The sequence below is a fragment of the Nocardiopsis sp. NPDC058631 genome (assembly GCF_042716955.1).
GTDB lineage: Bacteria > Actinomycetota > Actinomycetes > Streptosporangiales > Streptosporangiaceae > Nocardiopsis.
The window spans coordinates 1-43,147 of the sequence record NZ_JBHXQY010000056.1; the positions used below are offsets into that span (position 1 = coordinate 1).

Sequence of the window (43,147 nt, forward strand, 5' to 3'; positions counted from 1 at the left end):
AAGTTCAGCCTGGTTGTGCTTCACGAGCGCAGAGGCGCGGCGAGAGGAAGCCTGGTGGACGCGAGCCCGGAAGGATCCAAAAAACACGACCTAGCCGCCTCAGCCCCGCAGGCGGCGCAGGGTGTACCCCTGCCCAGCCGGGTCCAGGGCCCTGGTGGCCTGCTTGAACAGGTACTCGGCGCGCGGGTACGACAGGCGTCCCCGCCCCGTCACCGGACACAGGTCCGCCTCGGCGGGTCTGCGCGCCGGCGCCGGGCGGCGGTCGGCGAGGAAGAGCGGCCCCCGCTCCCGCCCCGCCACCAGCAGGGGCAGCAGCCGGGCCGTTCCCGAACGCCAGCCCACCCGGGCGCCGCCCGCGCGGGCACGGCGGTCCTCCAGGTCCAGGTCCTCCACGTTCAGCGCCAGAACGGTACCGACCCCCGCGCCCGACTCGTGCAGGAGCAGCCACAGGACGCGCTCACGCAGGGCGGCCCGTCCCTCGCCGTCCCACAGGCGCGCCAGGTGCGCGGGGTCGATCGGCGCGGATTCGGCACGGGCCTCGGCGCGCCGCCCCAGCTCCGCGGCCAGGTCGTCCAGACCCGCCCAGGACCCGAACGAGCGGACCGCCGACCGGTGCCGGTTCCAGGTCCGCGGCGCCGCCTCCCCCCACGACGCGGCGAACACCCGCGCCACGCCACCGGCGTCCAGGTCGGCGAGCGGCAGGTCCTCGCCCAGGGACCGGCCCAGGCGCCGCAGGGTCTGCCCGTAGGAGCGGACCGTCGCGGCGTCCAGCTCCCCACGCCCCAGGAAGTCCCGGGCGGCCCCTCCCAGAGTCGGTCCCGCGGGCCGGGAGGCGGCGACGTCCTGGGCCCTGCGGAGCAGGAACTCCCGCTCGACCGCGTTGCCGGTCAGGGCCGCGGCGCGCCGGAACTCCCGACCCGCCTCCGCGTGCCGGCCCAGCCGGGCCAGCAGGTCCCCCCGCACCCCGGGGAGGAGGTGGTAGTCGCGCAGCGCGGGTTCGCCGGCCAGCGCGTCGACCAGCGCCAGGCCCTCGGCTGGGTCGTTCGCCCGCGCCACCGCCACCGCCCGGTTGAGGCGCACCACCGGGGTCGGCAGCTGCTCGACCAGCAGGTCGTACAAGGTCGCGATCCGCGCCCAGTCGGTGCTCTCGGCACTGGCGGACTGGGTGTGGCAGACCGCGATGGCCGCCTGGAGCACGTAGGGTCCCGGTGGTCCGCCCGCGTCGCGGGCCCGGAGCATCGCGGCGAACCCGCGCCGGACGAGCAGCTGGTCCCAGCGGCCCCGGTTCTGCTCGTCCAGCCGGAGGAGCTCGCCGGAGGGGCCGGTCCTGGCGTCGGCGCGGGCCTGCTGGAGCTCCATCAGCGCCACCAGACCGTGCGCCTCGGCCTCGTCGGGCACCAGTTCGGCCAGGGTCCTGCCCAACCGCAGCGCCTCCAGGCACAGCCCCGGGCGTATCAGCCCCTCCCCGGAGGTCGCCGCGTAACCCTCGTTGAAGACCAGGTAGACCACGCCGAGCACGGACGAGAGCCGTTCGGCGAGTTCGGCACCCTCGGGCAGGTCGAAGCCCACCCCCTGCTCGGCGAGCGTACGCTTGGCCGCCGTGATCTGCCGGGAGATGCGGGACTCCCCGGTGAGGAAGGCGCGGGCGATCTCCTGCGTGGTCAGCCCCGCGACCAGGCGGAGGGTCAGCGCGACCCGCTCCACGGGTGCCAGCACCGGGTGGCAGGTGACGAACAGCAGGCGCAGGACGTCGTCCCCGTCCGGCTCACCGCCGGAATCGGGTTCGGGCCCGCGCTCCATCCCGTGGGCGATCTGCTCGTGCTTGCGCTCCAGGCTCCGGGCACGGCGGATGCGGTCGACGGCCCGGCGTTTGGCGATCGCCATCAGCCAGGCACCGGGGTTGTCGGGAACCCCGGTCCCGGGCCACTGTTCGAGCGCGGCGACGAGGGCGTCCTGGGCCAGCTCCTCGGCGGCGCCCACGTCGTGCACCATCCGGGTGAGCCCGGCGACAATCCTCGCCGACTCCAGCTTCCAGACCGCGTCGACGGTGCGGTGGGCATCGGTCACGGGCACGATGACAGCACCGCCCCGGGGCGAACGCAAGTCGGGGCGGTGCCGGGGGCGGCGGGGCCCTCGCGCACGGGGGTGCGGGAGGGCCCGGGGCCGGTGCCCATCAGGTCAGGGACCGAAGACCTGCTGGATGACGCTCTCGCCGTCGCCGACGATGCGGCGGAAGCGGCGGGCGACCTCAAGTGCCTCCTCCCGGGAGCGGACCTCGACCAGGGCGAACCCGGCCACCGACTCCTTGGCCTCGGTGAACGGCCCGTCCGTCACCGTGATCTCGTCCCCGGTCGACGTCACCCGGAGGCCCCCGGGCTCCAGGCCCCCCGTCGCCAGCAGGACGCCCGAAGCGGTGAGCTCCTCCACGAACCTGGCCATCTCGGTGTGGAGGTTCTCGTCGGGGGTGTGGTCGGTGGGCCTGGTGGTCATCAGGTAGCGCATGCGGTCGTTTCCTCTTCGTGTTGTCCTGTGCTTCCGAAGAGACGTCGAACAGGGCGATGTGACAGGGAATGCCACCGTTCCCTGTCACATCACCGGTTCGACGTGTCAGCGAGAACCGAGGAACAACGCAGCGAGAGGCTCCACCATGACCGCCACCCGGGATACCGCGCCCACCGCCGGGCACACCAGCGCAAGCACCCGCCCGCTCCTCGGCGCGGCGATCGTCTCCGCCCCCCTCTGGGCTGCCGTCTCCCTGACGCAGGCCGCCACCCGCGAGGGGTTCGACCTGACCCGGCACCCCCTGAGCATGCTGAGCAACGGCGACCTCGGCTGGCTCCAGATCACCAACTTCGTGCTCGCCGGCCTCCTGACCGCCGCGGGAGCGGTCGGCCTGCGACGGGTCCTGCACGGCACCCCGGGAGGCACCTGGGCCCCCCGGCTGGTCCTGGTCCACGGTGCCGGGATGATCGCCGCGGGCGCGTTCGTCATGGACCCGGGCCACGGGTTCCCCTACGGCACCCCCTCAGGTGCCCCGGAGGCGCTCAGCTGGCACGGCTACGGCCACATGGCCGCCGGGACGATCGCCTTCACGGCGCTGATCGCCGCCTGCTACGTCCTGGGACACCACTTCTCCCGCACCGGGCACAGGGGCGCTGCCACAGCGTCCCGCGTCGCGGGCACCGCCCTGCTCGTCGGCAACGGCTGGGCGATGACCGGAGGCCAGTACGGATCACTGGCCCTGGCCGTGGGCGCCCTCACCGCGATGCTGTGGATCTCCGCGGTCGCCGCCCGATACCTGCGCACCACCTGACCCTTCCACACCGCCCCCGCAATCACCCCCGCCTGCCGCACCACGACCAAGGAGCCACCATGGCCCAGCACGACACCGTCGCCGACTACACCGCAGCCCTCCCCGACACCCAGCGGGCGATCACCGACGCCCTCCTGCCTATCGTCGAGAAGGTCCTGCCCGGGGCCGGCGCCCTCTGGCACGGACACCCCACCTGGAGCCTGGGCGCGAAGCCCGGCCAGTCCCCCGCCTGCTACGTCAAGGCCCACTCCTCGTACGTGACCCTCGGCTTCTGGCGGGGGCGGGCACTGACCGACCCGTCCGGCCGCCTGGAGCCCGGGGCGAGGGAGATGGCCCAGGTCAAGCTCCGGTCTCCCGAGGACGTCGACTCCGCGCTGTTCACCGACTGGCTCTCCCAGGCCCGCGACCTCGACGGGTGACGTGCCGGGCTCCGTCCCGTGCGCAGGCGGTCCACGGACCGGAGGCGGTGTCCCTCGGTCCCCCGGGCCCGGGAACCGCGGCTGCGGGAACCGGGTGCCGGTGGGCTATGATCGGCCGGTTCGGCGAACCGCCGGACCATCACGGGAAGCGGAGGAACACGTGGGCGAGGTGATCGAGTTGCGCGCCGGGGAGTTCCTGGCCCGCGTCGACCGCACCGGAGCGGGCCTGCAAGCGCTCACCTGGCGTGATCGCGACATCGTGTGGCCCTACGGGAACGACGGCCCCCGGGCCTTCCAGGGCCAGGTCCTGGCGCCGTGGCCGAACCGGGTGGACGCGGGCGTCTACCGGTTCGCCGGCACCGAGTACCAGCTGGAGGTCAACGACGCCGCCACGGGAACCGCCATCCACGGCCTGGTCCACGACCGCGAGTGGTCCGTCGAAACCGTGTCGGAGGAGTCCGCCACCCTGCGGCTGGACTTCGACGGCACGCCCGGCTTCCCCTTCCCGCTGGAACTCGTCCTCACCTACCGCCTGGCCGAGGACGGACTGACCCTCACCGCCGCGGCCCGCAACACCGGTGACTCCCCCGCCCCCTTCGGCCTGGGCTTTCACCCCTACCTCACCCTGGGCGAACCCCTGTCCGCGCTCACGGCGCGCGGCGACCTCGCCCTGGAGGTCACCGCGAGTACCCGGCAGCCCGTCGACGGCCGCCTCCTGCCCGTCGGCGAACCGGTCCCGGTGGACGGCGGAGCCCTCGACTTCCGCCCTCCGGGCACACAACTGGGCGACACGGTGCTGGACACCGCGTTCACCTCCCTGGTGCGCGACGGCGACGGGCGCGCGTGGGTGCGGGTCACCGGACCGGCGCACCGGGTGTCGGTGTGGTGCGACCGCAGCTTCGGCTGGTTGCAGACGTTCAGCTCCGACACCCTCGGCGGCGACGACCACCGCGCCTACCTGGCGGCGGAGCCGATGACCTGCCCCGCCGGCGCGCTGACCACCGGCACCGACCTGATCGTCCTGGCCCCGGGCGAGACCACCCGGCACACGTTCGGCATCACCGCCGAGGACCTCACCCGCGACTGACCCGGGGCGGGGCTCCGGGTCCTCCCGTCAGCCCCGGCCGGAGGGCTCCCCGCCCAACAGGCCGGTGAGCCGTTCCAGGTCCTCGGCCGTGTCGATGTCCTCCGGGCTCGCGATGTCGTCGCACGCCACAGCGGTGACCAGGTGCGAGTAGGCCCGCAGGAACGGGCGCGCCCCCACGTCGTGCACCGCCAGCCCGTACACGGTCGACCAGTACTCACGGCCCAGCATCACCGGGTTGCGCTGGTTGCCGTTGTACGTCGCCACGGCGGCACGGGCACCCTGGTCGTGGGCCTCCACCAGCCGGTGCACCGCCTCCGGGGTCACCAGGGGCTGGTCCGCCAGGGCGATCAGGACGGCGTCCACCGACTCGGGCAGGGCATCGATCCCGGCGCGCACCGAGGACCCCATCCCGCTCTCCCAGTCGGGGTTGTGCACGGTGTGCGCGTCGCGGACGACCGCGTCGGCGGCGCCCAGCACCACCAGGACCGGCGCGCACCCCCCGTCACCCAGGGTGCGCACCCCCCGGTCCACCAGACGTTCCCCGCCCACCTCGACCAGCGCCTTGGGGCGCCCCAGTCTGCTGCCGGAACCCGCCGCCAACAGGAGGCCGGCGACCCGGCCCGCCCGTTCCCTCTCCCTGTCCTGCGCGTCCCCAGTTCCCATGACGCGATGATGCCACGCGGGCAGGCCCGGGACGGGTCACCTGGCACAGCCGGTCGGGCGACCTCGCACACCGTCCCCGCCCCACCCTCGGTGACCAGGGACATCAGTACCCCGGCTGTTTCGGTTCACATGGAAGCGTGACCGAATCCGGCCGGAACCAGGGGGGTTTTCGGGCTGTCCCTGTGGATACGCCCACTGGTATCGCGCAACGCGCGCCCGCTCCCGCCCCACCGGGTCCGCACCAGTTCGGCCGCGATCGACACCGCCGTCTCCTCCGGGGTGCGCGCTCCCAGGTCCAGACCGATCGGCGAGTGCAACCGGCCCAGCGCCTCCTCCCCCACCCCGGCCTCCCGCAACCGCTGCACCCTGTCCTCGTGGGTGCGCCGCGATCCCATCGCACCGATGTACCCGGCGCGGGTCCCCAGGGCCGCTCTGAGCACGGGCACGTCGAACTTGGGGTCGTGGGTGAGCACGCACACGGCGGTGCGCTCGTCGATCTCGTGGGCGATCTCGTCCAGGAACACGTGCGGCCACTTCACCACCACCTCCTCGGCGGTGGGGAACCGCTTGGCCGTCGCGAACACCGGCCGGGCATCGCACACCGTCACCCGGTAGCCCAGGTAGGAGCCCAGGTCGGCCACGGCGGCCGCGAAGTCGATCGCCCCGAACACCAGCATGCGCGGAGCAGGCGCGAACGACTGGACGAACACCTCCAGCTCGTCACCGCGCCGCTGCCCGTCGGACCCGTAGCGCAGCAGGCCCGTGCTGCCCTGCGCGAGCATCCCGCGCACGTCGTCGTCCAGCGCGTCGGACAGCCGCCCCCCGGCCGGACCCAGATCGCCCTCGGCGTGCTCCGGCCAGACCACCCGGCGCCGCCCCACCCGACCCGCGTCCGAGGGGTCGGACACGATGGTCGCGACGGCGACCGGATGGTGGTCGCCGATGGCCCCGAGCACCGCGCCGAGCTGCCCGTAGGTGGCCCGGGTGACCGGCTCCACGAACATGTGCAGGGTTCCGCCGCAGGTCAGCCCGACGTTGAAGGCCTCCTCGTCGCTCACACCGTAGGTGCGGCGCACCGGGACACCCGTGCGGATGACCTCCAGGGCCTCCTCGTAGACGGCCCCCTCCACGCAACCGCCGGACACGCTCCCGACGACCTCACCGGAGGCGCTGACCAACATGGCGGCACCCGCGCCACGGGGTGCGCTCTTGTCGGTGTCGATGACCGTGGCCAGTGCGAACGCCTCACCTGAGACGTACATGTCGGACACCGCCGATCGGATGTCGCGCACGCGGCACCTCTTCCCTGTTCGGTCGAGTGGCTCTCAGTACCAAGCTATGTGCCCCACGCAACACGAAGGGAGTCCCCGTTCCGTCAAGAAACGAGGACTCCCGTTGGAGATACCTACGACCGGCCGGGCTCCTGTGCCTCGCCGCGATCGTGCAGCAGCGCCCGGAACTCCTCCAGGTTGCGGTGGGCGAGGTCCCCGTCTGCGCTCTGGATGCCCATCACCGCCAGGGAGGTCCCGTCGGACAGGTCCACCGAGGGCCAGGGCTCGCCGACCGGCATCCGGATGTCCACGACCTCCGCCCACGACAGCACGTGGGTGCGGATGCCGTTGACCACGGTCACGCCCCTCTCCGTGGCGACGAGCCGGGGCCGGGCGATCAGGTGCAGGCCGGCGGCGATCGCCATACCCAGCCCCACCAGCAGGAGCCGGTCCATGATCCGCCAGTCCCCCGGCAGGATCACGGCGAGCACCGCCATGGTGGCCACGATCAGCAGGCCCAGGCCGTAGGCGACCATCCGCACCGCCCGGGGCCGCCACGTCCTCGGCAGGACCGGCTGCTTCGACGCCTCGTCCACCGGCTGTTCCTTCGTCCGCACCGACTACTCCACCGTTCCACCAGACATGGCCGGGATCTCACCCCGTGCGCGCGACGCGATCCGGTCAGCGGCGCAGCCCCCGCAGGGCCACCGCCGCGTCCAGTGCGGCCAGCGCCGCCTCGGCACCCTTGTTCTCGATGCTGCCGGGCAGGCCGGCGCGGTCGCGCGCCTGCTCCAGGGTGTCACAGGTGAGCACGCCGTTGCCCACAGGGGTGGACTCGCGCAGGGCCGCCTCCGTGAGACCGTGCGTGACCGACTGGCACACGTAGTCGAAGTGCGGGGTACCGCCGCGGATGACCGCGCCCAGGGCGATCACCGCGTCGTGCTTGCGGGCCAGCTCCTGCGCGACCACGGGAAGCTCGACCGCTCCCGCGACCTCGACCACGACCGGGGCGGCCGCACCCGAGGCCTTCACGACGTCCTGGGCGTTGGCGAGCATCGGACCGACGATGGACGCGTTCCACCGGGTCACGACGATGCCCACCGAGAGCCCGGCGGCGTCCACCGCGTGCTGGTCGGGACGTCCTTCACCACTCATGAGGGTCTCCTGTGTGTGAGATGCGCTGCCGGGGCCGACGGGAGCCGGACCCCGGGGTTGTCGGCCGGGACCGGCGCCCCGCCGCGACGGCTGTGCGGACAGGCCGATCAGTCGCTGACGTCCGCCAGGTCGTGGCCCATACGGTCCCGCTTGGTACGCAGGTAGGCGATGTTGTCCTCCGTGACGAAGGACGGCATGCCGACCCGCTCCTTGACCCGGATGCCGTGGCGCTCCAGGCTCTCGACCTTGTCCGGGTTGTTCGACAGCAGGCGCACCGACCCCACACCCAGGTCGGTGAGGATGTGGGCCCCCGCACCGAACTCGCGGGCGTCGGCGGGCATCCCCAGTCTCAGGTTGGCGTCGACCGTGTCCGCGCCCCGGTCCTGGAGGCTGTAGGCACGCAGCTTGTGCAGGAGGCCGATCCCCCGGCCCTCGTGGCCGCCCAGGTAGACGACCACCCCGCGGCCCTCCGCGGCGATGTCGGCCATGGCCGCGTCCAGTTGGGCACCGCAGTCGCAACGGTAGGAGCCGAACGCGTCCCCCGTGAGGCACTCCGAGTGCAGGCGTGCCAGGACGTCGGTGCCCTCCCCCAGGTCTCCGAGGACCAGCGCGACGTGCTCGGCGCCGTCCACCGTCCCCTTGAAACCGACGGCACGCCACTCCCCGTGCTCGTTGGGCATGCGGGTCTCGACCATGCGGGTGACCAGGGGCGGGTGGGCCTCCTCCTCGGTGAGGGTCTCACCGAGTGCCACGCGGTGGGCGGCCAACTGCTCGACCGACACCAGCTTCAGGCCGTGTTCGTCGGCGAACTCCCGCAGCCGGGGCAGGCGGGCCATCGTGCCGTCGTCGTTGACCACCTCGGCGAGCACCCCCGCGGGGCGCAGCCCGGCCAGGCGGGCGAAGTCGACGGACGCCTCGGTGTGGCCGCGGCGGGCCAGGACACCGCCCGGACGGGCGCGCAGAGGCAGGATGTGGCCTGGGCGGACGAAGTCGACGGGACGGCTCTTCGCGGAGGCCAGCAGGCGCACGGTGAGCGCGCGGTCGGCGGCGGAGATGCCCGTGCTGACGCCCTCGCGGGCGTCGACGGTGACCGTGTACGCGGTGCGCAGGCTCTCCTCGTTGCGCGCGGTCATCAGCGGCAGGTCCAGGCGGTCGAGGTCCCCGCCCTCCAGGGGGACGCACACCACGCCGGAGGTGTGGCGGATCATGAACGCCAGCAGTTCGGGCGTGGCGAGTTCGGCGGCGAAGATGATGTCGCCCTCGTTCTCGCGGTCCTCGTCGTCCACCACCACGATGGCCCGACCGGCGGCGAACTCGGCGATGGCGTCCTCGATCGGGTCGAGAACCACGGCATCGCCCGCGTCGGAGGTGGACGGGGTGGCGTCGGTGACGGTCATTGCCGCTCCCTGAGGTGGATCGTGTGTGGGTGGTGTGGTGGTGACGGCCCGCGCCGGCGGGTCCGTCCCGCGGCGCCGTGCGCCGGCGGTCACTCCCGCGACCGGCTCGCGGCGACGGAGGCGATGCGCTCGACGTACTTGGCGACGACGTCCACCTCGATGTTCACGGTGGCGCCCGTGGGAAGGCCTCCCAGAGTGGTGGCCCTCAGGGTCTCGGGGATCAGGCTGACCTCGAAGAACTCCTCGGCCGCACCGGGCGCGCTGACCGCGGAGACGGTGAGGCTGGTCCCGTCGACCGTGATCGATCCCTTCTCGACCACGTACGGGGAGAGCTCCGCGGGCAGGCCGAAACGTAGAACGTCCCAGTTGTCACCGGGATTCCGGGAGAGCAGGCGGGCAGTGCCGTCGACGTGGCCCTGGACGATGTGGCCGCCGAGGCGGCCGTCGACGCGGGCGGCGCGTTCGAGGTTGACGGCGGAGCCGACGGAGAGGCCGCCCAGGGAGGAGCGGTCCAACGACTCCTTCATCACGTCGGCGGTGAAGGTGCCCTCGCCCCGGTGGACGACGGTCAGGCACACGCCGTTGACCGATATGGAGTCGCCGTGCCCGGCGTCGGCGCTGACCAGGGGGCCGCGCAGCGTCAGCAGCAGGGCCTCGCCCGTGGTGCCGGCGGGCTCGATGGAGACGACCTTGCCGAGTTCTTCCACGATTCCGGTGAACACGCCTGTGCATTCCCTTCGCCTTGACAGGCTCCGGGGCAGGGGTGTGGAACGGGTCCACGACAAGGCCGGGACTGGTCGCCGTGCGTCACGGGGAGCGACGGCGGACAGGCCGGCCCAACACGTACTGCCTCCCATCCGGACTTTCACCGTCGGTACCGGAATCACACCGGTTCAACCGGCCGATGGATTCGGCCGGGTCGCGGACTATAACCGCCGGTTCGGAATTACACCGACCCCGGAGCACGCGTTTGACTGTTGTCTCAACGTTTCGGATCTTAACGCGTCGGTAGCGGGGCGCATAGCTCGTGTGACCGGAATCATTTTCCGTCGTCGCGTGGGGAGCTGCCACCGAAGACTCCGCCGGAACGGCCGTGGCCCGCGCCGTCCCCCTCCCCCGCCGCACCACCGGCCGCCCCGGGGCCGGGGCGCCGGGCCAGACCGCTGCGGATGAACATCTCGGGGGCCCCGAAGGCGGCCCAGAAGGCGATCCCGGCGTAGGCGGCGAACATCACGACCGCCTCGGTGAGGCCTGTGAGGCCTCCGGCCACGACGTGGACCACCACCTGGACGACCACGATCCCGGAGATGCCGAGGGCGAAGCGGGCGACCCGGGAGGTCGGGCTCCCCTCGGCGCTGTACCAGCCGCGCCCGGCCAACAGGGTGAAGCCGGCGAGCCCGCCGAGCAGCGCGCCGGAGACGGTGAACAGACTGGTGAGCGTGTACCCGGCAGGGTCGGTCGGCGTCGCGCCGATCCACTCCGCCGGGACCGTCCAGTCGCCCCGCACCAGTGACTGCCACAGCGCCGCGACCAGGCAGGGGACGGCGGAGGCCGCGAGCGCGTAGCCGACCCACCGGGCGGTGTCCAGCCCCAGCCACCAGGCCACGATCCTGTCCTCCCAGCGCAGGGCGGCCCACAGGACGGCCCCGCCCAGCAGGAGCCCCACCAGCACGTCGCTGAAGTAGTGCACCCCCAGGTAGATCCGGGAGAGGCAGATCGCGGCGATGAGGGCGACGGCCGCCCAGACCAGGAGGCGGCGCCCCGACCTGAAGCCCAGGTAGCCCCAGAAGACGGTGGAGGCCTGGGCGTGCTGGGAGGGCATGCCGAAACTGGACCCGGACGAGTGCGCGGTGACCTGGGCGCTGTACCAGTAGGGGCGCGCGCCGTAGAAGACGGCCTTGCCCAGGTAGTTGACCACCCCGGACGCCGTCAGAACGACGAAGAGGCGGGCCCCGGCGCCGGGGTGCACGCACCAGAAGACGAGGGCGACCAAGGGGATCAGGACGAACTGCGAGCCCAGCTGGGTGACCGCCACCAGCGGAGGGGCCAACCAGTCACCCAGCCCCTGGATCCACCCGATGGCGGTGGACTCGGGCTCCCACAACACGTCCATGGCCGTGTGATCGGCCGTCCAAGCGTTCAACGCGCACTCCAGGTGTCCGCGCCTGGCAACGCGCTCACGCCGCGCCGCTCCCCCGGGCGCGCGTACGCGAAGGGGAAGACGGAGCCGCGACCAAGCGAAATCCTCGTCCTCGACTGACGACTACGGTCCGGAAGCATAGGGGGCGCGGCACCCTGTGACCAGCCGCACACGGGGCAGCGCCGGGATCGTTACGCGCGGCCGCCGCCGGACCGTGGCGGGCGGGGCCGGGGGCGCCCCCGGCCCGGTTCACTTCCCGCCGGTCGCCCCGACGGCGAGGGCGCGCAGGGACTCGACGGCCTTGGCGGGGTCCTGGGCTCCGTAGACGGCCGACCCGGCGACGAAGACGTCGGCTCCGGCCTCGGCCGCGCGCTCGATGGTCTCGGCGCTGACACCGCCGTCGACCTGGAGCCAGACGGAGGCCTCCCTGGTGTCGAGGATCTCGCGGGCCCGGCGGATCTTGGGCAGGACCACGTCGAGGAAGCTCTGGCCGCCGAAGCCGGGCTCGACGGTCATGAGCAGGAGCATGTCCATCTCGCCGACGATGTCGGCGTAGGGCTCGACGGGCTCGGCCGGGTTGAGGGCCAGCCCGGCGCGCGCGCCGAGGCGGCGGATCTCGCGCAGGGTGCGGACGGGGGCGCTCGCGGCCCGGGCGTGGACGGTGACGCTTCCCGCGCCCGCCTCGGCGTAGGCCGGGGCCCAGCGGTCGGGGTCCTCGATCATCAGGTGGCAGTCCAGCGGGGTGTCGGTCGCCTTGAGCAGGGACTCGACGACGGGCAGGCCGAGCGTGAGGTTGGGGACGAAGTGGCCGTCCATCACGTCGACGTGGAGCCAGTCGGCGGAGGGGGAGACCGCGGCGGCTTCGTCGGCGAGGTGCGCGAAGTCGGCGCTCAGGATGCTGGGTGAGATCTGGATTGCCACGCCAGCAGTGTAGCCAGGCGGCCCGGCGGTTTCGTCCGGGTGGGGGGTGGGAGCTGGGCGGATGCGCTGTACGGCGGGTCCTGTGTCCCTCCGCCTGGGGTCCCTTGGGGAGAACACACCCGGCACCGCTGGCTTTACGTTGTAGATTCACCCTCTCCCGGAGTGGGGGAAGAGGACTCCGAAAAGCCCGGCGTCGTCGGGCCCCGCGGGGGTACGCTCACCGCAGTCAGCCCCCAGCGACCGGAGGAACCCCATGGGCGACGGCACCGAGACCCGCCTGGGCACCGTCTGCGAGCACGCCGACCGGATCCGCGACCGACTCGCCGGGGTGGACGGCGGAGCCTCCCTCGTCGACGCCGTGACCGAGGCCGCGCTTGAGGGCCGGGGGGTGTCGGAGGCACTGGACGACCTGCACAGCGCCCTGGTGGCGCTGGGGGACGGCGCGGGGCTGCACGGCTACGCCGCGGGCGCCCACCGCGTGGGGGCCCTCGACCCCGTGCCCTCGGGCATCGGGCTGCCCAGACCCGCCTCCGCCCTGTACCGCTGCCCTCAGGGCAGGTGCTCCCGGACCTGGGAGCCGAACCCCGCCGAGGACCCTCCGACCTGTCTGGTCGGCGACCGTCCGCTCCGCGCCCCCCGGCGGGTGTAGGCCGTGGGCGGCCTCCTGACGGAGCTGGGAGCGAAACTCACCGAGCGGTGGGTGACCGCCCTCGCACTGCCCGGCGCCCTGTACCTGGCGGTCGCCGCCGCCGCGTACCTCCTCGGCTGGGACCGGGCCTGGGACGTGGGCCACCTGGTCGCGGAGATCACCCGCTGGGCCGAGGACCCGCGCGTGGACACCTTCGGCGGGCAGGCCGTGGTGTTCGCCGCGGTGTTCGCGGGGAGCTCCGCCGTCGGGCTGCTCGCCCAGGGGGCGGGGCGTCTGGTCGAGAACCTGTGGACGGCCGCCGACTGGCACCGGTGGCCGCCCCCGCTGCGCGGGTGGACCGGCCGGTGGGTGGAGTCGCGCCGTCGCAGGTGGGACCTGCGGCGCCGCGAGGTCGAGCGGGCCCGCGCCGCGGACGGGCGCGACGGGGAGGCGGCGTTCGCGTCCGCCTACGACCGGATGGCCCGGCTCTCCCCCGAGAGGCCCGAACGCCCCACCTGGACCGGGGACCGGATCGGGGCGGTGCGCACGCGCCTGGACCGCGACCACGACGCCGACCTCGCCGTCCTGTGGCCGCACCTGTGGCTGGTCCTGCCCGAGGAGGCCCGCCTGGAGGTCACCGAGGCCCGGGACGCGCTGTCACGCGCCACGGGTCTGGCCGCGTGGGCCCTGCTGTACCTGCCGCTGGCCGTGTGGTGGTACCCCGCCGTGCTCGTCTGCGCGGCCGTGGCCGCGCTCGCACGGGGTCGGACACGGGCCGCGACGGAGACCTACGCGACGCTGGTCGAGGCCTCCGTCCGCCTGCACGCGGTCGACCTGGCCGACCGCGTGGGGGTGCGCCACGAGGGACGGTTCGACCGGGGCCTGGGCGAACGGCTCACCCTCCGGCTCAGGGCCAGCATGCCCCCGCCGCCCGGCGAAGGGAGCACCCCCGCCGCCGCGGCGGACGGGCCGGGCCCTGACGGGGCGGCCCCCTGACGGCGGGGCGTGCCGGTGCCCGGGCGGGCGCCCGGGCCCGAGGGGGTCAGCCCCGCTCGGCCTTGCGGAACAGGGCCAGGAACATCCCGTCCGTTCCGTGGACGTGCGGCCAGAACTGGACGTAGTCGCCGTCCGGACCCGCGGCCAGGTCCGGCACCCCGTCCAGGTAGTCGGCCGCGCGCAGCAACGCCAGGTCGTCCCGCTCCGCGAGGACCCGTCGGACGATCCCGTCGGTCTCGTCCAGGTGCGGAGAGCACGTCACGTACGCCACGACCCCGCCGGGGCGGACGGCGTCTGCGGCGCTGACGAGCAGGTCGTGCTGGAGCGGCGCCAGTTCGGCCGCGGAGTTCTCGGTACGGCGCCAACGCGACTCCGGGCGGCGCCGCAGCGCCCCCAGTCCGGTGCACGGCGCGTCCACCAGGACACGGTCGAACACCCCCGGCCGCCAGGCGGGCCTGGTGCCGTCGGCCGCCACCACGCGTCCGGCGTCGCGCGGGGCGCGGCGTACGGCCGTGGCGACCAGCCCCGCACGGGCGGGCTGCACCTCGGACGCGAGCAGGCGTGCCCCGCGCTGTCCGGCGAGGGAGGCCAGCAGACCGGCCTTGCCGCCCGGGCCGGCGCACATGTCCAGCCACAGCGCGTCGTCGCCGTGCACGTCGACCCTGCTCAGGGCGAGGGCGACCAGCTGGCTGGCCTCGTCCTGCACCGCGGCGCGATTCTGGCGGACCTCGCGGATCGCCGCCGGGTCCCCCTGGGGCAGGTAGGCGGCGAAGGGCGAGTAGCGCCCCTCCTCCGCGCCCGCGGCCACCAGGTCCTCGACCGTCGAGCGGCCGGGCTTGGCCACGAGCGTCACCCGGGGCCGCTCGTTGTGGGCGGCCAGAAGGCTCTCGGTGCGGACCAGTCCGGTGGAGGACCGCTCCCCCAGGGCGCGGGCCAGCTCCTTGACCACCCAGCGCGGGTGGCTGCGCACGACCGACAGGTAACCGCTGGGGTCGCGCTCGCGGTCAGGGGCCACCACGGCGGCCCATTCGTCCAGGTCGCGGGCCGACACCTTGCGCAGGACGGCGTTGACGAACCGCCCCCGGTGGTGGCCCACCACCCGGCGGGCCAGGTCGACGGTGGCGCTGACCGCGGCGTGCGGCGGGATCTTCGTGGACAGGAGCTGGTGGGCTCCCAGCCGCAGCACCGGCAGCGCGTCGGAGTCCACGGAGGAGAGTGTGCGGTCGACACACGCCTCCAGGATGGCGTCGTAGGTGCCCTGGAGCCGCAGCGTGCCGTAGGTCAGCTCGGTGGCCAGGGCGGCGTCGCGTCCGCTGATACCCCGCTCGGTGAGCAGGGCGGGCAGCAGGAGGTTGGCGTAGGCGTCGCGCTGTTCGACGGCGTGCAGCACGTCGTAGGCGACCCTTCGGGCGGGGTCACGGGGCGCGGGTGGTCCCGACGCGCCCTGCCCACCGCCCTGGACGGGCTTTCCACCCCTGCGGGGCCGGCGGTACGGGGATCGGGACTGCTCGCTCAACTGTGCTGCCTCAACAAACCGGGAACGGGGGCCTGGCGGGCGGCCGTTCGGCCCGCCAGGTCGAGACTACGGCAGCTCACGCGCCCAGTCGGTCATCTTCGGTGGGACGCACGCCACGTGCCCAGTCCACCGCGGCCATGGCGCGCTTGCCCTGGGGCTGTACCTCACCCAGGGCGACGGGGTGGGTGCTGGTGCCGACGAGGACGCGCTTCTTGTCCGCGTGGAGCTGCCCGGGGTCGAGGTCGGGGGTGTCGGCGTCCGTCACGGGGGTGACGGGGCCGACCTTGAGGCGGGTGCCGCGGAAGGTCGTCCAGGCGCCCGGGGCGGGAGTGCAGGCGCGGGCCACCCTGTCCACGCGCAGGGCCGGGTGCGTGAAGTCGAGTTCGGCGTCCAGAGCGGTGAGCTTGGCCGCGTAGGACAGCCCGTCGGGCTGCTGCTCGACCGGTTCGAGCTGCCCGGACGCGATGCCGTCGATGGTGCGCTTGAGGAGTTCGGCGCCGGAGACGGCCAACCGCCCGAGGAGCTCTCCGCTGGTGTCGGAGGGGCGCACGGTCTCGGTCAGGGTCCCGTAGACGGGCCCGGCGTCGAGCTCCTTGACGATCTGGAAGGTGGACGCGCCGGTGACGTCGTCGCCGTGCAGCACCGCGTGCTGGACGGGGGCGGCGCCGCGCCAGGCGGGCAGCAGGGAGAAGTGCAGGTTCACCCAGCCGTGGCGGGGCACGTCCAGGGCGGACTGGGGCAGCAGCGCACCGTAGGCGACCACGGGGCAGCAGTCGGGGGCGATCTGCGCGAGGCGTTCCAGGAACTCGGGGTCGCCCGCCTTGGCGGGTTTGAGGACCTCGATGCCCTCGGCCTCGGCCACCTCGCCGACCGGGCTCGCGGCGATCCGGCGGCCCCGCCCGGCACGGGCGTCGGGCCGGGTGAGGACCGCCGCGACCTCGTGTTCGGAGCCGAGCAGCGCGCGGAGCGAGGGCACCGCCACCTCCGGTGTTCCGGCAAAGACGAGCTTCATGATCGGATCCCCCTCCGCTGCGCGTACGGGACACTGTTCTACCAGTCGTGGAGGGGGTTCCCGTCGCGCGGGAGCGGCGGTGTCGGACGGTTCTGGTAGACCAGGGGTGATGACAGCGCAGTCCGACCAACCCAGCGACGCCCTCTTCGACCTGTCGGAGCTGGTGGACCCCAGAGCCGCCGCCAAGGCCAGGGCCAGGGAGGCGTCCCGCCCGGAACCGAGGAAACCGGCCGGGCGGTTGTCGGTCGCGCGCGTCGTCGTGGACACCCCGCTCCCCCACCTGGACCGCCTCTTCGACTACCGGGTCCCCGCCGACCTGGACGAGGCCGCCGTTCCCGGCTGCCGGGTGAAGGTGGTCTTCCACCACCGGCTGCTGGGCGGGTTCATCGCGGAGCGGGTGGATCGCTCGGAGTTCCCCGGTCGGCTCGCCTACCTGTCCGAGGTGGTCTCCTCCGAGCCCGTCCTCACCCCGGAGGTCCTGGACCTGGCCCGTGCCGTGGCCGACCGGTACGCGGGCACCCTGAACGACGTGGTCAGGCTCGCCGTCCCGCCGCGCCGGGCTCGGGTGGAGCGGGAGACCGACCGTGCGCCAAAGGCCCGGGAGACGGGCGGGGAGGACCCGGAGGAGACCGGCTCCGGGGAGCCGCCCGGGGACCCCGACGCCGCGCCCCCCGGGGAGGCCGGCCCCCCGGAGGCGGAGGACGGTGGGGCCGCGGCCCCGGATGTCGGCCCCGGCCCCTGGGAGGCCTACCCGGAGGGGCCCGCCTTCGTGGGTGCCCTGCGCGAGGGGCGTGCGCCCCGCGCGGTGTGGAACGCCCTTCCCGGCACCGACTGGGCGGACGCGGTCGCCGTGGCCGCCGAGGCGGCCCTGGCCGCGGGGCACGGCACGGTGGTGGTGCTCCCCAACAGCCGCGACGTCCAGGCGGTGGACGCGGCGATGGCCCGCCGCCTGGGCGAGGGGCGGCACGTCGCGCTGCCCGCCGACCTCGGCCCGACCCCGCGCTACCGGCGCTGGCTGTCGCTGCTGCGAGGAGGGGTCCGGGTCGTGGTGGGGACCCGCACCGCGATCTTCGCCCCTGTCCGCGACCTCGGGCTGGTCGTGCTCTGGGACGACGGCGACGACGTGCACACGGACCCGCACACCCCCTACCCGCACGCCCGGACCGTGCTGGCCATGCGGGCCCACCGGACCGGGGCGGGGGTCCTGTTCGGCGGACACACCCGCACCACCGACGCCCAACTTCTGGTCGAGTCCGGGTGGGCACACCCCCTGGTCGCCGACCGGGCGACGCTGCGCAGCCGGGCCCCGGTCGTCAAGGCCGCCGGTGACGACCGCGAGCTCGCCCGGGACGAGGCGGCCCGTACGGCCCGCATGCCGAGCCTGGCCCTCAAGTCGGCGCGGGAGGCGGCCAGGACGGGGCCGGTGCTGTTCCAGGTGCCGCGCCGGGGCTACCTCAACACCCTGGCCTGCGCGGGCTGCCGCGAACCCGCGCGCTGTGACGGCTGCCGGGGGCCGCTCGCGATCCGCGAGGCGAACGCCCTGCCCTCCTGCGGTTGGTGCGGACGGGTGGCCGGACAGTGGGTGTGCCCCGACTGCGGGGCGACCCGGATGCGCGCCGTGGTGGTGGGCGCCCGCCGGACCGCCGAGGAGCTGGGCCGGGCCTTTCCCTCACTGACCGTGCGCACGTCCGGGCGCGACGAGGTGCTGCCGGAGGTCCCGGACAAGCCCTCCCTGGTGGTGGCCACGCCCGGGGCCGAACCGGTGGTCAAGGGCGGCGGATACGCGGCGGCGGTGCTGCTCGACGGCTGGGCACTGCTGAACAGGGCCGATCTGCGGGCCTCGGAGGAGACGCTGCGCCGCTGGTTCAACGCCGCCGCCCTGGTGCGGCCGGGCGGCACCGTGGTGGTCTCGGCCGACGTGTCGCTGCCGGTGGTGCAGGCCCTGGTCAGGTGGGATCCGGGCGGGTTCGCCGAACGCGAGCTGGCCGAACGCAGGGAGCTGGGCTTTCCCCCCGCCGTGTCCATGGCGTCGATCACCGGGGCCCCGGACCACGTGCGCGAGCTCCTCGCCCAGGTGGACCTGCCCGAGGGCGCCGAACTGCTCGGACCGGTGCCGGTGGGCGGGGAGCGCGGGCCGGGCTCCGAGAGCCCGCCGCCGACGGAGCGCGCCCTGCTGCGGGTGCCCCGCGACGGGGTGGGCGCGCTGGCCCGCTCGTTGAAGGCCGCCGCCTCGGCCCGCAGCGCGCGCGGGGACGAGCACCTGGCGCAGGTACGGGTGGACCCGCTGCACGTGGTCTGACCACCGATCGGACGACCGGGCACGCTCGGGTCGCCGGGTTCAGCCCCGGGTGGGTTCGGCGCGGTAGAGGTCGCGCAGCAGCGCGATCTCGGCGCCGTGGTGGATGATCTCCCGGTTGACGTGCAGTACGAGCGCGACCGTTGGGAAGCCCGCCCACTGCGGTGCCTCGGTGCCTCTCACCGGCGCGGCCAGCCCGTCGTCGTCGAGGGCCTGGATGTGCTCGGACCAGACCTCGTAGGCGTGGCGCAGCCGCTGCTTGGCCTCGGCCACGCCTCCGGGCCAGTTGATGCTCTCCCGGGTGTAGGTGCGGTCGCCGAAGTGCCAGTTGGTGCGGGTCTCCAGGACGTCCACGACGAGGTGTCCGAGCCGCCAGGCGATCGTGGTCACGGGCGGCGGCTCGGGCTCGGGGTACGCCGAGTCCGGCTGGTAGCGCCCGTCCGACCCCTGGCGCACGGTCCAGGCCCCGGGGGCGGGCAGCCAGTGGTACTCGGCGTCGGTCAGTCCCTCCAGCCGTGGCCAGAGCGAGTACTCCCAGTAGAACTGGACCTGCGCCAGAACCTCACCCGTCCAGTTCACCGCCATCGGCGGGTCCCCCTTCCGTTCCCGGGCGCACGGCCCAACCCTGCCAGGGTTCCGGTCCCCCGGTCGGACACGTCCTCGTCCGGATACGGCCACCATCGCAGATCGGCCACTCCCGGTTCAACAGGGAGGAAGGGGTGGAAGGCCCGCTCGACCACGGTTCTGGGGGCGGGGGAGGCGAGCGCGAGGTAGCCGCCGCCGCGCATGAGGGTGTGAAGGCCCCCGATGCCCCCGGGTGGGTCGTCGGCGGTGAAGGGCCGGGTCATCAGAACGGCGACGGGCTCGTCGAAGTCGACGAGCCCGGAGGTTCCCAGACGGCGCAGGAGCCCGGCGGTACCGGAGCCGTCTCCGGAGAGGACGGCCGCACCGGCGGTGGGGAGCATGCCCGCCGCCCCGTGCGGGACCAGGTGGACGACGGTGGCGTCGGGGTCGCAGGCGTGTACGCGCTCGGCCGTACCCGGCACGGGACACCCCCAGTCGACGAACTGGCGGACACCGGCGTCGACGCGCAGGTAGTCGATGACCCGTCCGAGGAAGGCCTGGTGCAGGCGGGTGTGCTCGCTCTGCCCGGGGGCGGCGGGTCCGCCCGCGCGCGGGGCGAGGCTGACCACACGCGACCGCCGTCCGGGGATCTGCACCGGTTCCCGTTGTCGGAACACGGCCGCGAGCGGACCTGCCTCGGGCCCTCGGACGTCCGTCACGATCACGCTCCCCCAGCCGGTTCGCTCGTGGGAGGCAGGACGCGCCGCGGAGCGGACCGGTCGGGTCCGTCGCCGCCGCGCCATGCCGTCAGGGCCTGATGCTACAGGCTGAGAAAGTGATTCCCGGCACACCATGGAGTGAAATGTGCCTTGTTGTACTCTTTGTTGTCCGGTGCGTAGCAAGGTTCCGGATCCTCCGCCAAGACCCGCCCCGCACGCTCCGGCGCCCTGTGCGGGAGGGTGCGGAGCGCCGCGCCCGGCGCCGCTCCGCCTCACCTTTGGCCGCACGGCCGCCCGCTCAGCGACGCGACGGGTCCGTGGTCAGCCTCCTCGCGGGCACCGCCACACACAGCCAGGCGACCACCGACACACTGAGTACCGTCACCGGCACCAGCCAGAACGGTCCCGCCGGGAACGGCCTCCCGAGCAGGCCCACCCCCACGCAGAACAGCGGGAACAGGACGGCCAGGAGTCCGGCGGCGTTGGCGCCGAGAGCGATCATCGCGGCCTCCCTGCGCAGCACCGACCGGGTCTGGCCCGGCGTCATCCCGATCGCCCGCAGCGCGTCCACCTCGCCCTGCCGTTGCAGGGTCTGGGCGGACAGCCGGTTGGCGACGGACAGCACCATGTAGCCGACCAGCGCCAACAGGACGACGAGGTTGAGGACGGCGTTCGCGTCCAGCCCCCGGCCGCCCTCCTGCGCGGCACCCGCCTCCTCGACCCCGACCCCGGGGTAGTCCGCGGCCGCCGCCTCCAGAACACGGCGCGCCTCGTCCTCCTGCCCCGGTGCGGCCAGTACCAGGAGGCGGGCGTCGACGTCGCCCGTGACGTGGCCCCGGGCCAGGTCCGACGGGAGGGTGACCCACCCGTAGCCCAGGTCCCTGCGGTACACGGCGACCACCTCGGCGCTGATGCGTGCGCCGTCACCGGCCCGGAACGTGAACGTCTCCCCCAGCCCGGTGCCGAAGTAGCGCGCCGCCGAGACGCTCACCGCGACCGTCTCCCCGGTCAGCCGCCCCAGGTCCCCCTCGACCACGTCCAGGTCCAGGACCCGATCGGCCCCCGGTCCGACGACCTGCGCGGTCGCCTCCAGGTACGTCGTCTCGGGGTCCTCCCCCGGCAGGTCCATGTCGAGGCTTCCGGTGCCCACCACCGCGGTCGGCGTGGACGTGACGGCCTCCTCCACCGCCGGTGAACGGCGGACCTCCTCGGCCAGGCCCGAGGGGACGCCGCCCAGGCCCGGTGCGGACACCACGAGGTCGGCCCGTTCCCCCGCCGCGCGCTGGGCGTCGCCCGCCGCCGACAGGGAGGTCTGCGCGTAGCTCTGCCCCAGGGTGAAGGCCACCGTCATGGCCAGGGCGCTCGCCGCGCCGGCCACCCGGACGGAGTGCCCGTGGAGGTTCTGCACGGCGAGCCAGGTCAGCGGCGAGACCCGGGAGGGCAGCCGACGGGCGGCGAACCCGCTCACCCGGCGGACCAGGGCCGGACCGGCCAGGGCCAGGCCGATCGCGGCCACCAGTGAGGCCAGGGCCGCACCGGCCACCGCCTCGGTGGCGTCCGTGACCAGCGCGGGGACCGACACGGCCGTCGACGCCGCCAGGAGGACGGCCCCCGACCAGGTGCGTACACGGCCGGGGGCGCGCGGTTCGGCGACGGACTCGGCCAGGGCGTCGACGGGGGCCGCCCCCGCGATGCGGCGGGTCGCTCCCCTGCAGGCCAGCCACACCGCGAGGAGGGTCAGGGCCGCGGCGGCCAGTCCGGGTACCGGCCCGAGCACGGCGGGCAGGCCCTCGGGCATCATGCCCGTGGCGACGAGTCCCCGGAGCGCGCCGTCGCCCAGCAGGTAGCCCGCGGCGATCCCGAAGGGCAGGGTCAGGGCCGTGACGAGCATGTTGGGGAGCGCCACGAGGCGGCGGATCTGGAGCGGGGTGGCGCCGACCGCGCGAAGGAGGGCGAGGTCCCGGCGCTGCGCTGCGACGGACACCGACAGCGCACCGGCGACCGTGAAACCGATGACGAGCAGGATGATGCCGCTGAGCGAACCGGCCATCGCGACCAGCATCGACCGCGCGGACGCCACCCCCGGCGACTCCGCGTCACCGCGCCGGTCGCCGCTGAGGGCGACGAGGTCGTGTTCGGCGAACACGGCGCTCGCCTCCACCGCGGAGCGGAGCTCGGCGGCGGTGACGCCCTCCGCGGCGTGCAGGCCGACCAGGTCGACGGTGCCAGCACGGGGACCGTCGGAGCGTCCGGCCAGGTCGGCGGCGGTGGCGTCGTCCACGAGGATCGAGGGCGCCGCGGTGTCCAGGATCCCGGTCAGGCGGTACGCGGACACCTGCCCTCCGGCCACGAGGCGGACCTCGCCGCCGACCACGGCCCCCGCCGCCTCCGCCGCGGCCCGGTCGAGCACCACCTCGCCGGGGCCGCGCGGGGGCTCGCCGGTCAGCGCACCCCCTCCCGGCAGGGAGGCCGAGGCCCACCCGTGCCCGGCGGTGCGCGGATCGGCACCGGCCACGGGCCCGTCCTCGCCCAGGACCGCGGCCTGGAAACCCACGTCGCCGACGGCCAGGCCGACCTCGGGCAGCGCGGCCAGCCCGGCCACCACCGCCTCGGGGACGGGCGCGCGTTCGGGAAGGGCGATGTCGAGGTCCTCCGGCACGTCCAGGTTCTGGGGCGCCGCGACCACGACGTCCGTGCCCGCGAGGCGGTCGGCCGGGACGACGGAGCGGACGCCGGTGTCGGCGACGACCCCGCCGACCGTGACGAGTGCGGAGCCCCCCAGGACCGCGACGGCGACGGCGGCAAGGGAGGCGGCGCGGCCCCGGGCCAGCTTCAGGGACAGGGGCCGGCTGCTCCCGCGGCGCGGGGCCGGGCCGGGGCGGGGCCCGGTGTCCGGGTGCGCGACGGGCGCTGCGGGTGCGGTGGCGCTCATCGGCCCGTCCCCAGGGAGGCGAGGCGGCCGGCGAGGTCCGCGGCGGCGGGTGCGTGCAGGAGGTCCACGACGCGGCCCGAGGCCATGACGGCCGTGTCGTGGGCGCGGGCCGCGGCGGCGGGGTCGTGGGTGACCATGACGACGGTCTGTCCCAGGTCGTCCACGATCTCCCGGAGCAGGGACAGCGTCTGGTCGGCGGTGGCTCCGTCGAGGGCGCCGGTGGGCTCGTCCGCGAAGACGATGTCCGGCCGGGCGGCGAGCGCGCGCACGATGGCGACCCGCTGCTGCTGCCCCCCGGACAGCTCAGGGGGCCGGTGTCCCAGGCGGTCGGCCACGCCCACCCGTCGGACGAGTTCGTCGACCCAGGCGGCGTCCGGCCGTACCCCGGCCAGGCGCAGGGGAAGGGTGATGTTGTCCTCCGCGGTGAGGGTGGGGACCAGGTTGTAGGACTGGAAGACGAACCCCACGTGGTCGCGGCGGAAGACGGTCAGGTCCGGTTCCCGGAGCCCGCTGATGTCCTTCCCGCCGATCTCGACGGTGCCGGAGGTGACGCGGTCCAGGCCGGAGGCGCAGTTGAGCAGGGTGCTCTTGCCGGAGCCCGAGGGCCCCATCACGGCGAGGAAGGTTCCTCTGGGGACGCTGAGGGAGACCCCGTCCAGGGCGGACACGTGGCCGTCACCGTCGGTGTAGGTGCGGTGGACCGCGGTGAGGGCGACCGCGGCGGCGGGACCGCGTGGGGTTCCCGCGGCGGGGGGCCGACCGGCCGAAGCGGTGCTCGTGGGGGTGCGGAAAGGTGCGGGCATGGCGAATCCTCGCGGGTGAGCGTCAGGGAACGACGTGGCCTCCCGTCGGGCCGTCCACGTCCCTGCCGACACTACGGAGCGCGATCCCGGCGAACCATGCTGTGGGCTGTTCGATGGAAGCTACAGCCAGCACCACCATCCCGGGCCCCGGCCGGTCCCCGGCGCAGCGCGCCCCGGTGACCGGTGCGGTCACCGGGGCGTCCGCCGGCGGGTGCCCTCCCCGGGTCAGAGCACGTTGCGCGGGTCCGGGACCGGGGCCAGGCGGCCGTCGCAGTCCGCGTACTCCCAGCCCGGCCCGTGGGCGACCAGGTCGGCGACCGCGCCGACGAGCCGGTCCACGTGCTCCACGGTGGTGCCCACTCCCAGACTCGCCCGCACGGCCTGGGTGTGGCCTTCCGGCAGCAGGTGCCGGGTGAGCGGGTGGGCGCAGAACAGGCCGTCCCTCACCCCGATGCCGTGCTCGGCGGACAGGGCGGCGGCCAGCAGGTCGGCGGGCAACCCGTCCACCGTGAACGAGACGATGCCGACCCTGGGGTGTTCGTCGCCCCACAGGGTCAGCTCGGTGACGCCCCCGATGCCGGCCAGCCCGGCGCGCAGCCGCTCAAGCAGCGCGGACTCGCGGATGTGCAGGAGTTCCTGTGTGGCCGGTGTGAGGGTGTCGCAGGCGGCGGCCAGCGCCACGGCGCCGAGAACGTTGGGGCTGCCCGCCTCGTGCCGCGCGGGGAGGTCGTTCCACACCACGTCGTGCTCGGTGACCAGTCGGGTGGCCCCGCCACCGGACAGGTACGGGGTGGCCTCGCGCAGCCAGTCGGCGCGTCCGGCCAGCACCCCCGAGCCGAAGGGCGCGTAGAGCTTGTGCGCGGACAGCGCCACGTAGTCGGCGCCGGTCGCCTCCAGGCTGAACGGCAGGTGCGGCACGTACTGGGCGGCGTCCACGACCACGCGGGCGCCCTCGGCGTGCGCGGCGGCCACCAGCTCCGTCACCGGCCAGATCTCACCGGTGACGTTGGACGCGGCGGTCACGCACAGGAGCCTGGGGCCCTCGGGGGCCTCCCGCAGAGCTGTGCGGGCCGCCTCGACGGCCGCCTCGGCGGTGGGGGGCAGCGGCAGACGGACCACGGTCCCGGCGCTGGCGGCGGGGTGCTCCCAGGGCAGGAGCGCGGCGTGGTGCTCGGTCTCGAACACGACCACCGTGCAGCCCTCGGGCACCGAGCGGGCCAGGAGGTTGAGGGCGTCGGTGGTGCCGCGCACGAACACCACCGCGTCCGCGGGTTCGGAGCGGGCGCCGAGGAACCGGGCGACGCTGCGCCGGGCCCGCTCGTAGGCGTCGGTGCTCACCTGCGAGTGGTGGCCCGCGCCCCGGTGCACGCTCGCGTAGTAGGGCAGCGCGTCGGACAGGGCGTCCGCGACCGGGGACAGGCAGGGGGCGCTGGCGGCGTAGTCGAAGTTCGCGTACTCGACGCGCTCGCCGGTGACCAGGGGGACGCCCTCGTCCGAGGCGACGACCGTGCACTCGGCGGTGTCGTCGGAAGGGCGGCCCGAGGGGCCGGCCGTAGCGGCGGAACGGAACGAACGCGCGGTGTGGATGGGGCTGACAACGGTCATGAAGCACCTCTTCTGTGGGTCGTGGGACCCACAGGAGTGCCGTCACGGCTACGCCACAGGGGTCCGCGCTTGTCTGACACGGATGTGTCGGGACCTGGTCCTCACCCGGGGCACCCCACCGCGGAAGGAGGGTTGCCGACCAGCAAGCCGGGGCTGAACGCTGGTACTCGTGACCTGGGAGGCAGATTAACACACGCGCAGCGGGCGGACCAGCCGGACCCTTGTCCGGCCAGGAGCACGCACCGGCGGGCCCGCCGCGCGGCCGGGAGCGGCCACCGGTAGGGGAGGCCGGCCCGGCGCGGTACGGACGGTCGCCCCGGGAGTGCGCCGGGCGGTTCGGCCACGCCCCGCTTGACAGCCGCCGATCCGGTCGGGCCATACTTGGGGTGCCTGCCCTCACGCCGCCGGTGCCCGGTTTCCCCCGGCCACCCTCCAGGCGCGAGACTCCAGAGCGTTGGAGTTTTCGCATGCCCGCGAGCGAGAGGTGTGTCCGTTGCACGGCGACGACCGTATCCAGCAGGTTCTCCGCAACCCCAGGGTTGTCCTCATCTCCGGCTACGCCCGTCTTCCCGACTCGGTGGCGAGCCATTCCCAGTACCAGCGGCTCGGGGTGGTCCTGGCCGTGGACACCGTGGACGGCCGCATCGTCGCCGCGGACACCACCCTGCTCACCGACCTGGGCAAGGACTTCTTCCGCGCCCTGGTCGAGGGCGCCTCGGTCACCGAGGACATCGCCGAGCTGGTCCAACGGGTACAGACGCGGTACGCGGGCCAGTCCGGTGCCGCGCTGACCACGGCCCTGCGCCGCTGCCTGGAGTCCTACTACCAGCTGTGGGAGGGCGACCAGCTGCCCGGCGGCCCCGACGCCAAGGAGTGACACCCCTCGTGACCGACACCCCGTCCACCTCCGGACCCCGCGACGGCGCCCACGGGCCCGGCGCGGGCCCGGCCGCCCCGCTGCCCCTCGCGGGGGTACGCGTCGCCGACCTCTCCCGCGTGCTCGCGGGACCGTACGCGACCATGCTCCTCGCCGACATGGGAGCGGAGGTGGTCAAGGTCGAGCAGCCCGGACGCGGCGACGACACGCGCGCGTGGGGCCCGCCCTGGGCCGGCGCCGCCGACGGCGGGGACGGCCCCGGCGAGGCGGCGTACTTCCTGTCGGTGAACCGCAACAAGCGCAGCCTGGCCGTGGACCTGAAGGACCCCGACGGCCTGGCCGCCGTACAGGAGCTGTGCGCGTCCTCCGACGTGGTCGTCCAGAACTTCCGGCCCGGTGTGATCGACCGGCTCGGCCTCGGCTACGAGGCGGTGAGCGCGCTCAACCCGGCCGTCGTGTACTGCTCGGTGAGCGGCTTCGGCCCGGAGCACGAACCGGCCACCCGCCCCGGGTTCGACATCGTCGTGCAGGCCGAGAGCGGCCTGATGGCGACCACCGGCCCGGCCGACGGCCCGGCCAGCAAGGTGGGGGTCGCCCTCACCGACGTGCTGACCGGCCTCAACGCCGCCGTCGGGATCCTGGGTGCTCTGATGAGGGCCCGTGCGACCGGTCGCGGCGAGAACGTCAGTACGTCGCTGATCAACTCCACCCTGTCCGGTCTGGTCAACCTCACCCAGCAGGCACTCGTGACGGGGGCCGAACCGGCCCGCGTCGGCAACGCCCACACCACGATCGTCCCCTACCAGGTCTTCCCGACCGCCGACGCGGAGATCGTGGTCGCCGCCGGGAACGACGCCCTGTACCAGCGGCTGTGCCGGGCCGTCGACCGTCTCGACCTGGCCGAGGACCCGCGCTACGCCACCAACCCGGGGCGGGTGGCCCACCGGGACGAACTGGTGGGCGAGCTCTCCGGCGTCCTGCGCGCCGAACCGGCCGACCACTGGATGGACCTGCTGGTCGGGGCGGGCGTCCCGGTCGGGCGGGTCCGGGGCGTACTGGACGCGCTGCGCACCGCCGACGCCAACGGCGACGACGTCCTGCGCACCGTGGAGCACCCCACGGCCGGACTCCTCGAACAGGTCCGGGCGGGGTTCCGCCTGGAGAGCGCTCCCCCGCCGCTCACGGCACCGCCGCTGCTGGGACAGCACTCCCGCCAGATCCTCACCGAACTCGGCGTGGACGGGGCACGCGTGGACGCGATGGTCGCACGCGGCGCCGTCCAACAGCCCGACCCCGGGCCGCCGGCCGCGCGCTGACCCGACCGCCCGCGGCCCCCACATCCCGCACCGGGCCGCACCCGTCCGACCGCACCACGAAGGGACACCCACCCATGAGCGACTCCCGCAAGGCCGCCGCCCCGGACCCGCACGACTTCCTGGCCCTGGACGCCGAACTGTCCGACACCGAGCGGGACGTCCGCGACGCCGTGCGCGGCTTCGCCGGTCGCGAACTGCTGCCGAACGTGGCCGAGTGGTTCGACGCGGGCACCCTGCCGGACCCGCGCGGGCTGGCCAAGGCCTTCGGAGACCTGGGCCTCCTGGGCATGCACCTGGAGGGGTACGGCTGCGGCGGCTCCAGCGCCGTGGCCTACGGGCTGGCCTGCCGCGAGTTGGAGGCCGTCGACTCGGGCCTGCGCAGTTTCGTGTCCGTGCAGGGTTCGCTGGCCATGGCCGCCATCCACAAGTTCGGCTCCGAGGAGCACAGGACGACGTGGCTGCCGAGGATGGCGGCCGGCGACGCGATCGGCTGCTTCGGGCTGACCGAACCCGACTCCGGCTCCGACCCCGGCTCCATGCGCACCCGTGCCCGCCGGGACGGTTCGGACTGGGTGCTCGACGGCACCAAGATGTGGATCACCAACGGGTCGGTCGCCGACGTGGCCGTGGTGTGGGCCGCCACCGAGGACGGCGTCCGCGGGTTCGTGGTGCCCACCGGCACCCCCGGGTTCTCGGCCAACGTCATCCACAGGAAGCTGTCGCTGCGCGCGTCCATCACCTCCGAACTGGTCCTGGAGGGGGTGCGCCTGCCCGCCGACGCGCTGCTCCCCGCGTCGAAGGGCCTGGGGTCGCCCCTGTCCTGTCTGAACGAGGCCCGCTACGGCATCGTGTGGGGTGTCGTCGGCGCCGCGCGCGCCTGCTACGAGGCGGCCCGGGAGTACGCGATGACCCGCGAGCAGTTCGGACAGCCCATCGGCGGGTTCCAGCTCACCCAGCGCAAGCTCGCCGACATGGTCGTGGACGTCAACCACGCGGGTATGACGGCGCTCCGGATCGGCCGGTTGAAGGACGAGGGGGACTGCCACCACAACCACGTGAGCTTCGGCAAGTTCGCGAACGTGGCGGCGGCCCAGCGGGTGGCGCGCACCGCCCGCGGCGTCCACGGTGCGAACGGCATCACCCTGGAGTACCCGGTGATGCGTCACATGGTGAACCTGGAGACGGTCGCCACCTACGAGGGCACCGAGGAGATCCACGCGCTCAGCATCGGGCAGGCTGTGACCGGGATCTCCGCGTTCCGTTGAGGGGCGCCGAGGCTGCCGGACGGGGAGGGCGCTACGGCCGCGGAACCGCGGTCGCGGCCCTCCACCGGTGTCGTCGACCGCCCGGACCCACCACAATGGGGAGCATCCGACCGAGGGAGTTGCCGAGATGGTGAACGAACCGACGAAGCGGTTCGAGATGACGCGGGTACGGCGGGTCGCCAACGCCTTCGTCAGCGGCCTGGTCAAGTACGGCCTGGGTACGCCCGCCACCCACCTGCTGACCACGCGCGGGCGCAAGTCGGGCTTCCTGCGCAGCGTCCCGCTCGACGTGCTGGACAGCGAACGGGGCAGGTTCCTGGTCTCCCCGTACGGTGAGGTCGACTGGGTGCGCAACCTCCGCAAGGACGGGTTCGCGACCCTGCGGCAGGGGGGCTGGATCGAGCTGGTGAGCGTGCGTGAAATCGGGGCCGAGGAGGCCGGTCCCCTGCTCAGGGAGTACGTCAACCACCCGCGGGCCGCCGTGGTGGGACCGTACTTCGAAGCGCCTCCGGACGCCCCGGACGAGGCGTTCGCCGCCGAGGCCGACCGGCACCCGGTCTTCGAGATCGTGCGTTCCACCACGATCCGGATCTGACACCGGACGACGGAGAAGGAGGAGGCCCCGCCCGCCCCGCGAGGGAACGGCCGGGGCCTCCTCGCGGTCGGTGCCGGTCTCCGGCTCCGCGGGCGGGCGGCCCTGGAGGACGCGGCCCGATGTGCGAGGTTCGGCCCGGTGGTGCTTCACGAGCGCAGAGGCGCAGCGAGAGGCGGCCCGGTGGACACGAGCCCGCAAGAACGCACAGGACACGACCTCGTTGCACTGGCCAGAAACGTTGCAGGAATGACGTGATGGGCTCTGACCTCGATGATCTGGAGGTCAGGCGGCAGGCCGAGGAGGTCGATCAGCCTGCCGCGTGACATAGAAGCGTCACGGCGGCGGACAGGCGGGTCCGCGGACCCTGCCGGCCACCAACCTAGTTGCGGACCCTGTAGACGTCGTAGACGCCGTCCACGCCGCGGACGGCGCGGAGCACGCTGCCCAGGTGGGCCGGGTCCGCCATCTCGAAGGTGAACCGGCTCTGGGCGACCCGGTCCCGGCTGGTCTGGACGGTCGCGGACAGGATGTTGACGTGCTGGTCCGAGAGCACCCGGGTGATGTCGGACAGCAGGCGGGACCGGTCCAGGGCCTCCACGTGCAGGGCCACCAGGAACATCGAGTCGTCGGTGGGCGACCAGTCCACCTTGACCATGCGCTCGGTGTCCAGGGTCGCCGCGTTCACGCAGTCCTCGCGGTGCACGGACACTCCGTTGCCGCGGGTGACGAAGCCGATGATCTCGTCACCGGGGACCGGCGTACAGCACTTGGACAGGCGTGCCCACACGTCGGCGTCGCCCTCCACGACCACACCGGGGTTCCCGGACTGGCGCTGGCGGGGCGCCTTGGTGGGCAGGGACGACTCCGCGATGTCCTCGGTGTGGCTCTCCAGCCCGCCCATCGAGTCGACGAGCTTGCTCACCACGCTCTGCGCACTGACCTGGTGCTCGCCCACGGCCGCGTAGAGGGAGTCCACGTCCGGATAGCGCAGGTCGCCGGCCAGGGCGATGAGCGCCTCACCGCTGAACAGGCGCTTGACCGGAAGCTCCTGCTTGCGCATGACCTTGGCGATCTCGTCCTTGCCCTGGTCGATCGCCGCCTCGCGGCGCTCCTTGGTGAACCAGTGCCTGATCTTGTTGCGGGCGCGGGCGCTCTTGACGAAGTTCAGCCAGTCGCGGCTGGGTCCGGCGTCGGGGGTCTTGGAGGTGAGGATCTCGACGGTCTCACCGTTGTGCAGCTCGTTCTCCAGCGGCACCAGGCGGCCGTTGATCCTGGCGCCGACGGTGCGGTGGCCGACCTCGGTGTGGACCGCGTAGGCGAAGTCGACGGCGGTGGCCCCCTGCGGGAGGGGGATGACGTCGCCGTCGGGGGTGAAGACGAACACCTCCTGCACCGACAGGTCGAACCGCAGCGACTCCAGGAACTCGCCCGGGTCCTTGGTCTCCTGCTGCCAGTCGATGAGCTGGCGCAGCCACTGCATGTCCGTGCTGCCCTTGGCCCTGGCCTCGGGACCGCTGTTGCGGTCCTCCTTGTACTTCCAGTGCGCGGCGATGCCGTACTCGGCCCGGCGGTGCATCGCCCTGGTGCGGATCTGGAGCTCGACCGGGTTGCCCGAGGGCCCTATGACCGTCGTGTGCAGCGACTGGTACATGTTGAACTTGGGCATCGCGATGTAGTCCTTGAACCGCCCGGGCACCGGGTTCCACCGGGCGTGGATGGTTCCCAGGGCCGCGTAGCAGTCGCGGACGCTGTCCACCAGGACCCGCACGGCGATGAGGTCGTAGATCTCGTCGAAGCCGCAGTCGCGGGCGATCATCTTCTGGTAGATGGAGTAGTAGTGCTTGGGGCGTCCGCGCACGGTCGCCTTGAGCTTGGACTCGCGCAGGTCGTCCGAGACCGCCTCGATGACCTCCTGGAGGTAGACGTCGCGCCGGGGGGCGCGCTCGGACACCAGGCGGGCGATCTCGTCGAAGCGCTTGGGGTAGAGGGTGGCGAACGCCAGGTCCTCCAGCTCCCACTTGATGGTGTTCATGCCCAGCCGGTGGGCCAGCGGGGCGAAGATCTCCAGGGTTTCGCGGGCCTTCTTCTCCCTCTTCGTCTTGGACGGCAGGTAGCGCAGGGTGCGCATGTTGTGCAGCCGGTCGCACAGTTTGATGACCAGGACGCGGATGTCGCGGGCCATCGCCACGACCATCTTGCGGACCGTCTCGGCCTGGGTGGCCTCGCCGTACTTGACCTTGTCGAGCTTGGTGACACCGTCGACGAGCTCGGCGATCTCGTCGCCGAAGTCGGCGCGCAGCTCGTCCAGCGAGTACTCGGTGTCCTCGACGGTGTCGTGCAGCAGGGCTGCGGCGAGGGTGGCCTCCTGCATGCCCAGTTCGGCGAGGATCGTGGCGACCGCGAGCGGGTGGGTGATGTAGGGGTCACCGCTCTTGCGCTTCTGCTCGCGGTGGTGGTGGGCCGCCACCTCGTAGGCTCGCTCGATCAGCCGCACGTCCACCTTGGGATGGGTGGCCCGCACGGTCTTGATCAGTGGTTCGAGCACCGGGTTCATCGTCACTCCCCGCTGGGCACCGAGTCGGGCGAGCCTTCTGCGTACTCGCACGGTGGAGGGTGTCCCGGAGGGGGACGGCTGCCCCGGCCCCTCCCCGAAGACATCGGAGGGCGCCGCTCCGGTCGCGGCGCCCTCCGGGCGGTCCTGCTGTGGTCTTGCGTCCGCGGCCGGCACGCTGGTGCCGTCCGCGTGCTCTCCCGGCACGGCGGGCCGCCGCGGCTCGCTCGCGGATACGGCCCCGGTCGAAACCACTTCGTTTGGCATGCCTACCTCCCGCGGATTCGCCCGGGTCGCGCGGGCGCCGTCAGCGCCGCCCGCCTCCACCGGTGCACGTGCGTGTCATCAGGGCCAGCCGTGACATGGTCGCCGCGGTACCTCTCCCGCCAGTCTAGTGTTCGGTCGTAGACCCCACCCCACCAGGTACGACAGCGAGTGACTCAGGTCACCGGGTGTGTCACACCCCGCGGTGGAGTACGTCAACGATGACGAACCGCCGCGCATTCCCTGGGGACGGCGCCGGATCCGGCGCGAGTCGGGGTCAGACCGAGAGGAGGGCGTGCAACTCCACGTCGGGCAACTTCCCGCGCCCGTGGAGCGCTGAGAGCTCCATCAGGACGGAGAATCCCACGACCGTACCACCCGCCTTGCGGACGAGGTCCACCGCGGCCCTGCCGGTGCCGCCGGTCGCGAGGACGTCGTCGACGATGAGCACGCGGCTGCCCGGGGTGATCGCGTCGGCGTGGACCTCGACGGTCGCGGTGCCGTACTCCAGATCATAGGACTGGCCGATGGTGTCCGAGGGCAGTTTTCCCGCTTTGCGGGCGGGGACGAATCCCGCGCCCAACTCCATGGCGACCGGGGCCCCGAAGATGAAACCGCGTGCCTCCAGTCCGACCACGTGGTCCACACCGGCGTCGCGGTAGGGGGCGCAGAGCCCGTCCACGGCGGCCGCGAAGGCCTCCCTGTGGTTGAGCAGCGGCGTGATGTCCTTGAACAGGATGCCGGCGTGCGGGAAGTCCGGGATGTCGCGGATATAGGCCTTGATGAGCTCGGGGCTCGGCGCGCCGTCCGCGGTCGCGGTGTCGTGGGGCATGTGCGGTGGGACCTTCTGCTGTGGTGTCGGAGCTGTGGCGTCGGGGCCGGACACGGCGGTACCGGCCCCGGAAGGGGGCCGGTACCGAAGTCTGGGGACCCCGCCGGGGCCTGCGGCCGTCAGCCCTTGGGCTTGTCGTCGTCGCCGAAGTCGGGACGGTCCTCGACAGGGGTGTCGTCGGCGGCGGGGGTGATGACCTCACCGACGCCGGCCTTGAGCATGCGGATGCGCGTGCCGGGCGCGATCTCCAGCAGGACGTCCTGCTCGTGGATCTCGACGATGGTCGCGAAGATGCCCGCCTTGGTCATCACCTCGACGCCGGGGGCCAGAGCGCTCTGCATCTGCGTCTCCTGCTGGCGGCGCTTCTGGTTCGGGCGCCAGAACAGCAGCCAGAAGACCAGGATGATCATCAGGAACGGGAACAGCATACCGAGAAGCCCGCCCGTGGGCTCTCCTTCGGCGGCGAGATGGTAAAGGCCCTGCACGGGGGCGTCCTTCCTGACGTTTCGTCATGTGGCCCGCGGGTGCCGTTTGGGGCACCTCGGCGGCCACCTTCTTCGTGTCGCCCGAACCGGGTGACGGTCCGGACCACATCCGGCACGTACAACGCGCCGGGCGGCCAACTCGTTCCGCCGGTGTCGAACAACACGTACGGAGTCCTGTCCCCGTATCGGCTGATTCCTCCCAGCTTACGTGGCGCCGGTCACCAATCCCCCACCGGCCGAGATCGGAGTGTTAACGGTTCAGCCCCGTTTCACGTACGCGGAACCCATTGTGCCCGGACCGGCGCCCGCTGTCAGCCCACCCCGTCAGGAGGTACCGGCCCGATGGCCGGTCAGGGCGTTCCCGTCCCGGCCGAACCCGGCGCGGCGCCGCCGGGGGCAGCGGCCCCGTTGGCCGTTCCCACGGCGGTGGCGCCGGCGGTCGCCGCGCCGAACGCGGCGTCCGGCGGCGGCGTCAGGCCCATGTGCGCCCAGGCCTGCGGGGTGGCGACCCGGCCGCGCGGGGTGCGTGCCAGGAAACCGGACCGGACCAGGAACGGCTCGGCGACGACCTCCACGGTCTCCGCCTCCTCCCCCACCGACACCGCGAGGGTGGAGAGGCCGACCGGGCCACCGCGGAAGCGGTTCATCAGGACGTCGAGGATGGCGCGGTCCAGCCGGTCCAGGCCGAGTTCGTCGACCTCGTACAGTTCGAGCGCGGCGCGGGCGGTCCGCAGCGACAGGTGCCCGTCGCCCCGCACCTCGGCGTAGTCGCGCACCCGGCGCAGCAGCCGGTTGGCGATACGGGGTGTTCCGCGCGAGCGCCCGGCGATCTCCCGGGCCGCGTCCTCCGCCATGGGCGCGCCGAGCAGCCCGGCGGACCGGTGCAGGATCAGCTCCAGCTCCTCGGGGGTGTAGAAGTCCATGTGCGCGGTGAACCCGAACCGGTCGCGCAGCGGGGCGGGCAGCATGCCCGCCCGGGTGGTGGCCCCGACCAGGGTGAACGGGGCGATCTCCAGGGGGATCGCCGTGGCACCGGGCCCCTTGCCGACCACGACGTCGACCCGGTAGTCCTCCATCGCCACGTAGAGCATCTCCTCGGCGGGGCGGGCCATCCGGTGGATCTCGTCCAGGAACAGCACCTCGCCCTCCTGGAGGGTGGAGAGGACGGCGGCCAGGTCGCCGGAGCGCTCGATGGCCGGGCCGGAGGTGATGCGCAGCGGGGCGCCCATCTCGGTGGCGATGATCATGGCCAGTGTGGTCTTGCCCAGTCCGGGTCCGCCGGACATGAGGATGTGGTCCGGGGCCCGGTTGCGCCTGCGGGCGCTGTCCAGGACCAGGGAGAGCTGTTCGCGCACCCGTTGCTGTCCGACGAACTCGTCCAGGGCGCGGGGACGCAGGGCTCCCTCGACCTGGCGGTCGTCCAGGCTGGCGTCGGAGGAGACCGCCTCGCGCTCGTACGCGGCGGCCTCGTACGCCTCGTGGGGCTCGTACGGTTCGTGCATGGGGTCCATCCCTCCCTCCTAGGCGCGGCTGAGCCTGCGCAGAGCGGTACGCAGCAGGACGGCGACGTCCGTGGTCCCCTCCGACTCGGCGGTGACGGCGGCCGCGGCGGCCTCGGCGTCCTTGGCCGACCAGCCGAGGTTGACGAGGCCGGAGACGACCTGGCCGCGCCGGGCGGCGTCGGAGGCGCCCGCGGGTGCCGCGCCCTCGGCGGGCGGCAGCGTTCCGTCGGTGAGGATCGGTGATTCGAGCTTGCCCGCCAGCTCCAGCACGATGCGCTGGGCGCCCTTCTTGCCGATGCCCGGCACGCGGGTCAGAGCGGCGGTGTCCTCGGTGGCCACGGCCTGGCGCAGGCCGGCCGGGCTGTGGACGGAGAGGATGGCCAGGGCCAGGCGCGGACCGACCCCGGAGGCCGTCTGCACCCGCTCGAACAGGTGCCTCTCGTCGTCGTCGGCGAACCCGAACAGGGTCAGGGAGTCCTCGCGCACGATGAGGCTGGTGGCGACGGTGCCGGTCTCGCCGACGTGCAGCCGGGACAGTGCGGAGGGGGTGCACTGGACGGTCATGCCGACCCCGCCGACATCGATCACGGCGCTGCCGGCGCCGCGTGCGGCCACCCGGCCGGTGAGGAACGCGATCATCTCGTGCGGGCACCGGGGGCGGTGCCCTTCTCCTTCCTGGAGGCGGGGAACTAGCGGCCGCGGGTGCGGCGGGCGAGTTCCACCTTGCGGGCGAAGTCCTGTGCGGCCTGTGCGACGCGGGCCTGGGCCCCGCCGCGCCAGATGTGGCAGATGGCCAGGGCCACGGCGTCCGCCGCGTCCGCGGGCCTGGGGGGCCCGTCGAGTCCGAGGATACGCGCCACCATGGTGCCGACCTGTGCCTTGTCGGCGCGACCGCTGCCGGTGATGGCGGCCTTGGCCTCGCTCGGGGTGTGCAGCGCCACGGGCAGGCCCCGGCGCGCGGCGCACACCAGGGCGATGCCGCTGGCCTGGGCGGTCCCCATGACCGTGCTGAGGTTGTGCTGGGCGAAGACCCGCTCGACGGCGACCGCGTCCGGCTGGAAGCGGTCCAGCCACTCCTCGATCCCGCGTTCGATGCCGACGAGCCGCTGGGGCAGCGCGGTGTCGGGACTGGTGCGGATGGCGTCGGCACCGAGCAGGGTGAGCGGTTTGCCGATGGCGCCCTCGACGACACCGACGCCGCACCGGGTCAGCCCCGGGTCGATCCCCAACACTCGCACTCCGCACACCCTTGCCTTCGAACACGTTGTCGAACGTTCGTTCGCACCATGCTAGCGGCGGGCAGCGACGCCCGGTTCCGGCCCGACCGGGCGTGTCGCCGCCCTCGCCGCGACCCCGGGGCGACGCCCCGTACCGGTGCCAGGGAGGCGAGGGGACGGAAAAAGGGGTGGACGGTGGCCGGGCCGCGTGCTAAGTTCATCTCAGATAGAGAAAAACTCATGTTGAGAAAAACAAGGAACCGCACGTGAACGACGACAGGACGCCACCGCACGACGGGCCGGAGAGCCGGTTCCTCGCCGGCTACGACCCCCACGCCTTCGCCCCCGCGGCGGTCACGGTCGACGTCGTCGCCCTCACGATCCGCCCGGAGGCCGGCCCCGGCCAGGACGGCGCGCGAAGGGCCGGGACCCCCCACGTCCTGCTGACCCGGCGCGGCGCGCACCCCCAGCGCGGCTGGTGGGCCCTGCCCGGCGGGTTCGTCCGGGCGGAGGACGGGCCGGACGGCCCCGCCGACCCCGACCTGCCCGACGCCGCCCTGCGCGTGCTGTCCGAGAAGACCCGGCTGCCCACCGAACTGCACCTGGAGCAGCTGGGCACCTACGGCGCCCGGGGGCGTGACCCCCGCATGCGCGTGTTCTCCGTGGCCCACATGCTCCTGGCCCCCGACCTGCCCGACCCCGACAGCGGCCGCGACACCGAGGAGGCCGCCTGGGTCCCGTGGAGCGGGCTCGGCCTCGGCGAGGACACCCGCGCCGACCGCGACCTCGCCTTCGACCACGGGCGGATCCTCGACGACGCGGTCGAACGCGCCCGCTCCAAGCTGGAGTACACCGCCCTGGCCACCGCGTTCCTGCCGCCCGCCTTCACCATCACCGCGCTGCGGGAGGTCTACCAGGCGGTGTGGGGGCGCACCCTGCACGCCGCCAACTTCCACCGCAAGATCCTCGCCACCCCCGGGTTCGTGGAGGACACCGGAGAACTCGCCGAACACGGCGGCCCCGGCGGCGGACGCCGGGCCCGCCTGTACCGGGCCGGGGGCGCCGCGCTCCTGCACCCTCCCCTGCTGAGGAGCACCCAGTGACCGGGGCGCGACGACCGCACCGGCAAACCACACCGCCGCGCACCGGAACGGAGGACCCGATGAGCACCGGAGAGCACGACACCGCCGCGTTCGACGCGGCTCTGCGCACCGTCACCCTGGCCGAGGACCCCGTGGCGCTGTTCGGCCCCCTGCCGACCGGCGGCGCAGACGTCCCCCGGGCCGCCACCGCCGAGTACCGGCGCCTGGCCCGCCTCGTCCACCCCGACCCGGCGCCCGGGGGACGCCGCACCGAAGCCGCGTCGGCCTTCACCCGGCTCACCGGGCTGTGGAGCCTGTACAGGGACATGGTCGCCGGGGACCTGGGCTTCGACGACCTCACCCTCGTCACCCGCACACGCGGCTACCGCGTCGCGGCCGGGCGCATGGCCCGGGGCGACGTCGCCGACCTGTACCCGGTGCGCTACCGCAAGGGGACGTGGCACGACGCCGTGCTCAAACTCCCCCGGTCCCAGCGCGACAACGACCTGATGGAGGCCGAGGCGACCGCCCTGCGCCGCGTGCGGGAGAAGGGCCACGAGCGCTACCGGGCGTTCGTCCCCGCACTGGTGGAGTCGTTCAAGCACCGCGACGCCGCGACCGGCGTGGAGCGACACGCGAACGTCCTGGGGCGGCTGCACGGGTTCCACACGCTCGCCGACGTGCGCCGCGCGTACCCGCAGGGGATCGACCCGCGCGACGCGGCGTGGATGTGGCGGCGGCTGCTGGTGGCCGTCGCCAACGCGGCGCGGGCCGGGGTCGTGCACGGCGCGGTCGTGCCCGAGCACGTGCTGATCCACCCCGCCGAGCACGGGCTGGTGCTGGTCGACTGGTGCTACTCGGTGACCGCGCACACGCCGCGCACCGCACCCCACATCCCGGCGATGGTGCCGGGCCGTGAGGACCTCTATCCGCCCGAGGTGGCCGCACGCCGCCCGGCCCTTCCCCAGACCGACATCTACATGGCCACCCGGTGCATCGAGTTCGTCTCCGGTGGCCGCCTGCCCCGTGAGCTGCGTTCCTTCGCCCGCGGCTGCACCCTGCCCGCGCCAGAACGGCGGCCCCGCGACGGGTTCGCCCTGCTCTGTGAACTCGATGACGTGCTGGAGCGCCTCTTCGGCCCGCGCCGGTTCCGCCCGTTCCACATGCCGGAACCGGATCCCCCCACCGCACCAGCTTTCTAGACCACCGGCCGCCCGCACCGGACGGCCGCGCCCCGACCCGCCACCCCTCCGAAGGAGACCACCCATGGGAAACAGCAACTGGTCCACCGACGCCTACCACGCGCGCCAGGCCTACAACTCCTCCGTCGGATCCAGCAGCTTCGGCTACACCGACGACGTGCTCTCGTCCGCCCCCCGCAACACGTGGAAGACCCACCCGAGCCTGAACCCCAAGGACGCCGGCGTCCGCGAGAGCCGCGACTCCGACGAGCACCCCAACTCACTCGCCATCTCCGTGCTGTTCGACGTCACCGGCTCCATGGGCACCGTGCCGCGCGTCCTCCAGACCAAGCTGCCCGACCTGTTCGGGCTGCTGCTGCGCAAGGGGTACGTGGAGGACCCGCAGATCCTGTTCGGCGGGATCGGCGACGCCACCTGTGACCGTGCGCCGCTCCAGATCGGCCAGTTCGAGTCCGGGAACGAACTGGAGGACGACCTGGGCAACATCCTGTTGGAGGGCGGCGGGGGCGGCCAGGCCACCGAGTCCTACGAGCTGGCCATGTACTTCATGGCGCGGCACACCTCGATGGACTGCCTGGAGAAGCGGGGACGGCGCGGCTACCTGTTCATCATCGGAGACGAGATGGCCTATGCGGCGGTCAAGGAGCGCGAGGTGCGCGACGTGATCGGCGACGACGTCACCGAGAACATCCCGTTCCCGCGGATCCTCGCCGAGCTGCGGCGCAGCTTCGAGGTCTTCTTCATCATGCCGACGGGCAGCCACTACTACAACGACACGAGGGTCCGGGGGTTCTGGGACACCCACCTGGGCCAGAACGTGATCTACCTGGACGACCTCGAAGCGGTGTCGGAGACCATCGCCGTCACCGTGGGGCTGGCGGAGGAGGCCATCGACCTGGAGGAGGGGCTGTCGGACCTGGCCGAGGCCGGTTCGAACGCCGGGGACGCGGTCGGCAAGGCGCTGCGCCCCCTCTCCTTCGCACGCGGCGCGGTGGTGGTCGCGCCGACCCCCGGCGGCCTCGCCGACGGAACGGCCACGGGCGGGGTGAACCGGCTGTGACGGGGGCTCCGCCGCGGTGGTCCGACGGGAACGCCGTCGTCGTGGACCTGGGGTTCGGCGACGCGGGCAAGGGCGTGACGGTGGACCTGCTGTGCGCGCGGCGGCGCTTCGGTGCCGTCGTCCGCGCCAACGGGGGCGCGCAGGCGGCGCACAACGTCGTCACCCCCGACGGTCGCCACCACACGTTCGCCCAGTTCGGGGCGGGGACCCTCGCCCCGGACGGGCCGGTTCCCACGCACCTGTCGCGGTTGGTGGTCGTGGACCCGTTCGCGCTGGCCGCCGAGGCCCAGCACCTCGCGGAACTCGGGGTCCCCGATCCGTTCTCCCTGGTCACGGTGGACCGGCGGGCGCTGGTCAGCACCCCCTGGCACCGGGCCGCCAACCAGGTGCGGGAGCGGGCGCGCGGCGCCGACCGGCACGGCTCCTGCGGGATGGGCGTGGGCGAGGCCATGGCCTACGCCCTGGCCCGCCCCGAGGACGCGCCGACCGCCGGCGACTGCGAGCACCCGGAGCGGCTGCGCCGCAAACTGCGCCGGCTGGCCGACCACCTCTCCGCCGTGCGGAGGGAGGCCGCCCGCCCGGGCGGGGCGCCGGAGGAGGCCGGGCCGGACACGGACCCGGACGTCGAGGAGTGCGTGCGGGCGTACCAGGCGTTCGCCCGGCGGGTACGGCTGGTGGACGAGGGGTACCTTCCCTCGCTGCTGGCCCGCGCCCCCGTGGTGTTCGAGGGCGCGCAGGGCGTGCTGCTGGACGAGTGGCACGGGTTCCACCCCTACACCACGTGGTCGACCACGACCACGGCCAACCCGTTCGCGCTCCTGGCCGAGGCCGGGCGGGCAGGTGACGCGCGCCGGATCGGCGTGGTGCGCACCTTCACCACCCGTCACGGCGCGGGACCGCTGGTGGCGGAGGACCCGGAGCTGGGGGCTCGGCTCGTGGAGCGGCACAACGGCACGCACCCCTGGCAGGGCGCGTTCAGGGTGGGCCACCTCGACCTCGTCGCGCACCGGTACGCGCTCGCTGCCACGGGCGGCGTGGACTCGCTGGTGGTCACACACGCCGACGCTCCCGCCCGCGCCGGGGACCGGCTGCGCTGGTGCACCGCCTACACGGCCCCGGACGGGAGCCCCGTGGAGCCCTCCCCCGGCGACGCGCCCGCGCCGGACCACCCCGCCCTCCGGTCTCCCGGCGGACGCCCCGGCCTCCAGGAGGCCGGACGCGCCGCGGACCACCTGGCACGGCAGGAGCGTCTCACCCGCGCCCTGGAGTCCGCGCGGCCGGTCCTGTCGGCCGCCCCCGCCGCACCGGCACCAGCGATCGCCGACGCGCTCGGCCTTCCGCTGGAAGCGGTCTTCTCCGGCCCCACCCGGACCGACGCCCGCGTCCCGGACCGGGTGGGGGCCGTGTCGCACCGGAGCCGGGGAGAGGGCCCGGGTTAGCGTTGCGCCGTGGCTTCCATCTCCGACCCCCGGGTCCGCGACTTCCTGCTCCAGGGCACCCGCACGGGCAAGCTCGCCTACGTCGCCTCCGACGGCCGCCCCCTGGCGGCGCCGGTGTGGTTCACGGTCGAGGGCGACGAGGTCGTCTTCAACACCGGCAGGGACACGGCCAAGGGGCGGGCCCTCGCCCGCGACCCCCGTGTGACGCTGGTCGTGGACCTGGAGGAGGCGCCGTTCGGGTTCGTCCAGGTCCAGGGCGAGGCATCGGTGTCCGAGGACCCCGGCGAACTCGTCCGGACCGCGACGGTGATCGCCCGGCGCTACATGGGCCCCGACAAGGCGGAGGAGTTCGGCCGGCGCAACGGCACCCCCGGCGAACTCGTGGTGCGCGTGCGCCCCACCAAGGTGCTCGCCGCCTTCGACATGACCGGCTGAGGGCCCGGCGCCGCGCCCAGCCGAGCGCGTGGGCGACGAAGGCCGCCGCAGCGGTGGTGAGGGGGCCGCGCCTGCTGATCAGCGCCACGTCCAGGTGGCCGGTGGGAACCAGATCCAGGACCAGCGCGCCCGCCGGTTCGGCGAGCGCGGCCCTCGGGGCGGTCAGGCCGCGCCGGGGGTCACAGCCCGGGAGCACGCGGTGGGCGGGGTCTGCCCCGCTCCCGCACCTTGTCCGGAAGTGACAGCGGGAGCACCACGCCTTGTCGATGACGGACAACCCTCCGGGCCGGACGAGAGGGCAGTCTGGGGAACGAGCACACGGACGAGGGGGGTACGGGGATGGCGGGCAGGGGACGCGGCGGCGCGGCGCGGAGGGTTCCGGCCGGCGGCACGTCGAGGCGTTCGCAGGGGCGGCCCCCGTCCACCTGACGAGGGGACGCCACCGGGCCCCGTGTGGGTACCGCCGCAGCGGTGGTTCCGCCACCGCCCTCCCACGCCGGCCCCGGACCCTCCTGTCCGGCCCGCGCCCCGACCACTGGAACCCAAGGCCCGGGGCCAGGCCGTTTCCCGTGTCCCGGCGCACCCCGGACGGCTCCCGCACGTCCGGGTCCCCGTGTGCGCCGTCGGTTCCGCCCGAAGGTGAGAGATGTCGACCCGGTTCCCGGCACACGTGCGCGTGTACCGTTCCAGATCAGGCGAGGCCGCCGTGCGCTCGTGGTGTGAGAGGGAGCTGGCCGCCTGCCCGGGGCTGCGCCCGTTGCCCGGGATCGTGGCGGACGGCCGCAGCACCCGGGTCCACGTGCTCGACGGCGGGCCCGGTGTACCGGTCCTGGTCCTGCCCGGAGCGGGCCTCAGCTCGGCGACCCTCACCGGCACCGCCCGGCTGCTGGCCCGGGACCGCACGGTGATCCTCGCCGACCTTCCCGGGGAACCGGGGCTGAGCTGCCCGCTCCGCCCTCTCGGGGGGCGGGCCGCCGCCTACGGCGCGTGGCTCGACGCCCTGCTGCCCCAGGTCACGGACCGTCCGGTGGTCCTGCTCGGGCACGCGCTCGGCGCGGCCGCCGTGGTCTCGTCCCTGCCGTCCCCGCTGGTGGACCGCCTCCTGCTGGTCAACCCGGCAGGTCTGGCCGCCCCGGTGAGGGACCCCGGGCGCCTGCGCGCGACGTGGGCGTGGCAGCTCTCCCCCGGTGGGGCCGCGAGTGCCCGGCTCCTGCGTGCGTGGGGCGGCCCCGCCGGGCCGGGACCGCTCGCGGAGTGGATGACGCTGGTGGGCCGGCACTGCCGGACGGTGACGGTGCCCGGGCTGCTGCGGGGCGAGGAGTACCGCGACTGGCGCGGGGTCCCGGTGACCGTCGCGACGGGGTCCCGCGACCGCGTCCTCTCCCCCGCGCTCCTGGGCGGGGCCGCACGCCGGCTCCTCGACACCGACGTCCACGTGGTCGGGGGCGCGGGCCACCTGGTGCCCCACGAGGCCCCGGAACAGGTCCGCGACCTGTTGCGCGGGGGCGGCGGCTGACCCGCGCCCTCCCGCGCGGCGGGCAGCTCGGCGACAGGGGCGAACGCCGGTGGCCGCGCCCCTGTCCTGGGC

39 protein-coding genes and 2 riboswitches are annotated in these 43,147 nt (G+C 73.8%); of the genes, 16 read left to right on the forward strand and 23 right to left on the reverse strand.

Annotated elements, in window-relative coordinates; translation table 11 throughout:
* Nucleotides 1-99: 99 nt before the first annotated feature.
* On the reverse strand, nt 100-2,067 hold the full coding sequence (locus ACFWTE_RS18735; protein WP_378780803.1) for a sigma-70 family RNA polymerase sigma factor: 1,968 nt from the start codon (nt 2,065-2,067) through the stop codon (nt 100-102).
* Between the two features lie 111 nt (nt 2,068-2,178).
* Nucleotides 2,179-2,502, reverse strand: a complete 324-nt coding sequence (locus ACFWTE_RS18740) for a YciI family protein (RefSeq protein WP_378780804.1) — start codon at nt 2,500-2,502, stop codon at nt 2,179-2,181.
* A 145-nt stretch (nt 2,503-2,647) separates the two neighbouring features.
* Between ACFWTE_RS18740 and ACFWTE_RS18745 the strand changes: the two genes are divergently transcribed.
* The 3 genes from ACFWTE_RS18745 (at nt 2,648) to ACFWTE_RS18755 (ending at nt 4,819) form a co-directional block, all read left to right on the forward strand.
* Nucleotides 2,648-3,313, forward strand: coding sequence for a DUF998 domain-containing protein (locus tag ACFWTE_RS18745; RefSeq protein WP_378780805.1), 666 nt, complete (start codon nt 2,648-2,650; stop codon nt 3,311-3,313).
* A gap of 59 nt (nt 3,314-3,372) precedes the next feature.
* The gene (locus ACFWTE_RS18750; protein ID WP_378780806.1) at nt 3,373-3,732 is read left to right on the forward strand and encodes a DUF1801 domain-containing protein; all 360 of its coding nucleotides are present in this window, start codon (nt 3,373-3,375) and stop codon (nt 3,730-3,732) included.
* Nucleotides 3,733-3,892: 160 nt separating this feature from the next.
* Nucleotides 3,893-4,819 (forward strand): aldose 1-epimerase family protein, encoded by a 927-nt coding sequence (locus ACFWTE_RS18755; protein WP_378780808.1) that lies wholly within the window; start codon nt 3,893-3,895, stop codon nt 4,817-4,819.
* Between the two features lie 27 nt (nt 4,820-4,846).
* Here ACFWTE_RS18755 and ACFWTE_RS18760 read toward each other — a convergent pair whose 3' ends face one another.
* The 8 genes from ACFWTE_RS18760 to rpe all read right to left on the reverse strand — a co-directional run bounded on the left by ACFWTE_RS18760 (nt 4,847) and on the right by rpe (nt 12,366).
* A complete protein-coding gene (locus tag ACFWTE_RS18760; protein WP_378780809.1) occupies nt 4,847-5,482 on the reverse strand; it encodes an NTP transferase domain-containing protein in 636 nt (211 codons plus the stop codon).
* A 125-nt stretch (nt 5,483-5,607) separates the two neighbouring features.
* Nucleotides 5,608-6,774 carry an XdhC family protein gene (locus ACFWTE_RS18765; protein WP_378780810.1) on the reverse strand — a complete coding sequence of 389 codons (1,167 nt, stop codon included), beginning with the start codon at nt 6,772-6,774 and terminating at the stop codon, nt 5,608-5,610.
* A 113-nt stretch (nt 6,775-6,887) separates the two neighbouring features.
* Nucleotides 6,888-7,349: a PH domain-containing protein gene (locus tag ACFWTE_RS18770; RefSeq protein WP_378780849.1), complete on the reverse strand. Its 462-nt coding sequence runs from the start codon at nt 7,347-7,349 to the stop codon at nt 6,888-6,890.
* An 85-nt stretch (nt 7,350-7,434) separates the two neighbouring features.
* Entirely contained in the window at nt 7,435-7,908 is a 474-nt protein-coding gene (ribH, locus tag ACFWTE_RS18775; RefSeq protein ID WP_378780811.1) for a 6,7-dimethyl-8-ribityllumazine synthase, read from the reverse strand.
* 107 nt (nt 7,909-8,015) lie between these two features.
* Nucleotides 8,016-9,305 (reverse strand): bifunctional 3,4-dihydroxy-2-butanone-4-phosphate synthase/GTP cyclohydrolase II, encoded by a 1,290-nt coding sequence (locus ACFWTE_RS18780; protein ID WP_378780812.1) that lies wholly within the window; start codon nt 9,303-9,305, stop codon nt 8,016-8,018.
* An 89-nt stretch (nt 9,306-9,394) separates the two neighbouring features.
* Nucleotides 9,395-10,027, reverse strand: a complete 633-nt coding sequence (locus ACFWTE_RS18785; protein WP_378780813.1) for a riboflavin synthase — start codon at nt 10,025-10,027, stop codon at nt 9,395-9,397.
* A 117-nt stretch (nt 10,028-10,144) separates the two neighbouring features.
* Nucleotides 10,145-10,275: riboswitch (FMN riboswitch) on the reverse strand.
* Nucleotides 10,276-10,344: 69 nt separating this feature from the next.
* Complete coding sequence (locus ACFWTE_RS18790) at nt 10,345-11,418, reverse strand: phosphatase PAP2 family protein (RefSeq protein ID WP_378780850.1); 1,074 nt, start codon at nt 11,416-11,418, stop codon at nt 10,345-10,347.
* A gap of 276 nt (nt 11,419-11,694) precedes the next feature.
* Nucleotides 11,695-12,366 (reverse strand): ribulose-phosphate 3-epimerase, encoded by a 672-nt coding sequence (rpe, locus tag ACFWTE_RS18795; protein ID WP_378780814.1) that lies wholly within the window; start codon nt 12,364-12,366, stop codon nt 11,695-11,697.
* Between the two features lie 253 nt (nt 12,367-12,619).
* On the opposite strand from rpe, the gene ACFWTE_RS18800 reads away from it, so the two are divergent.
* Nucleotides 12,620-13,015: a hypothetical protein gene (locus tag ACFWTE_RS18800; RefSeq protein ID WP_378780816.1), complete on the forward strand. Its 396-nt coding sequence runs from the start codon at nt 12,620-12,622 to the stop codon at nt 13,013-13,015.
* A 3-nt stretch (nt 13,016-13,018) separates the two neighbouring features.
* Nucleotides 13,019-13,990, forward strand: coding sequence for a hypothetical protein (locus tag ACFWTE_RS18805; RefSeq protein WP_378780817.1), 972 nt, complete (start codon nt 13,019-13,021; stop codon nt 13,988-13,990).
* Nucleotides 13,991-14,036: 46 nt separating this feature from the next.
* On the opposite strand, the gene ACFWTE_RS18810 is transcribed toward ACFWTE_RS18805, so the two are convergent.
* Both ACFWTE_RS18810 and fmt read right to left on the reverse strand, forming a co-directional pair.
* On the reverse strand, nt 14,037-15,506 hold the full coding sequence (locus tag ACFWTE_RS18810) for an RsmB/NOP family class I SAM-dependent RNA methyltransferase (RefSeq protein ID WP_378780818.1): 1,470 nt from the start codon (nt 15,504-15,506) through the stop codon (nt 14,037-14,039).
* Nucleotides 15,507-15,582: 76 nt separating this feature from the next.
* Nucleotides 15,583-16,518: a methionyl-tRNA formyltransferase gene (fmt, locus tag ACFWTE_RS18815; RefSeq protein WP_378780819.1), complete on the reverse strand. Its 936-nt coding sequence runs from the start codon at nt 16,516-16,518 to the stop codon at nt 15,583-15,585.
* 109 nt (nt 16,519-16,627) lie between these two features.
* Here fmt and ACFWTE_RS18820 point away from each other — a divergent pair, with 109 nt between their 5' ends.
* Nucleotides 16,628-18,817 (forward strand): primosomal protein N', encoded by a 2,190-nt coding sequence (locus ACFWTE_RS18820; RefSeq protein WP_378780821.1) that lies wholly within the window; start codon nt 16,628-16,630, stop codon nt 18,815-18,817.
* 39 nt (nt 18,818-18,856) lie between these two features.
* On the opposite strand, the gene ACFWTE_RS18825 is transcribed toward ACFWTE_RS18820, so the two are convergent.
* The 5 genes from ACFWTE_RS18825 to ACFWTE_RS18845 form a co-directional block, all read right to left on the reverse strand.
* Nucleotides 18,857-19,399: a DinB family protein gene (locus tag ACFWTE_RS18825; RefSeq protein ID WP_378780822.1), complete on the reverse strand. Its 543-nt coding sequence runs from the start codon at nt 19,397-19,399 to the stop codon at nt 18,857-18,859.
* A complete protein-coding gene (locus ACFWTE_RS18830; protein WP_378780824.1) occupies nt 19,390-20,097 on the reverse strand; it encodes an SAM-dependent methyltransferase in 708 nt (235 codons plus the stop codon). Before ACFWTE_RS18830 ends, ACFWTE_RS18825 begins: the two co-directional genes overlap by 10 nt.
* A gap of 298 nt (nt 20,098-20,395) precedes the next feature.
* Nucleotides 20,396-23,029: an FtsX-like permease family protein gene (locus tag ACFWTE_RS18835; RefSeq protein ID WP_378780825.1), complete on the reverse strand. Its 2,634-nt coding sequence runs from the start codon at nt 23,027-23,029 to the stop codon at nt 20,396-20,398.
* Nucleotides 23,026-23,832 (reverse strand): ABC transporter ATP-binding protein, encoded by an 807-nt coding sequence (locus ACFWTE_RS18840; protein ID WP_378780826.1) that lies wholly within the window; start codon nt 23,830-23,832, stop codon nt 23,026-23,028. Before ACFWTE_RS18840 ends, ACFWTE_RS18835 begins: the two co-directional genes overlap by 4 nt.
* A gap of 225 nt (nt 23,833-24,057) precedes the next feature.
* Nucleotides 24,058-25,437, reverse strand: coding sequence for an aminotransferase class V-fold PLP-dependent enzyme (locus ACFWTE_RS18845; RefSeq protein ID WP_378780827.1), 1,380 nt, complete (start codon nt 25,435-25,437; stop codon nt 24,058-24,060).
* A gap of 60 nt (nt 25,438-25,497) precedes the next feature.
* A riboswitch (SAM riboswitch) is annotated at nt 25,498-25,612 on the reverse strand.
* Nucleotides 25,613-25,930: 318 nt separating this feature from the next.
* Between ACFWTE_RS18845 and ACFWTE_RS18850 the strand changes: the two genes are divergently transcribed.
* The 4 genes from ACFWTE_RS18850 (at nt 25,931) to ACFWTE_RS18865 (ending at nt 29,490) form a co-directional block, all read left to right on the forward strand.
* Nucleotides 25,931-26,314, forward strand: coding sequence for a DUF3870 domain-containing protein (locus ACFWTE_RS18850; protein ID WP_378780828.1), 384 nt, complete (start codon nt 25,931-25,933; stop codon nt 26,312-26,314).
* An 8-nt stretch (nt 26,315-26,322) separates the two neighbouring features.
* Nucleotides 26,323-27,630 carry a CaiB/BaiF CoA transferase family protein gene (locus tag ACFWTE_RS18855; RefSeq protein ID WP_378780830.1) on the forward strand — a complete coding sequence of 436 codons (1,308 nt, stop codon included), beginning with the start codon at nt 26,323-26,325 and terminating at the stop codon, nt 27,628-27,630.
* 74 nt (nt 27,631-27,704) lie between these two features.
* Nucleotides 27,705-28,895, forward strand: a complete 1,191-nt coding sequence (locus tag ACFWTE_RS18860) for an acyl-CoA dehydrogenase family protein (RefSeq protein WP_378780831.1) — start codon at nt 27,705-27,707, stop codon at nt 28,893-28,895.
* Between the two features lie 127 nt (nt 28,896-29,022).
* Nucleotides 29,023-29,490 carry a nitroreductase/quinone reductase family protein gene (locus ACFWTE_RS18865; RefSeq protein ID WP_378780832.1) on the forward strand — a complete coding sequence of 156 codons (468 nt, stop codon included), beginning with the start codon at nt 29,023-29,025 and terminating at the stop codon, nt 29,488-29,490.
* 379 nt (nt 29,491-29,869) lie between these two features.
* Here ACFWTE_RS18865 and ACFWTE_RS18870 read toward each other — a convergent pair whose 3' ends face one another.
* From ACFWTE_RS18870 to ruvC, 6 genes are all read right to left on the reverse strand, one after another.
* Nucleotides 29,870-32,044, reverse strand: coding sequence for a RelA/SpoT family protein (locus ACFWTE_RS18870; RefSeq protein ID WP_378780833.1), 2,175 nt, complete (start codon nt 32,042-32,044; stop codon nt 29,870-29,872).
* 538 nt (nt 32,045-32,582) lie between these two features.
* The gene (locus ACFWTE_RS18875; RefSeq protein ID WP_378780834.1) at nt 32,583-33,137 is read right to left on the reverse strand and encodes an adenine phosphoribosyltransferase; all 555 of its coding nucleotides are present in this window, start codon (nt 33,135-33,137) and stop codon (nt 32,583-32,585) included.
* Between the two features lie 119 nt (nt 33,138-33,256).
* Entirely contained in the window at nt 33,257-33,622 is a 366-nt protein-coding gene (yajC, locus tag ACFWTE_RS18880; RefSeq protein ID WP_378780835.1) for a preprotein translocase subunit YajC, read from the reverse strand.
* Nucleotides 33,623-33,972: 350 nt separating this feature from the next.
* The gene (ruvB, locus tag ACFWTE_RS18885) at nt 33,973-35,124 is read right to left on the reverse strand and encodes a Holliday junction branch migration DNA helicase RuvB (protein ID WP_378780837.1); all 1,152 of its coding nucleotides are present in this window, start codon (nt 35,122-35,124) and stop codon (nt 33,973-33,975) included.
* Between the two features lie 18 nt (nt 35,125-35,142).
* Nucleotides 35,143-35,763, reverse strand: a complete 621-nt coding sequence (ruvA, locus tag ACFWTE_RS18890) for a Holliday junction branch migration protein RuvA (protein ID WP_378780838.1) — start codon at nt 35,761-35,763, stop codon at nt 35,143-35,145.
* Nucleotides 35,764-35,813: 50 nt separating this feature from the next.
* Nucleotides 35,814-36,362 (reverse strand): crossover junction endodeoxyribonuclease RuvC, encoded by a 549-nt coding sequence (ruvC, locus tag ACFWTE_RS18895; RefSeq protein ID WP_378780839.1) that lies wholly within the window; start codon nt 36,360-36,362, stop codon nt 35,814-35,816.
* Between the two features lie 245 nt (nt 36,363-36,607).
* On the opposite strand from ruvC, the gene ACFWTE_RS18900 reads away from it, so the two are divergent.
* The 6 genes from ACFWTE_RS18900 (at nt 36,608) to ACFWTE_RS18925 (ending at nt 43,075) form a co-directional block, all read left to right on the forward strand.
* Complete coding sequence (locus tag ACFWTE_RS18900; RefSeq protein ID WP_378780840.1) at nt 36,608-37,444, forward strand: NUDIX domain-containing protein; 837 nt, start codon at nt 36,608-36,610, stop codon at nt 37,442-37,444.
* Nucleotides 37,445-37,503: 59 nt separating this feature from the next.
* Nucleotides 37,504-38,625: a molecular chaperone DnaJ gene (locus ACFWTE_RS18905; RefSeq protein ID WP_378780842.1), complete on the forward strand. Its 1,122-nt coding sequence runs from the start codon at nt 37,504-37,506 to the stop codon at nt 38,623-38,625.
* Nucleotides 38,626-38,689: 64 nt separating this feature from the next.
* Nucleotides 38,690-39,685, forward strand: coding sequence for a hypothetical protein (locus ACFWTE_RS18910; RefSeq protein WP_378780843.1), 996 nt, complete (start codon nt 38,690-38,692; stop codon nt 39,683-39,685).
* Nucleotides 39,682-41,124 (forward strand): adenylosuccinate synthetase, encoded by a 1,443-nt coding sequence (locus ACFWTE_RS18915; protein WP_378780845.1) that lies wholly within the window; start codon nt 39,682-39,684, stop codon nt 41,122-41,124. Before ACFWTE_RS18910 ends, ACFWTE_RS18915 begins: the two co-directional genes overlap by 4 nt.
* A gap of 9 nt (nt 41,125-41,133) precedes the next feature.
* Nucleotides 41,134-41,559 carry a PPOX class F420-dependent oxidoreductase gene (locus tag ACFWTE_RS18920; protein WP_378780846.1) on the forward strand — a complete coding sequence of 142 codons (426 nt, stop codon included), beginning with the start codon at nt 41,134-41,136 and terminating at the stop codon, nt 41,557-41,559.
* 646 nt (nt 41,560-42,205) lie between these two features.
* Nucleotides 42,206-43,075 (forward strand): alpha/beta fold hydrolase, encoded by an 870-nt coding sequence (locus tag ACFWTE_RS18925; RefSeq protein WP_378780848.1) that lies wholly within the window; start codon nt 42,206-42,208, stop codon nt 43,073-43,075.
* The last annotated feature ends 72 nt before the right edge of the window (nt 43,076-43,147 follow it).

What these genes read in the sequence shown, in the direction of transcription:
- ACFWTE_RS18840 (WP_378780826.1), bottom strand. Translation starts at nt 23,832, where the DNA reads ATGCCCGCACCTTTCCGCACCCCCACGAGCACCGCTTCGGCCGGTCGG.
- ACFWTE_RS18835 (WP_378780825.1), bottom strand. Translation starts at nt 23,029, where the DNA reads ATGAGCGCCACCGCACCCGCAGCGCCCGTCGCGCACCCGGACACCGGG.
- ACFWTE_RS18820 (WP_378780821.1), top strand. Translation starts at nt 16,628, where the DNA reads ATGACAGCGCAGTCCGACCAACCCAGCGACGCCCTCTTCGACCTGTCG.
- ACFWTE_RS18870 (WP_378780833.1), bottom strand. Translation starts at nt 32,044, where the DNA reads ATGAACCCGGTGCTCGAACCACTGATCAAGACCGTGCGGGCCACCCAT.
- ACFWTE_RS18750 (WP_378780806.1), top strand. Translation starts at nt 3,373, where the DNA reads ATGGCCCAGCACGACACCGTCGCCGACTACACCGCAGCCCTCCCCGAC.
- ACFWTE_RS18865 (WP_378780832.1), top strand. Translation starts at nt 29,023, where the DNA reads ATGGTGAACGAACCGACGAAGCGGTTCGAGATGACGCGGGTACGGCGG.
- ACFWTE_RS18760 (WP_378780809.1), bottom strand. Translation starts at nt 5,482, where the DNA reads ATGGGAACTGGGGACGCGCAGGACAGGGAGAGGGAACGGGCGGGCCGG.
- ACFWTE_RS18845 (WP_378780827.1), bottom strand. Translation starts at nt 25,437, where the DNA reads ATGACCGTTGTCAGCCCCATCCACACCGCGCGTTCGTTCCGTTCCGCC.
- ruvB (WP_378780837.1), bottom strand. Translation starts at nt 35,124, where the DNA reads ATGCACGAACCGTACGAGCCCCACGAGGCGTACGAGGCCGCCGCGTAC.
- ACFWTE_RS18860 (WP_378780831.1), top strand. Translation starts at nt 27,705, where the DNA reads ATGAGCGACTCCCGCAAGGCCGCCGCCCCGGACCCGCACGACTTCCTG.
- ACFWTE_RS18825 (WP_378780822.1), bottom strand. Translation starts at nt 19,399, where the DNA reads ATGGCGGTGAACTGGACGGGTGAGGTTCTGGCGCAGGTCCAGTTCTAC.
- ribH (WP_378780811.1), bottom strand. Translation starts at nt 7,908, where the DNA reads ATGAGTGGTGAAGGACGTCCCGACCAGCACGCGGTGGACGCCGCCGGG.
- ACFWTE_RS18910 (WP_378780843.1), top strand. Translation starts at nt 38,690, where the DNA reads ATGGGAAACAGCAACTGGTCCACCGACGCCTACCACGCGCGCCAGGCC.
- ACFWTE_RS18925 (WP_378780848.1), top strand. Translation starts at nt 42,206, where the DNA reads ATGTCGACCCGGTTCCCGGCACACGTGCGCGTGTACCGTTCCAGATCA.
- ACFWTE_RS18905 (WP_378780842.1), top strand. Translation starts at nt 37,504, where the DNA reads ATGAGCACCGGAGAGCACGACACCGCCGCGTTCGACGCGGCTCTGCGC.
- fmt (WP_378780819.1), bottom strand. Translation starts at nt 16,518, where the DNA reads ATGAAGCTCGTCTTTGCCGGAACACCGGAGGTGGCGGTGCCCTCGCTC.
- ACFWTE_RS18745 (WP_378780805.1), top strand. Translation starts at nt 2,648, where the DNA reads ATGACCGCCACCCGGGATACCGCGCCCACCGCCGGGCACACCAGCGCA.
- ACFWTE_RS18780 (WP_378780812.1), bottom strand. Translation starts at nt 9,305, where the DNA reads ATGACCGTCACCGACGCCACCCCGTCCACCTCCGACGCGGGCGATGCC.
- ACFWTE_RS18740 (WP_378780804.1), bottom strand. Translation starts at nt 2,502, where the DNA reads ATGCGCTACCTGATGACCACCAGGCCCACCGACCACACCCCCGACGAG.
- ACFWTE_RS18800 (WP_378780816.1), top strand. Translation starts at nt 12,620, where the DNA reads ATGGGCGACGGCACCGAGACCCGCCTGGGCACCGTCTGCGAGCACGCC.
- ACFWTE_RS18875 (WP_378780834.1), bottom strand. Translation starts at nt 33,137, where the DNA reads ATGCCCCACGACACCGCGACCGCGGACGGCGCGCCGAGCCCCGAGCTC.
- ruvA (WP_378780838.1), bottom strand. Translation starts at nt 35,763, where the DNA reads ATGATCGCGTTCCTCACCGGCCGGGTGGCCGCACGCGGCGCCGGCAGC.
- ACFWTE_RS18790 (WP_378780850.1), bottom strand. Translation starts at nt 11,418, where the DNA reads ATGGACGTGTTGTGGGAGCCCGAGTCCACCGCCATCGGGTGGATCCAG.